The organism is Rhodococcus sp. BH5 (genome assembly GCF_027583855.1).
In the GTDB taxonomy this organism is placed as follows: domain Bacteria; phylum Actinomycetota; class Actinomycetes; order Mycobacteriales; family Mycobacteriaceae; genus Rhodococcus_F; species Rhodococcus_F qingshengii.
The window spans coordinates 1-57,671 of sequence record NZ_JAJHVW010000005.1; the positions used below are offsets into that span (position 1 = coordinate 1).

Annotated in this window: 49 protein-coding genes, 1 tRNA gene and 1 pseudogene (1 of these 51 running past the window's edge); 23 read left to right on the forward strand and 28 right to left on the reverse strand. The window is 61.2% G+C overall.

The features are described from left to right. Together RhoBH5_RS14065 and RhoBH5_RS14070 are read left to right on the forward strand one after the other, a co-directional pair. Window positions 1-1,057: fatty acid desaturase family protein (locus RhoBH5_RS14065; protein ID WP_270008440.1), on the forward strand; the 1,057-nt coding region annotated here is incomplete at its 5' end. Window positions 1,058-1,070: 13 nt separating this feature from the next. Further along, window positions 1,071-1,316 (forward strand): hypothetical protein, encoded by a 246-nt coding sequence (locus tag RhoBH5_RS14070; protein ID WP_003945295.1) that lies wholly within the window; start codon window positions 1,071-1,073, stop codon window positions 1,314-1,316. A gap of 154 nt (window positions 1,317-1,470) precedes the next feature. Here RhoBH5_RS14070 and RhoBH5_RS14075 read toward each other — a convergent pair whose 3' ends face one another. The 4 genes from RhoBH5_RS14075 to gdhA all read right to left on the reverse strand — a co-directional run bounded on the left by RhoBH5_RS14075 (window position 1,471) and on the right by gdhA (window position 5,478). Beyond that, window positions 1,471-1,638, reverse strand: coding sequence for a hypothetical protein (locus tag RhoBH5_RS14075; protein WP_003945367.1), 168 nt, complete (start codon window positions 1,636-1,638; stop codon window positions 1,471-1,473). 243 nt (window positions 1,639-1,881) lie between these two features. Then, window positions 1,882-2,025, reverse strand: coding sequence for a hypothetical protein (locus RhoBH5_RS14080; RefSeq protein WP_003945326.1), 144 nt, complete (start codon window positions 2,023-2,025; stop codon window positions 1,882-1,884). A 363-nt stretch (window positions 2,026-2,388) separates the two neighbouring features. Next, a complete protein-coding gene (locus tag RhoBH5_RS14085) occupies window positions 2,389-3,648 on the reverse strand; it encodes a PucR family transcriptional regulator (protein WP_003945374.1) in 1,260 nt (419 codons plus the stop codon). Between the two features lie 486 nt (window positions 3,649-4,134). Beyond that, a complete protein-coding gene (gdhA, locus tag RhoBH5_RS14090; RefSeq protein ID WP_003945368.1) occupies window positions 4,135-5,478 on the reverse strand; it encodes an NADP-specific glutamate dehydrogenase in 1,344 nt (447 codons plus the stop codon). 268 nt (window positions 5,479-5,746) lie between these two features. On the opposite strand from gdhA, the gene RhoBH5_RS14095 reads away from it, so the two are divergent. Then, window positions 5,747-7,081 carry a DUF4185 domain-containing protein gene (locus RhoBH5_RS14095; protein WP_007733338.1) on the forward strand — a complete coding sequence of 445 codons (1,335 nt, stop codon included), beginning with the start codon at window positions 5,747-5,749 and terminating at the stop codon, window positions 7,079-7,081. A gap of 83 nt (window positions 7,082-7,164) precedes the next feature. On the opposite strand, the gene RhoBH5_RS14100 is transcribed toward RhoBH5_RS14095, so the two are convergent. After that, on the reverse strand, window positions 7,165-9,342 hold the full coding sequence (locus tag RhoBH5_RS14100; protein ID WP_270008442.1) for a glutamine synthetase III family protein: 2,178 nt from the start codon (window positions 9,340-9,342) through the stop codon (window positions 7,165-7,167). A 224-nt stretch (window positions 9,343-9,566) separates the two neighbouring features. On the opposite strand from RhoBH5_RS14100, the gene RhoBH5_RS14105 reads away from it, so the two are divergent. Continuing rightward, complete coding sequence (locus RhoBH5_RS14105) at window positions 9,567-9,836, forward strand: putative quinol monooxygenase (protein ID WP_231917368.1); 270 nt, start codon at window positions 9,567-9,569, stop codon at window positions 9,834-9,836. Between the two features lie 211 nt (window positions 9,837-10,047). On the opposite strand, the gene RhoBH5_RS14110 is transcribed toward RhoBH5_RS14105, so the two are convergent. The 8 genes from RhoBH5_RS14110 to RhoBH5_RS14145 all read right to left on the reverse strand — a co-directional run bounded on the left by RhoBH5_RS14110 (window position 10,048) and on the right by RhoBH5_RS14145 (window position 21,465). Next, window positions 10,048-10,200 carry a hypothetical protein gene (locus RhoBH5_RS14110; RefSeq protein ID WP_003945315.1) on the reverse strand — a complete coding sequence of 51 codons (153 nt, stop codon included), beginning with the start codon at window positions 10,198-10,200 and terminating at the stop codon, window positions 10,048-10,050. Beyond that, window positions 10,201-11,016 (reverse strand): class E sortase, encoded by an 816-nt coding sequence (locus RhoBH5_RS14115; RefSeq protein WP_047270260.1) that lies wholly within the window; start codon window positions 11,014-11,016, stop codon window positions 10,201-10,203. Between the two features lie 66 nt (window positions 11,017-11,082). Then, window positions 11,083-11,226, reverse strand: a complete 144-nt coding sequence (locus RhoBH5_RS14120) for a hypothetical protein (protein WP_007733341.1) — start codon at window positions 11,224-11,226, stop codon at window positions 11,083-11,085. A gap of 127 nt (window positions 11,227-11,353) precedes the next feature. Further along, window positions 11,354-15,958 carry a DUF5979 domain-containing protein gene (locus RhoBH5_RS14125; RefSeq protein ID WP_442972462.1) on the reverse strand — a complete coding sequence of 1,535 codons (4,605 nt, stop codon included), beginning with the start codon at window positions 15,956-15,958 and terminating at the stop codon, window positions 11,354-11,356. Window positions 15,959-17,687: 1,729 nt separating this feature from the next. Next, window positions 17,688-17,846 carry a hypothetical protein gene (locus RhoBH5_RS14130; RefSeq protein ID WP_003945304.1) on the reverse strand — a complete coding sequence of 53 codons (159 nt, stop codon included), beginning with the start codon at window positions 17,844-17,846 and terminating at the stop codon, window positions 17,688-17,690. A gap of 301 nt (window positions 17,847-18,147) precedes the next feature. Then, window positions 18,148-19,518, reverse strand: coding sequence for a hypothetical protein (locus RhoBH5_RS14135; protein WP_256083115.1), 1,371 nt, complete (start codon window positions 19,516-19,518; stop codon window positions 18,148-18,150). Between the two features lie 188 nt (window positions 19,519-19,706). Then, entirely contained in the window at window positions 19,707-20,465 is a 759-nt protein-coding gene (locus RhoBH5_RS14140) for a hypothetical protein (protein WP_042923865.1), read from the reverse strand. 927 nt (window positions 20,466-21,392) lie between these two features. Further along, a tRNA-Arg gene (locus RhoBH5_RS14145) sits at window positions 21,393-21,465 on the reverse strand. A gap of 97 nt (window positions 21,466-21,562) precedes the next feature. Between RhoBH5_RS14145 and RhoBH5_RS14150 the strand changes: the two genes are divergently transcribed. Next, window positions 21,563-23,698 (forward strand): cytochrome c oxidase assembly protein, encoded by a 2,136-nt coding sequence (locus tag RhoBH5_RS14150; RefSeq protein ID WP_042446115.1) that lies wholly within the window; start codon window positions 21,563-21,565, stop codon window positions 23,696-23,698. A gap of 182 nt (window positions 23,699-23,880) precedes the next feature. Continuing rightward, window positions 23,881-24,294, forward strand: a complete 414-nt coding sequence (ssb, locus tag RhoBH5_RS14155; protein WP_007733347.1) for a single-stranded DNA-binding protein — start codon at window positions 23,881-23,883, stop codon at window positions 24,292-24,294. 4 nt (window positions 24,295-24,298) lie between these two features. Here the strand turns inward: ssb and RhoBH5_RS14160 are convergent, their stop codons facing one another. Next, window positions 24,299-24,757: a MarR family winged helix-turn-helix transcriptional regulator gene (locus tag RhoBH5_RS14160; protein ID WP_003945320.1), complete on the reverse strand. Its 459-nt coding sequence runs from the start codon at window positions 24,755-24,757 to the stop codon at window positions 24,299-24,301. A 106-nt stretch (window positions 24,758-24,863) separates the two neighbouring features. On the opposite strand from RhoBH5_RS14160, the pseudogene RhoBH5_RS14165 reads away from it, so the two are divergent. After that, window positions 24,864-26,680, forward strand: a pseudogene (locus RhoBH5_RS14165) (ABC transporter ATP-binding protein). Between the two features lie 119 nt (window positions 26,681-26,799). On the opposite strand, the gene RhoBH5_RS14170 reads toward RhoBH5_RS14165, so the two are convergent. From RhoBH5_RS14170 to RhoBH5_RS14215, 10 genes are all read right to left on the reverse strand, one after another. After that, window positions 26,800-28,488 (reverse strand): FAD-dependent oxidoreductase, encoded by a 1,689-nt coding sequence (locus tag RhoBH5_RS14170; protein ID WP_270008444.1) that lies wholly within the window; start codon window positions 28,486-28,488, stop codon window positions 26,800-26,802. A 147-nt stretch (window positions 28,489-28,635) separates the two neighbouring features. Then, a complete protein-coding gene (locus RhoBH5_RS14175; RefSeq protein ID WP_030537580.1) occupies window positions 28,636-29,835 on the reverse strand; it encodes an acyl-CoA dehydrogenase family protein in 1,200 nt (399 codons plus the stop codon). Window positions 29,836-29,860: 25 nt separating this feature from the next. Further along, a complete protein-coding gene (locus RhoBH5_RS14180) occupies window positions 29,861-30,841 on the reverse strand; it encodes an NADPH:quinone oxidoreductase family protein (protein WP_270008526.1) in 981 nt (326 codons plus the stop codon). Beyond that, window positions 30,838-31,260 carry a MaoC/PaaZ C-terminal domain-containing protein gene (locus RhoBH5_RS14185; protein WP_007733354.1) on the reverse strand — a complete coding sequence of 141 codons (423 nt, stop codon included), beginning with the start codon at window positions 31,258-31,260 and terminating at the stop codon, window positions 30,838-30,840. The genes RhoBH5_RS14180 and RhoBH5_RS14185 overlap by 4 nt, the downstream gene beginning before the upstream one ends. Next, window positions 31,257-31,706, reverse strand: a complete 450-nt coding sequence (locus tag RhoBH5_RS14190) for an FAS1-like dehydratase domain-containing protein (protein WP_003945322.1) — start codon at window positions 31,704-31,706, stop codon at window positions 31,257-31,259. Before RhoBH5_RS14190 ends, RhoBH5_RS14185 begins: the two co-directional genes overlap by 4 nt. A 27-nt stretch (window positions 31,707-31,733) precedes the next feature. Next, window positions 31,734-32,519, reverse strand: a complete 786-nt coding sequence (locus RhoBH5_RS14195) for an SDR family oxidoreductase (RefSeq protein ID WP_442972459.1) — start codon at window positions 32,517-32,519, stop codon at window positions 31,734-31,736. Continuing rightward, the gene (locus RhoBH5_RS14200) at window positions 32,512-33,387 is read right to left on the reverse strand and encodes an SDR family NAD(P)-dependent oxidoreductase (RefSeq protein ID WP_007733359.1); all 876 of its coding nucleotides are present in this window, start codon (window positions 33,385-33,387) and stop codon (window positions 32,512-32,514) included. The genes RhoBH5_RS14195 and RhoBH5_RS14200 overlap by 8 nt, the downstream gene beginning before the upstream one ends. A gap of 1 nt (window position 33,388) precedes the next feature. Continuing rightward, the gene (locus tag RhoBH5_RS14205; protein ID WP_270008446.1) at window positions 33,389-34,519 is read right to left on the reverse strand and encodes an NAD(P)H-dependent flavin oxidoreductase; all 1,131 of its coding nucleotides are present in this window, start codon (window positions 34,517-34,519) and stop codon (window positions 33,389-33,391) included. Beyond that, window positions 34,516-35,274 carry a CoA-transferase subunit beta gene (locus RhoBH5_RS14210; RefSeq protein WP_270008447.1) on the reverse strand — a complete coding sequence of 253 codons (759 nt, stop codon included), beginning with the start codon at window positions 35,272-35,274 and terminating at the stop codon, window positions 34,516-34,518. Before RhoBH5_RS14210 ends, RhoBH5_RS14205 begins: the two co-directional genes overlap by 4 nt. Continuing rightward, the gene (locus tag RhoBH5_RS14215) at window positions 35,271-36,134 is read right to left on the reverse strand and encodes a CoA transferase subunit A (protein WP_007733364.1); all 864 of its coding nucleotides are present in this window, start codon (window positions 36,132-36,134) and stop codon (window positions 35,271-35,273) included. The genes RhoBH5_RS14210 and RhoBH5_RS14215 overlap by 4 nt, the downstream gene beginning before the upstream one ends. Window positions 36,135-36,294: 160 nt before the next feature. Here RhoBH5_RS14215 and RhoBH5_RS14220 point away from each other — a divergent pair, with 160 nt between their 5' ends. The 12 genes from RhoBH5_RS14220 to RhoBH5_RS14275 all read left to right on the forward strand — a co-directional run bounded on the left by RhoBH5_RS14220 (window position 36,295) and on the right by RhoBH5_RS14275 (window position 49,547). After that, window positions 36,295-36,927: a TetR/AcrR family transcriptional regulator gene (locus RhoBH5_RS14220; RefSeq protein WP_270008448.1), complete on the forward strand. Its 633-nt coding sequence runs from the start codon at window positions 36,295-36,297 to the stop codon at window positions 36,925-36,927. Beyond that, the gene (locus tag RhoBH5_RS14225) at window positions 36,924-37,970 is read left to right on the forward strand and encodes a phosphotransferase family protein (RefSeq protein WP_007733366.1); all 1,047 of its coding nucleotides are present in this window, start codon (window positions 36,924-36,926) and stop codon (window positions 37,968-37,970) included. Before RhoBH5_RS14220 ends, RhoBH5_RS14225 begins: the two co-directional genes overlap by 4 nt. 317 nt (window positions 37,971-38,287) lie before the next feature. Beyond that, on the forward strand, window positions 38,288-39,082 hold the full coding sequence (locus RhoBH5_RS14230) for an IclR family transcriptional regulator (RefSeq protein ID WP_007733367.1): 795 nt from the start codon (window positions 38,288-38,290) through the stop codon (window positions 39,080-39,082). Between the two features lie 153 nt (window positions 39,083-39,235). After that, complete coding sequence (locus RhoBH5_RS14235; protein ID WP_228402290.1) at window positions 39,236-39,493, forward strand: TetR family transcriptional regulator; 258 nt, start codon at window positions 39,236-39,238, stop codon at window positions 39,491-39,493. Next, entirely contained in the window at window positions 39,490-39,693 is a 204-nt protein-coding gene (locus RhoBH5_RS14240; protein ID WP_007733369.1) for a hypothetical protein, read from the forward strand. The genes RhoBH5_RS14235 and RhoBH5_RS14240 overlap by 4 nt, the downstream gene beginning before the upstream one ends. Further along, entirely contained in the window at window positions 39,690-39,929 is a 240-nt protein-coding gene (locus RhoBH5_RS14245) for a hypothetical protein (RefSeq protein WP_007733370.1), read from the forward strand. Before RhoBH5_RS14240 ends, RhoBH5_RS14245 begins: the two co-directional genes overlap by 4 nt. A 127-nt stretch (window positions 39,930-40,056) precedes the next feature. Continuing rightward, entirely contained in the window at window positions 40,057-41,235 is a 1,179-nt protein-coding gene (locus tag RhoBH5_RS14250; RefSeq protein ID WP_270008449.1) for an acyl-CoA dehydrogenase family protein, read from the forward strand. Window positions 41,236-41,401: 166 nt separating this feature from the next. Beyond that, window positions 41,402-43,081, forward strand: coding sequence for an energy-dependent translational throttle protein EttA (gene ettA / locus RhoBH5_RS14255; RefSeq protein WP_007730925.1), 1,680 nt, complete (start codon window positions 41,402-41,404; stop codon window positions 43,079-43,081). A 4-nt stretch (window positions 43,082-43,085) separates the two neighbouring features. Continuing rightward, the gene (locus RhoBH5_RS14260; protein WP_003944475.1) at window positions 43,086-43,505 is read left to right on the forward strand and encodes an acyl-CoA thioesterase; all 420 of its coding nucleotides are present in this window, start codon (window positions 43,086-43,088) and stop codon (window positions 43,503-43,505) included. Window positions 43,506-43,604: 99 nt separating this feature from the next. Further along, complete coding sequence (locus RhoBH5_RS14265) at window positions 43,605-48,452, forward strand: NAD-glutamate dehydrogenase (RefSeq protein WP_075833677.1); 4,848 nt, start codon at window positions 43,605-43,607, stop codon at window positions 48,450-48,452. Continuing rightward, the gene (locus RhoBH5_RS14270) at window positions 48,449-48,868 is read left to right on the forward strand and encodes an acyl-CoA thioesterase (protein ID WP_003944573.1); all 420 of its coding nucleotides are present in this window, start codon (window positions 48,449-48,451) and stop codon (window positions 48,866-48,868) included. The genes RhoBH5_RS14265 and RhoBH5_RS14270 overlap by 4 nt, the downstream gene beginning before the upstream one ends. Next, window positions 48,861-49,547 carry a hypothetical protein gene (locus RhoBH5_RS14275; RefSeq protein WP_030536651.1) on the forward strand — a complete coding sequence of 229 codons (687 nt, stop codon included), beginning with the start codon at window positions 48,861-48,863 and terminating at the stop codon, window positions 49,545-49,547. The genes RhoBH5_RS14270 and RhoBH5_RS14275 overlap by 8 nt, the downstream gene beginning before the upstream one ends. 28 nt (window positions 49,548-49,575) lie before the next feature. Here RhoBH5_RS14275 and RhoBH5_RS14280 read toward each other — a convergent pair whose 3' ends face one another. Continuing rightward, window positions 49,576-51,174, reverse strand: coding sequence for a glycoside hydrolase family 13 protein (locus RhoBH5_RS14280; RefSeq protein ID WP_030536650.1), 1,599 nt, complete (start codon window positions 51,172-51,174; stop codon window positions 49,576-49,578). Window positions 51,175-51,344: 170 nt separating this feature from the next. Between RhoBH5_RS14280 and RhoBH5_RS14285 the strand changes: the two genes are divergently transcribed. Further along, the gene (locus RhoBH5_RS14285) at window positions 51,345-51,773 is read left to right on the forward strand and encodes a cupin domain-containing protein (RefSeq protein WP_256519448.1); all 429 of its coding nucleotides are present in this window, start codon (window positions 51,345-51,347) and stop codon (window positions 51,771-51,773) included. Between the two features lie 4 nt (window positions 51,774-51,777). On the opposite strand, the gene RhoBH5_RS14290 is transcribed toward RhoBH5_RS14285, so the two are convergent. Continuing rightward, window positions 51,778-52,185, reverse strand: coding sequence for a globin (locus tag RhoBH5_RS14290; protein ID WP_270008450.1), 408 nt, complete (start codon window positions 52,183-52,185; stop codon window positions 51,778-51,780). A gap of 182 nt (window positions 52,186-52,367) precedes the next feature. Between RhoBH5_RS14290 and RhoBH5_RS14295 the strand changes: the two genes are divergently transcribed. The 3 genes from RhoBH5_RS14295 to RhoBH5_RS14305 all read left to right on the forward strand — a co-directional run bounded on the left by RhoBH5_RS14295 (window position 52,368) and on the right by RhoBH5_RS14305 (window position 53,914). Continuing rightward, window positions 52,368-53,066 (forward strand): HNH endonuclease, encoded by a 699-nt coding sequence (locus RhoBH5_RS14295; RefSeq protein ID WP_270008451.1) that lies wholly within the window; start codon window positions 52,368-52,370, stop codon window positions 53,064-53,066. A gap of 118 nt (window positions 53,067-53,184) precedes the next feature. Beyond that, on the forward strand, window positions 53,185-53,448 hold the full coding sequence (gene ctaJ, locus RhoBH5_RS14300; protein ID WP_007730943.1) for an aa3-type cytochrome oxidase subunit CtaJ: 264 nt from the start codon (window positions 53,185-53,187) through the stop codon (window positions 53,446-53,448). Beyond that, window positions 53,435-53,914, forward strand: a complete 480-nt coding sequence (locus RhoBH5_RS14305; RefSeq protein WP_270008452.1) for a DUF5130 domain-containing protein — start codon at window positions 53,435-53,437, stop codon at window positions 53,912-53,914. Before ctaJ ends, RhoBH5_RS14305 begins: the two co-directional genes overlap by 14 nt. A gap of 71 nt (window positions 53,915-53,985) precedes the next feature. On the opposite strand, the gene pepN is transcribed toward RhoBH5_RS14305, so the two are convergent. Continuing rightward, entirely contained in the window at window positions 53,986-56,565 is a 2,580-nt protein-coding gene (gene pepN, locus RhoBH5_RS14310; protein ID WP_270008453.1) for an aminopeptidase N, read from the reverse strand. Between the two features lie 65 nt (window positions 56,566-56,630). Beyond that, window positions 56,631-57,671 carry the 3' portion of an NAD(P)/FAD-dependent oxidoreductase gene (locus RhoBH5_RS14315; protein WP_270008454.1) on the reverse strand. It continues 195 nt past the right edge of the window, so the window shows 1,041 of its 1,236 coding nt (coding positions 196-1,236); the start codon falls outside the window, past its right edge; its stop codon occupies window positions 56,631-56,633.

Below are 57,671 nucleotides of genomic sequence, written 5' to 3' on the forward strand. Positions count from 1 at the left end.
CGCATTGCGTGATCGCACCGTCGCCTCGCTCGGTGCTGAGGATCGGGAGTACATCTATCGTGTCATCAAGGCGCAGCGTGGTTTCGAGGTCGCGGGTCGCGGCTTGATGTACCTCGGCTTCCTGCCTCCGGTGTGGCTCGCGGCAGTCGGTGCATTGAGCGTGTCGAAAATTCTCGACAACATGGAGATCGGCCACAACGTCATGCACGGTCAGTACGACTGGATGCGGGAACCAGGGCTCAATTCCGAAGTCTTCGAATGGGATAATGTGTGCCCGGCCGACCAGTGGCGTCACTCGCACAACTACATGCATCACACGTACACCAATATTCTCGGCAAAGACCGTGACATCGGATACGGCATCCTGCGTATCGACGACGCGCAGAAGTGGAACCCCTATTACCTCGGTAATCCGGTCTGGGCCTTCGCCTTGATGGTGCTCTTCGAGTGGGGCGTGATGATGCACGATCTCGAGATCGAGAACGTCATCCAGGGTAAACGCAAGTGGCACGACGTCAAGCCGCTCCTGAAGGGCTGGTGGAACAAGGCGGGCAAGCAAGTCCTCAAGGACTACGTCATCTTCCCGGTTCTCACGGGGCCGCTGTTCGTGACCACTCTCGCGGGGAATGTCACCGCCAACCTGGTCCGGAACGTGTGGACGTACTCGATCATCTTCTGTGGCCATTTCCCCACCGGTGTCCAGAGTTTCACCGAGGACGAGACGGCCGACGAGACTCGCGGGCAGTGGTACGTGCGTCAGATGCTCGGCAGCGCCAACATCGAGGGAAGCCCGCTCTTCCACATCATGTCCGGCAACCTCTCGCACCAGATCGAGCACCACCTGTTCCCGGACCTGCCTGCGCATCGTTATCCGGAACTCGCTCCCCAGGTGAAAGAATTGTGTGGGAAGTACGGTTTGCCGTACAACACCGGTGGGTTCTTCAAGCAGATCGGTTCGGTATGGGGCAAGATCTTCAAGCTCGCTCTTCCGCCCGGTTTGGTCAAGTCGACGACCCCTCCCGGTGTTATCGTCGAGCGCCAGCGAACTGCAGCCTGAGAGGCACACACTGATGGTCGGGAAATTCGAACGCCGCAAGGACACGGTCCAGGAACTGACCGAAAGTGCAGCCAACCACGTGGGCTCGATCGCGATGATCATCGCCGGGGCCGTTCGAGACGTGACGCGCGAGATCGGCGACTGGGTGTCCGACGGAATCGAGATGCGTGAAGCAGCGAAAAAGGCTGCAGCTGACGATCGTTCGGAGTCCGTGACCATCGAGCACGACGACAGCGATCCACCTGAAGACTGGCGTTGATTCACCGCGGCGGACGGCCTGATCGCGCAACCGCGAGCCGTCTCGCCTGAACGACCACGTTGCCCTCCGTCACAGATGACGGAGGGCAACGTGGGTTTCGTGGACTGTTTCGGCGGCCGAAGACGCGGATCGAACACCGATCACAAGTGAGGTCCTAAGCAGCGCTGCCGAGGCTCGCCGAGTCGAAGCTGCCGAGCCCGGTGCTACCGAGACCGCTGCTACCGACTCCGCCCAGTGCGAGTGCATTGCTGCTGCCCGCGCTCAGTAGCTGGACGATGATGTTGATGACGATGGGGTCGCCGGTGAGCGGAATTGTAGGCACAGGGGGACCTGCTTTCTGTTTCGAGATGTGGTGAGAAGGTGAGCGGCGACGGGATCGTCGACGTGGTCAGGCGGGCTGTTTCAGCCACTTCCGGTGCTGCCGAGCGACACGATGGAGCCGTTGCCGAAGCCGAGTGCTCGGGAGAGTGAGCCGAAGTCGATGACCAGGCTGCCCAGGGTGTGCTGGTTTATCACGGTGGTTCCTGTCTGTGCCGCGACTGTGTGATGCGAGCGGGTAAGTCGATCAGGGAGCAGGCGTCGTGGGAGTTTCGCCGCCGCCGCCAATCGGAGAGTTGTCGGTGTAGAGGAAACTGCTGCCGGCGTTGAACATCTGTAGGACGGTGTTCAAGACGACGGCCAAAGCGCCTGTGGTTGGTGCGGCGATCATGTGCTTGCTCCTGGTTTCAGCGGTGGCGACGTGGTGGTCACCGTGGTCACCGCCATCACAGTGTCAGGCGGCTTGGAGCGGGCCCTGCGCGAGAAATTCTCTCGCACAGGGCCCGAGATTCGTCCTAGGAGACGCCGCCGCCATCCGTCGAGCCCGTGCCGGTGCTGCCCGCGTTGAAGAGCTGCAGGATGGTGTCGAAGAAGGCACCGAGGAGAGCGTTATCCTGGCCGTTGATCATGTGTTTCCCCTTAATTGTTACTGGTTTGCGCGGTGATTCGCACCACACTTTTATAGCCCGGTTCGGAGCGGAAAAGTGGGGTCCAGGCGCCACACGTGGACAGCTAATAGCGAGGATGTGAGTGTTCACATTTTCGCTGGACGATTGTCCACATCAGTGCTTGCGAAGGTCAGCGAGATCATGGCAGCGCGCAGTTTGAGCAGTTCAGAGGGCAGGGCCGGATCCAATCCGGTCAGGGTTGCGATGCGCTTGATTCGATTGTCGACGGTGTTGGTGTGCAGGCCGAGCGCCGACGCGGTGCGCTGACGATGCTGGCCGTTGGCGAGATGTATGGACAATGTCTGCAGCAGTTCCGGATTGCCGTCGAGTGGCTTGAGAAGATTGATCAAGCTGTCGCGGCCTGCGCCACCCCGAGTGAGTTGATACTCGAGCGCGAGGTCTTCCATTCGGTAGGACCGCGCCGGCAGTCTCAGGCGCCGCACGAGTTGCGCCAATTCGTGAGTGGTTGCTTGGGCGGCGGCGATATCTCGTACCGCGGCGTTCTCGGCGATTGCTGTGATCTCCACCCCGACCGTTGCGCGTGCGCGTTGGATGACCTCGCACACTGTTCCCCAGTCGGGTGTGCCCTCGATCAGCACCAGACCACGTTGCGGTGCAGGAGCTTCGAGCAGTGCCGACCCGAAGTGGGCCGCGATTTTCGATTGAGCGACGGAGAGGTCACGGTAGGCCTGTATGCGCTGGTGGTTGCCGTTGCGTGCTCCCGGGCGGATGGGCGGCAGGTTCACCAGGAGCCGCAGGACGAGATAGCGGGGTGCGAGTTCAACGCCCATCTGCAACGCAAGCTGGGTGGGATCGTCGCCGTCCAGCATGGCTTTCACGAGAGCGCCGGCGGAGTATTCCCCGAGTTGGGAACCGGCAGGAAGAGCCGAAAGATAGCTGATCGAGATGAACGAGTGAAGCCGCTGCGCAAGTGCGAACAAGAACTCGTTGAGATCCCCGAGATTGGCGGAGTCCTCGGCGTCGGCCCGGCTGAGGATGAGGGTGCGAAAAGTGCTGATGCCCTCGTTGGTCAAGTTGAGGATCGCGCTGAGTGGCACGCCTTTCAATGCTTGTTGGACGGTCATCGTGTGAATGCCGTCCAACTCTTGGTCGGTGGGAAGTTTGCGGTGATCCAATAGCTGGATCCCCACTTGGAGCCCCTGCACGATCACCGCAATCAGTTCCCGACGTACTGCCTCCGTTTGGAGGGAAGTCAACGTCGGGTTGGCACGGGACAGGTGATCTACGAGATCGCTTGCCAGTGGGATGACGTCGTTGACCGCTGTGGAGGCGGGCTTGCCTCCCAACATGAGCGGTCCCGGGTTGTTCAGCAGCGCTGGGGACATGGGTGGCCTCCTCTAGACAGGTGCGTCGCCTGGCACAGGCACCCGGAGGCTCGGCGCGTTACGAAGCGGGGTACACGCTGAGGCCTTGTTCGGGGGCATACTCGCCGCTGAAATTTGCGGATCGAATTGCGCCAGGCGTTGTGATTTCTACCACATGAACGATCGTCCAACTGTGAAATGGACAAATGTGAAGATAAGTCCATATGCCCCACGCGCTGCGGACCTAAACAATCGTCCACTTACGGTGTTTTTCGACGTCAGAGCGGAAAACGGATTCGGAGGACACTACGAGTTCCGTCTGGGATGATTGCCGGCGCCTACGGTGCTCGTCGCGGGCGATTTGCTCAGATCAAGCTCGAGGGCCCTGGGTCCTCGCGGACCCAGGGCCCTCGCGGCCTAGGTATTGATTCGACCAGTCCGATGTACGGGAACCGGTTCAGGGTGAAATCACCCCTTTTTGTACTGCTGTCTGTATTGCGGAAATCTCTAGATGACGCCCAGCGAAATCATGGCGTCGGCCACCTTCACGAAGCCGGCAATGTTCGCGCCGTGCACGTAGTCGCCCGGCTTTCCGTACTCGGCAGCGGTGTTGATGGTGCGCTTGTGAATGCCGCGCATGATTCCGGCGAGACGCTCGTCGGTGTACTCGAAGCTCCAGGAATCACGCGAAGCATTCTGCTGCATTTCGAGAGCGGAGGTTGCAACGCCACCGGCGTTGGCCGCCTTGCCGGGTGCGAAGGCTACGTTCGCGTCACGGAAGAGCTGGATGCCACCGGGGGTGGTGGGCATGTTCGCGCCTTCGGCAACGGCCTGAACGCCGTTGGCGATCAAGGTCTTTGCGGCATCTTCGTCGAGCTCGTTCTGAGTCGCGCAGGGGAGTGCGACGTCGCACGGCACGTCCCAGATGGAACCGTCGGCGATGAACTCGGCATGCGGAACTGCGTCGGCGTACTCGCTGATGCGGCCGCGGCGAACTTCCTTGATCTCCTTGAGGAGGTCGAGATCGATGCCCTTCTTGTCCACGATGTATCCCGAGGAATCCGAGCAGGCGATCGCGACGCCGCCGAGCTGGTGGATCTTCTGGATTGCGTAGATGGCGACATTGCCGGATCCGGAGATCACGACGTTCTTGCCTTCGAGGCCTTCACCCTTTGCCTTGAGCATTTCGGCGACGAAGTACGCGACGCCGTAGCCGGTGGCCTCGGTGCGAACCTGCGATCCGCCCCAGGTGATGCCCTTGCCGGTGAGGACGCCCGACTCGTACGTGTTGGTCAGCCGCTTGTACTGACCGAACAGGTAGCCGATCTCGCGACCGCCGACACCGATGTCGCCGGCCGGAACGTCGGTGTATTCACCGATGTGACGCTGCAGTTCGGTCATGAAGGACTGACAGAAGCGCATGACCTCTGCGTCGGAGCGGCCCTTGGGATCGAAGTCCGAGCCACCCTTGCCGCCGCCGATGGGCAGGCCGGTGAGTGAGTTCTTGAAGATCTGCTCGAAGCCGAGGAACTTCACGATGCCCAGGTTGACGCTGGGGTGGAAGCGCAGGCCGCCCTTGTAGGGGCCGAGTGCACTGTTGTACTGCACGCGGAAGCCACGGTTGACGTGAACGTTGCCCTGGTCGTCGGTCCACGGCACGCGGAAGATGATCTGGCGTTCCGGCTCGCAGAGCCGCTCGATGAGTCCGGCGTCGGCGTAGCGGGGGTGGCGTTCGAGCACTACGTGAAGAGACTCGAAGACCTCTGCGGCGGCCTGATGGAACTCGGGCTCTCCTGCATTGCGAACCAAAACCTGATCGTAAATCTGCGCTACGCGGTCACGTACGGACACCGCTCACCTACCTCGTTGTGAGAACTCTTTTACATTTCCGTTACATACTAGGCGCCTTTATTGCTGTATCGGACAACTGTCCTGTGAAGGTGAAATCGGACACAGCTGTCACTTGTGTCAGTTGAACGGGCGATTTATAACAATTTGCTCAGCTTTCACTCTCTTAACACATTCCAAATGGTTTGCTTCTGCGGTCGGGGATCACTGTGCCTGTGGTCCGAACGAGTCGAAATGATCAGAGGGGCTGCACGTGCGTAATAAACACTCCATGTCGGCGATGTTGTCGATAGGCGTCGTCACGATTGCCGCGACGATTGCCGCAGCACCGTCTGCGTCGGCGATCGGTGGACCGTGCGGTTCGGGAGGAAGTGGTTCCGCCGGATCGATGACGGGTTCGCTCGGCTCGCTGACCGGATCGCTCGGCAGTGGATCCGCCGGTACCGGCTCCCTCGCCAACGCGCTGCCTTGGATCACCGGCGCCCCCAACGGTGCTCTGCCGGTGCTGACCGGCCGGACCAAGGCGATCGAAATGGTCACTGGCCCAGGCAGTCCCAACAACACCATCGAGCGGTTCAACGTGTCGGGTACCGACCTCGGAATCATGTGGGACAACGGTCTTTCGGGGCCGGATCACGACGTGCTGATGGCATTCGGCGACACGGTGGGCGACTGCGACACCCCGGGTGACGACTGGCGCAGCAACGTATTGTTCCGCAGCAACGACACCGCCATTGCCGACGGGATGAAGATCGACAGTTCTCCTTTGGACGGCCCCAATCATTCCAAGGAGATCATTCCGGGATTCGGCATTCCGGGTGAGTTCACCACCATCCCGACCGCTGGAATCTCTTACGGTGGTGTGCAGTACATCAGATTCATGTCCGTTCGGTCGTGGGACGAACCCGGAGCCTGGACCACCAACTACTCGGCTCTGGCTTTCTCCACGGACAACGGTGAGAACTGGGAACTCGATCCGGCGACAGTTCGCGCCAATACCGAAGGACTTGGCATTCCGGGGATTCCGGCAGTATCGCCGATCAATTCCAACTTCCAGCAGAGCGCCTTCCTCGACGGTCGGGACGGCTACATTTACGAATACGGAACTCCCTCAGGTCGTTTCGGTAAGGCGATCCTGGCGCGAGTGGCCGGCGCCGACATCAGAAACCTCGGCGCCTACGAATACTGGGACGGCTCCGGTTGGAGTCCGCGAGATACCGATGCCGTTCAGGTCATCAAGGCACCGGTCAGTGAACTCGCAGTGCAGTGGAACGACTACCTGAACAAGTACGTTGCCATGTACACCAGTGCCGAGGGCAACCTGGTGATCCGTCAGGCCGACCAACCGCAAGGCCCGTGGAGTGGTACGCAGACCCTGTTGAGTGGAATCACGTTGCCCGCGTTGTACGGCGGATTCATGCACCCGTGGGCGAGCGGACAGTTCCTCGAATTCGTCGCCACCACGTGGGACCGTTACAACGTCATCTACATGCGGACCGATTTGAACGGACTCCAGATGGCGTCGTCGGATTCGCGCGATCGTCCTGACCCCGCGACCACCGGTGAGGCTCGCGTCCTCGAAGTCACGATGCCGGAAGACCGCTAGCCGAGCAAGATTCGACAACTATGGCCTGCAACTCGATCGAGTTGCAGGCCATAGTTCTGTGGGTAGTGATATTCGGGTGATGCTCAGAGAATGAAGAGCATTTCCTGATACGTCGGGAGTGGCCAGTGATCGTCGGCGACGATGGTTTCGAGGAAGTCGGCCGCTGCACGTACCTCTGCCATGGCGGGCAGGAATGCGTCCTGTGCGTGCTTGGCCTGATCGAATGGCGACTCGCCGGCGTCGGTGTCGATTGCTGCGCGCAGGGCCGCGAGCGCTGTGCGCAGAGCCGCAACGGGCGCCGACACTTCTTCGAGCGGTGCTGAATCCGGTTCGAGGCCGGCAGACTTCAGTGCGACGAAGTTCTGCGCAACTTCCGTCTGGTGGCGCACTGCAGCCGGAAGAATCAGCGTCGTACCGATTTCGGCGGCCAGGCGTGCCTCGACGCCGATGCTCAGTGCGTACTGTTCGAGTCCGACCTCGTAGCGGCTGTGCATCTCCCGGTGGTTGAAGACCTTGTACTTCTCGAAGAGTTCCATCGAGGATTCGGTGATCAGTTCAGGAAGGGCGTCCAGCGTCGTGCGAAGGTTCGGCAGGCCGCGAGACTCGGCCTCGATCTGCCAGTTCTCCGAGTAACCGTCGCCGTTGAAGACAACCGCACCGTGGTTGGTGATGATCTCGGTGAGCAGATTCTGGACGGCGGTGTCGAAATCGGCGCCGTCGGCGACCGCGGCTTCCAGTTCGGTGGCCATGTAGTCCAAGGCCTCGGCCATGATCGTGTTGATGGTGACCATCGGGCCGTTGACTGTTTGCAGCGATCCTGGCGCGCGGAACTCGAAACGGTTGCCGGTGAAGGCAAATGGGCTCGTACGGTTGCGATCGCCCGGGTCGGTCGGTAGGACGGGAAGGGTATCGGCGCCGATCATCATGGTGCCCTTGTCCTTCGACGATGTCGCGGCGCCCTTGGCGATCTGCTCGAAGACGTCGGCCAGTTGATCGCCGAGGAAGATCGAGATGATGGCCGGGGGAGCCTCGTTGGCACCGAGACGGTGATCGTTGGTTGCCGATGCGACCGACGCGCGCAGGAGGCCGGCGTATTTGTGGACGGCCCGGATGACTGCGGCGCAGAATACGAGGAACTGGGCGTTGTCATGCGGATTGTCGCCGGGGACAAGCAAACTGCCGAGTTCGGAGTTGCCCAGCGAGAAGTTGACGTGCTTGCCGGAGCCGTTGACACCGTCGAACGGCTTCTCGTGGAACAGACATTCCATGCCGTGCTTCTTGGCGATTGTCTTGAAAGTGGTCATCAGCAACTGCTGGTGGTCCGCGGCGATGTTGCCTCGCTCGAACATCGGGGCGATTTCGAACTGGCCGGGCGCAACCTCGTTGTGCCGCGTCTTGGCGGGGATACCGAGTTTGAAAAGTTCCCGCTCGGTGTCCATCATGAATCCGAGCACACGTTCCGGGATCGCCCCGAAGTAGTGGTCGTCGAACTCCTGGCCCTTGGGCGGCTTTGCGCCGAAGAGTGTTCGGCCGGCGTTGAGGAGGTCGGGGCGGGCGAGGAAGAAGTGTCGATCGATCAGGAAGTACTCCTGCTCGGGTCCGCAGAACGACACGATGTGCTCGGGATCGGTATGGCCGAACAACTTAAGGATTCGTTCGGCGTGGAAACCCATTGCCTGTTGTGAACGCAGCAGGGGAGTCTTGTGGTCGAGCGCTTCGCCGGTCATCGAAACGAACACGGTCGGGATACACAGTGTGTTGCCGTTGGGGTTTTCGAGAACGTAGGCCGGGCTCGTGACATCCCAGCCGGTGTATCCGCGAGCCTCGAACGTGTTGCGCAGCCCGCCGTTCGGGAAACTCGAAGCGTCGGGTTCACCTTGGATCAAGGTTTTGCCGGCGAACTCCGCCAGTGCACTGCCGTCGCCGACCGGCTCGAGGAAGCTGTCGTGCTTCTCGGCGGTCAACCCGGTCAGTGGATAGAAGACGTGAGCGTAGTGGGTTGCGCCTTTCTCCAACGCCCAGTCCTTCATCGCCGACGCGACCGCGTCGGCGACCATGGGATCAAGCGGTTTGCCTTGCTCGATCGTCGCCATCACCGACTTGTAGACGAGCTTGGGCAGTCGCTTCTGCATGACCACCTTGTTGAAGACGTTGGCACCGAACACCTCGCCGGGTGTCTCGTCGGTGGTGAAACTGACCACCGGAGGTGTGTAGGCCTCGACGTCCTTGATCGCTTGCAAGCGAACTGCATTTCCACTCATGTGCTTACCCCTCGCCCGGGCCCAGGGCTGCGCTGCTGATTGCGAGCCCGACTTCGGCAAACCCTACGAACCTCCGGTATCGGGGGTGTTTCGTAGATATTGCGCCTGTCCGCAAACTTCGAGTCACAACGGAAATGTCGATCTGTCGGAGTCTACGGCAGACTTCGAGCCGACGGGCTATTGCAGGACAGTCGAATCGGAGAGTCTTTGTGATCAGGGTGTTGGTGCCAACCACGGTGGAGCAGGGCGATCTCGCGGAAGTGCTTCGGTTGTACGACGAACTTGTCACCGAGACCCGAAAAGAGGTCGGCTGCATCAACTACGAGTTATTGCAGCGCACCGACAATCCCTGCGAGCTCGTGTTGGCGGAAGAATGGGAATCGCAGGAGCACCTCGACGCTCATACCCATACCGAGCACTTCGTCAGGTTGGTTGAGGCGCTGGCCAAGCTCGAGACGGCAGCGCCGGCGCAGATCTTCACGAAGGTTCTGTAGCGGCGGAGTCAGGTTTCAGTGCTCGCTCAGGCGTCGAACAAACATTCCGGAGAGCCCCGAGCGTCAACTAGGCGACCCGTTCCGACACACGCGGAAACTGGTTTGCATCGACACGCCATAATCATCGTAGATCCGTCGAGTCCGATGTAGGACAGCACCTTCGGGCTCCAGCCGGGCGTTGTGCAGGTGTCGGCCGACCTGCACGGGCGCTCTATACGGTGACGTCGGAGTAGGGCATATGCTCTGACACCCAAGGAAATACGAATTCCATGAGTAGCAGCACCACCGCGACCACGAGAACGATCGCCAGCAGGGCCTTCACTGGTCGGGGGCCGGGGAGCGCTCCCCAGAGGTATCCGTACATTCATTGCTCCTGGAATGCCGCGGGAATGGTGCCCGAAGTCTTCGAGATTGTTTCGACGAGAACCGCGTGGACGATCAAGCGTTCGCTGTTCGAGTAGAGCGGATGGCACGTGGTCAGTGTCAACATACTTTCCAGCGTGGCGTCGGGCTCGGCCCAAGTGCTTCCGGGCAGCGGGTTGACGACCGCGACATCCCCGGGCACGGTGATGCGCCGCCCGAGGAGATGGACGTAGTCGCCTTCGGAAACGCGATCGGCTTGCTCGGGATTCAAGCAGGCTTTCGCCGCAGCGCGACGGTCGGGCGAGGCCTGGTCGAGTGGGAGCAACCGGTACGTCATCCATTGGAACTCGGTCTCCACGACGACGGCATCGCATGCATCGAGTCGATCCAGGTGTTGGAAGACTGCGCCGGAACCATTGCGGTGCCCGGCGAGCGCGAAGTTTCCGGCTTCGCCGGGCATCTGCGAGTCCGGGTAGTGGCCGGGGCCGGCCCGCAGGTCCTCGTTGCGTGTGCCCTCGACGATTGCGTACGCGGCGCCGAGTGTGGGGAAATGCACGCGCGCGAATCCCTCGCCGAGCACAGGGATCAGCGGGGACACCGGCTGACCATCGATCGCTCCTGAGGATTCGGGGACTTCGGCCCAGGATTCCTCCAGACTGTTGTTGAGCTCGTCCTGCAGCCGCCCTGAGACGATATTGGTCCAGAACGCCTCATAGATGACGAACAGCAGGATGACGACCCCGGCCGTGAGGAGCAGTTCGCCGATTACCTGGCCTGCGCCCGGCCGCCGACGCCCTGGAACTTCGGTATCGCTCACGGACCGGGGTCTCCTCTTCACAGATCTACAGAGCTAGCTGATGTGTCGAATTGGTGCCGCATCGAACTAGCTGCCCGCGTCGATCGTGGCGCTCCCGGTACCGCCGAGGAGATCGTAAAGGAGTACGGACAGGCGACCGAGGCCGTCGATCGCGGCAGAACCAGTGGTCTCGATGCCTTCGATGACGATCGGGAACGGGAGGAATGACATGGTGTTTCTCCTTCGAGGGGTGGGCCGCGGCGGCGGCCGCGAGATAGATGCGTCGTGACGGTGAAACAGGGCGGGTGCGACCAGGCGTATGTCGCACCCGCCCTGTTTCGGTATTTCTGGTTGGGAGTTACTCCTGGCCGGGTGCGCGCTTGCGGTTACGCAGGGTGAGCCATGCGCCACCGCCGATCAGTGCCAGCGCCAGACCGGCGAGCCAGATGACGTTCGCGCCGGTTACCGGCAGGGACGAGGACTGGTCCGGTTTGGCCTGAGCAGGATTTCCCGGAGCAGGTGTGCCCGGAGCACCGTTGTGTCCACCACCGTTGTCGCCGGGAGTGTTGTTGCCGGGAGTCGACACGTCAGTGCCTGGTCCTCCGGGTACTTCAGAGCCCGGCCATGTCGGGATTTCCCACGGCGGCAGCGGGATCGGGATCGGGATGATGATCAGCCCATTGCTGCTGGTTTTGTTCTCGAGTCCCAGGACCACCGACTTGTTTGCTTCGCCGGTGAGCTCGACGGAAGTTGCGGTCGGTTCGCCGTCGATCTTCGAGACATCCGCCTTGCCTTCCTTGACGCCCCAGATCACTTCACCCCACTTGACGTTGGTGACGTCGGTGTGAGCACCGGTTTCTGTGAAAGTGATGTCGGTGTTCAGCGGGAACTGGACCCGGCCGTCGATGACGGCTGCGTCGCACTGGGCGGTCGGAGTGACCGAAGCGCCCGGCTTGACATCGAGAACACAAGACCGCGCCTCATTGTCGATGTCCGTCCACGTAGCCGTGACCTGGAAGATCGTGGATCCGTCCTTGGCTACCTGGCTGCCCTTGGGGCCGGTCACGATCTTGTCGATATCCACCTCGGTGGTCGGGATCGGGCGGTTGTGGATCTCCACCACAGCCTTCTCACCCGCCACCGCCTTGACGGTGTCGTGGTAATCGGCGTCACCGGCATCCGCGGAGACGTAGTAGTACGGCCGCGCCCAGTCGATACCGGCCAGTGGCTTGGGGTCGACCTCGGAGAAGGTGATCACGGTGTTCCGCGGCACAACCTCGTCGGACGTCCAGCTCCAGTCGTTTGCGGCATCGAGGGTGATGGTCTGGCCCACTGCCGGGAAATCAGTTCCAGCGGGGAGTGCCGGATCGATCCCGTCGATACGGACCTCGAACGTCGCGCTGTCAGGCAGGTCGGCCTCGGGTGCGCGGACGGGGTTGCCGTCAGCGTCGAGGATGAACTTCGTGAATTCGACCGATCCGAATTTCCACAGCGCCTCGTTCGACAGCGTGATCAGTCGACCGTCGGTCGGGTCGTCGGAGACTATGCCCGTCGCGGTGCCGTCGAGGTTCGAATGCAGCCACGATTCGCCTTCCGGGCTGGTGCCCCAGGAGATCGTGCCCCACTCGACTCCGTCGACATCGGGACGGCCGGTCTCAGTGAAGGTCACCTCGGTGCCGACAGGGAGGTCGACGCCGAGCGGTGTGGTCTGTCCCTGCTTGACGCTCAGCACCTGGGTGCGGTACTCCACACCGTCGCGCCAACGCGCCTCGACCGTGAACTCCACGTCGTCGCCGACGGCCTCGGCGGCCTCACCGCCGACCTGCTTTGCAATGCGCAGAGTGCCGTCGTTGACGTCGACGAAGTTCGACACCTCGATCTTGCGCAGATCCTTGCCGATGGTCACCACGGCCTCGTTGTCCGGATTGATCCTGACATTCCCGGAGTATGCGGGCACGCCATAGGCGAGACCGTCACCGTTTGCCGGAACCAGCTCTGTCAGTGTGACTTCGGTGCCGCCCGGCAGGTTCTCGCCGAACGGAACCGGGGTGCCGTCGGACGGAAGAGACAGCGTCTTGCTCTGCGGGTTGTCGTCCGTATCGAGCCAGGTGGCAATCACGTCGAAGCTCGCCGGTACGGCCTTGTCGGACGCCTTCGGGCCCGTGAGCTTTTTGCTCACTTCGAAGGTGCCTTGCGTGATCGTGGCCTCGTTGGTGACGGAGACCGTGTTCGCCGACGCGTCGGTGCCGATGGTGAGCGTCTTCGGGCTGATCACCGGCAGCGACCACGTCACGAGGTCGGTGTTCGTCGGTTGGACCTCGGTGAAGGTGACTTTCGCTCCGATGGGCAATTTGCTCAGGTCGTAGTGCTGACCGTCCTTCAGGGTGAATTGACGCAGCTCGTTGCCGGCGGCGTCGTCACCGAAGGCGATCTCTGCGTTGACGACGAAAGCCTCGAGCCCCGTGCGCGCTCCGTCACCGATGACGGACTTGGTGATCCTCGCCGATCCCAGGCTCGCTTTGTTGAGCAGTGTGACACCGACATTGTTCTTCGGCGTGATGGTCACCAGCGCCTCGGTGCGGTCCCCGTTGAGCGTCACGCCCTCTGACGGGCGGAATGTTCCTCGCTCGAAGTACACGCCGTCAACGGTGGGGAGGTTGATCTCGGACAGACGGATCTGCCAGCCGGTTCCGCGGGGGTTGATCCCACTGACCGGTGTCCCGTCAGCCTTCACCTTGATCTCGTAGGAGCTCACCGGGGCGTCGGTCGCTGGATCTTGCCCGGGGGCGAACTCCTCGACTTTCACAGTGAACTCGGTGTCTTCCGGGAATTTCTCGGAGAAGGGAGCGATCTCCTTCAGAAGCGAGAACGAGCCCCGTGACACACCTTGGCCGGTGCCGCCGCCGCCCCATTCCTGCTTGACGCTCTTCGACAGCGTCTGCTTGCCGGCATAGGTGAGGGTGTTGGAGTATTCCGTGTCGCGCTGGTCCAGTCCGCCGCTGCTGGTGCACAGGGTGTAGCTGACGAGGTACTTCGTCTGACGGCTGTAACCGTCCGCGTCCCGAGGGAGGGTGAGATCGAAACCGCCGTCGGCGCGCGCCACCGAGGTGGCGTCGGTTATATCGCGTTTCTTGTTGCCGTCGAAGAAGTCTTGCGCGACGACCTTGAGATTGAGGTTGCTCTTGAGATCGCCGCCGATTTCACACACCGTCATGTTCGGTGAGAACCTGTCGTTGATGACCGCCGGTTCCGTAAGGCCCTCGAGATCGTGTCCGGAGATTTCCACGGTCCAATTGAGGGTGGTGCCTGCCGGCTGCTCCACACCGCCGATCGTCTGCGACGTGGTGTTGATCGCGCCGTTCTTGCCGCTCGTGAACCCAGGTCCCTCAGTCTTTCCCGTGATCGACGTCTTGTTGACGACCGCCGAGTTGGTGAGATGGTCCTCGGAGTCCGGCACCTCGGTGGTGGTCAGGCAGGTCCGGTACGTGAAGTAGTAATACTGTTCTTCGTTGAATGTGTCTGGGTTATCCACAGTGATCGCCGCGGTGAAGGTACTCGCGCCGGCTACTGCGCCGATGGGAGCAATGGTGAATCCTGCGGCAGGAGTGCGGTAGTTGGGTTCGTTCTCCCGCCCTGGGAGGTAGTCAGACTTCTCGATGACTACCTGCACGCCCGAGGCACAGACCGCATGGGGGCCGCCGAAGGTGTCGGTGATGTCGATCTTGTGGTTGTTGGCGGCAATGTCGGTGCCCGGAACCACAATCGTCCAGACGGCTTCCATATTGCGCTTACCGCCGTCGAGGTAGCCGCCCTTCCAGGGCTCGGTCTGCGGCGCGTAGTCCTGTCCCACGCCATCCGAAGCCACCGTGTTGTCACCGATCGTCACGGAGTTGGTGTACTGAGTCCCCTTGAGATCCACAACGCCGCTGGTCGTGCATGAGGTGTACTCGATGCGGTAGAGCTTGCTGCCCTCGAAGGGCCCGCCGTTGTTGATGTTGATCGTGACCTGATCACCCGCGTCGGGTTGGGTGACGGTGACGCCGCCAGGGGTCTCTTTGAGATCGCCCGGGCGACCGGACCACAGCTTCGCGTTGAGCAGGCTGCCCGCACACACCTTCATGTTGTCGGAGAGCTCGTCGCTCAGGGTCACCGAACCGGTGTTGCCTGTGTCCAACTTGGCCAGATCTGCGCCGGGGATGTCGATGGTCCACCGCACTGACTGCTTGTTGTCCTGGAGTTTGCCGGACTTCGTCGACTCGCCGATTACGCGGCCGTCGGTGATGCCGCCCGTGCCGGGCAGGTCGACCTGCGTGACCTTGTTGTTGATCGTGAAATCCACAGTCTCTGACGTGGTGTACTCGACTGCCTTCGTGTAGACGAAGAAATCGCCCTTCACCTCGTCCGGCCGATCCGCCACAGCGTCGGAGAGCACGCAGGTCATGAGATTGGTGGAAGCAGCCAGATCGCATGTGCCCCAAACCGTCCCATCGTCGCCCTCCAGCGCGATCGTCGGGTTGGACTGAAGCTTCAGCTCGCCAGGGAATTCAATGGTGAACTGGTCGCCCGGCTGCGGACTCGCGCTTGACGCGTCCCAAATGCCCTTCACCGTGACGGAGTCCCCGACCGTGATCTGCTGGTCGTTCTTTCCTTCGACCTGGACGTCGGTGATTTTCACATCGATGCCGGGATTGACTCCGCGTGCGGCCAGTCGCTGCGCCGCCACAGGAGTCGTCGACGAGGACGCCGTCGTGATCGGCGGTTTCGCAGAAGTGGGTGACTCCGACGTGGAAGTAGGCGGTGCCGTCGTCTTCAGTGGCGCCTCCGTCGTAGTCGCGGGCGGCTTCGGTGTGGTCGGAACTATTGTGGTCGGAACTATGGTGGTCGAGGTCCCGACGTCATCGGCCGAGGCAACCTGGACGAAAGAGAACGACGATACGACCAGCGCCAGGACCGCAACGATCATCCCCAAAGCTGCCCACCGAGACACCACCCCCTCCCTGGCACGGCGTGGGAAGACACGGTTACGCATGACGAACACCTTTCGTTCAGAACACATGATTTAGGCCCCGTTTCCGGGGCCGTCGAATAGGGAAACGGGACCTTTGAGCCGCTCTGGAGCCTGGTTGCGAGCGTTGGTGATTCTCAGGCGACCTACTGCGGAGCCGAACAGTTGGTAATCGGACCTGGTTGGCGCCAGCGCAGACCGACGGCCGGCTCTGGGTAGGCCAGGAAATTCCAAGAAAAATCGACCGCCGGTATTACCTAACGCGACGACCTTCGAGGTACTAAAGGCTGCGGCCGAGGATCTTTCCTGCGCGATTCATTGCAGTTCGAGCATGAGCACCATCCCGGATAGCAAAAGCAACAGTGCGATGGCTCCGAGGGGGGAGTCTTCGTGCTACGTGCTTCGCTGCCGTGACGGTTTTCATGAAATTCCTTTCTTTGGCACAACGTAAAGAAATGTGCGCGGGGCCGTTCGCGAGAAGATGCAAATTCCGCGCAAACAACGCAGAAGGCGCAAACCGGGCGATGTGCAATCAGGAATCTAACACGAGCAAATCGCATAGCTGGACACGCCATGGACGTGCGTCCATGCAAGAAAAACTGCGCTTACCTGGGTATATCTATCTTCCGTTGATTTCTTTCAAGTTAACTGGCTGGTTCATCACAATTCGATCTCGACCATCAGTTGCATGCCTGCCTTGGCACTTGTCGACAATCGGTGAGCGGCCGAGCCGAGTCGGCGCTGCTGTACCGAATGAGCCTTTATGCAGTTCACTGCCCCTTATTTGCTGTCGGAACGACAAGGTGTGGAGCGAATTATCTGTGTACACACGCTCGACATAAATGCAAATCATTTTTCTGTGTATAGGAGGAGGGTGAATTAGGGGGTGAATTCAGTCGCGGGTCATCGAAACCCCTGTTCTGAAATGATCCAGAGATAGGGGTCACATTAGATTCGTTTTTCTTAGCAGATTGGATTCCGGCCTCAGTTAACTGTCGATAATGCTTCGGGGGCCGACAGGGCATTTCGAGACGAAGAATCGCCCAGCTTTTCGTAGAAGGCCTTCGGTACGGTTACGTCAGTCCAGCTGATCACGCGCCGCGGCGACTTTGGGCGACGCTCTTGTGCGCACGGATGAGGCACTGTCTGGGATGTGTGTGGATCTCGGAAAATGCCACGTCGGAGGCTTCTTCGAAGATCTCGAGACCTCGCAAGTTCAGGTCGTTCTCGCGCGCCTCGGCACGATGAACTGGCTTACTTTTCAAGCGCTTTCGATGCCCGGAGTCAAATGGTGACGGTCGTTGCGTAGTTGCTGACGGTGGATGCGACCGGTTCGATCGGCGTGCAGTCGCCACATCCGAGCAACCGCACCGAGTGGCCGCGAGGTCCCTCAGCCGGTACTTTTCGCAGCTCTCTGGACACTTCGCGAAATCGGACCTTCGAATCAAGTTCTCGCGCAACCATTCTGACGCAGATTGTGTCAATGGCGCTACACCCACGGCTGCCCGCAAGGTTTGACTGCCCCGGTTGCTGTTACGCCCTGGGATCCGGAGCCCAGAGATTCTGTGACACTCGCGGGCCGCTCCGCGCAGTGTGTTGCACGCGACTCAGCCGCCATTGGTGGACTCTTGCCCACCGACTCGTCGTCGCGGAACTTCGTCAGACGACCTTTGCCGCAACGGAAGGGCTACAACGATTGGTCGGGCCCGGTCAACGACGCGGGACCGGTCGTCGGTTGGTGTGCGCCGGTGAACCGCTCGACGACGGATACCACGACGATCGCGAGTGCCAGGATTCCAACGGTCCGGGCGAGTGACTTCAGGGTCTTTGGAAGCGCCTTCTTCATACGAGGCAGATTACTGCGGACGGTACGCAATTTGTGGGCTAGGTTTCGGTCCGGATCGGATCGGTCTGGAGAGAGATCGCTTTATCCACGCAGCGTGACTATTCGTGATGCAAATCTTGTGGTGCCCCCGGCAGGATTCGAACCTGCGGCCACACAACTAAGTGCACCACAGCACCGACAAGACACCTCTCGCGAACTGGCGGGCTGTGGTGCAGCGGGCGCCGCAATCTAGACCGATTTCGACCGTGCAGTGTGCCATGACTGGCGACATGTCGGAGAGTCGCGGTGACGCAAGATTCTCCTACGTGGGATTCTGTGCGAAATCCCCAACCAAATGGCTAGGGCCCGCGTCCGACGAAGGATATGGCTGAGGCTTACTCTTCACTCGGCGGTGCTCCGCGATGGACCAACACGCGAGCACTGCCGAGGTCGCGAAAAGGATTGGGCGGTTGTAGCCCCAGGGTGAAAATACTACATCCCAAAGGCCTTGTATCGACACGAGGATCACCAACGCGGCGTATTGCCCTCGCGCTCGGATGGCTGCAGCGGAAAATAGGAAGATTAGCAAGGCAGGGAATCCGGCGGCCAAGATTCCACCAGCGGCCCACGATTCGAAGAATACCGAATGCAGGGAGACTTGCCCCCCGTCTCGAATCCAGATCTTTCGGTACGAGTCGGGGTTTGCCATTCCGAGGTCTTTGGCGATTTGGACGCCCGACGCTTCGGTGGCGCGGTCAATCTTGTTCAGATTGCCCCACCCTATTAGCGGCTTCTCTGAGATGGCCGCGATTGAGAATGGGGGCTCGACCCGGCCTGCGAGAAAGGATGGCGCGTCGGAAACTTGTTCCTGAGCAATGGTCCGAGCCTGTACGTCAGCTCCGAAAGTGCCAGACGAAATAGCATTCGGCAGGAGCACCGCCAAAGCATAGATGCCGACTAGTGCGACCCCAATCTTAGCCCATCTGGGACGGCTTGATGGACCCTTCGCTATCAGCATGACCACAGAAATCAGGCAGACGAGTGCGTGGGACCGGAACCCTAGAGACATGCTGGTGACGCCCAGGGTTGCGAGCAGTACAACTGACACCCATGTTTTACCAGTCGACACGGCCATGTAAATCAGAATTATCGTCACGGGTGTGGCGATCCCGTACTTCCACAAGTGTTCAAATGAGTCTGATGTATTGCTAGTGCCGATCAAGATGAAAAACAAGGCATGGCCAGCAGCGGTCCAAGCGATCAATTGCCCTGCATCTCGTTCGCCGGCCGTCAACTTAACCGCCGATGATGCGAACAGTGCCGCAGCGAGAAGCGATACGACCGCTGTCACGGGAAGCGGCACTCCTTGAAGGAAAGCGCTGACGGCGATCATAGATGCAGCCCCGATGGCCGCCCCAATGAGCGCCTTACTCCATCGGGGCCATCCATTCAGGGGCTTTATCGGAATCAGAAATATTCCAGGTACTGATGCTGCGCAGAACGCGGAGCGAAACCACGGCATAGGCACGGCGGCAAGCAATCCGAAAACTCGTCGGTAATTGTCATATGTCGTCGACTTGGTTCGTGGCACCCTTCCGAATGCCCATGGCATGACGCTCGCAGTGACTGCCGAAATGGCCGTTCCGATGAAGATGGCGAGGATCGCGGTGTCTACTGTTTCAGGTTCAAGCATCGACACGGTCCTGCGCAAGGTGAGCCATCGTTTCATTGTCCGGTAAACCGGTGTGTTGGCCTATGGATTTTGGTGCGCGGATTGTGCGACGAAAGTCCTGTCTTTCCTTGCGATGTCTCGATAGGGAAGCCCCCCAACCTCGCAATGAGGGTGGGGGGCTTTCGTCATCCGCAGTAGAACTGTTGCTGCTAGCTGCCGAAGATGTCGCCGAGTGAACCGAGCGAACCGGTGCCTGTCTCGGGCTTCGGATCCTTCTTGGCGAAGTTGGTGGTGCAGCCGTTGAACTTCACCGCGTCGACGAAGACGCTCGAGGCCGCCGAGCCGGTGCCGACGCTCACACCGTAGTGCTCGACCTTCGCGCCGGGGTTGGCTGCCACGATGGCATCGAGTGAGGTGGGCTCGCCCTTTACTGCACCGCCGATGGTACGGGTGCTCCACCAGAGTCCGTCCTGGATGTTCTCGTGCTTGACCGCAACGTCCGTGACAGGTGCGTCGTTCTGGCTCGGCACCCACACCAGAGTGGTGAAACCGTTGTCTTTCGGATTCGTGGTACCGGTCAAACGCAGCTGGAACGCGGCGCTGGTGGTTACGGCGCGCTCGGAGAACCCGATTTCCTTGGCAGCCGCGTCGGCGAGCTTGATGCTTCCAGCCGCGTGGTACGACACCGAGCGGTCGTTGACGTCGGTGACTTCGAGTTTGAGTGAGCCGTCCTTGTCGAAGACATTATCGGCCGCGTAGGAGGCGATCTGGTCCTTCTCGTCGGTGAACGGGATTCCCCAGCCGTTCGCGGTGGTTTCGGTAGACGTTGTGGAGCAGGTGAAGCCCGCTTCCGGCTCTGCGGAACCGAGTGAACCAGTGGGTGCTGCGCCCGCGAAAGCCGGTGCAATCAATGCAGCGGAGCCGACAAGTGCGGCAACGATTCCGGCGCGGCGGGTGGCTTTAGACATGCGTGATGAACCTCTCGGAGGGTAAAACGGGGGTGAAGGTCTGTAAAAATTAGCACAGACTGTCCGGTTTGTGAATGTTGAGGATGGGGAACGATTGCCCAAGGTTGTCCAAGGAAAAAGGCTGGCAAGTAACGTATTTCGGTTTCCCGCGCGAATTACGATCAAGGTTTGTGTGAATCGGCACTTGTGATTTCTCAGCGAGTGAGAACGAGCTGCCTTGTGGCTGCCCCTTGTAGTGGGGTCGCCTGCCGGGGTGGCCCCCGCGTGCACTCCGGCAGGTCGGCGCACCTGAGCTGTCGGGAACACGTGCACCCAGGATGACCCACTGGGCGACCGGCCAGGTCGAGGCCGGTGGATCAATGCAGGGCGAAATGACGAATCGCGACGTGCGTTTGATCGGCCACCGCAGCGTCCGACTCAACGAAAGTAATTCGCGATCTACCGATTAGCGTGCGGATCGTACAGAGTTCCACCATTCGAACGAACGCTGCGCCCAAACTTCAGGGGAGGGTCGGGTGCCGCGCTTGACACCACGGGGGTTCCTGTTCGGCGCCCACGCGAGTACGACACTCTTGCGCCAGACGTGCTGGCGCCCGAGCTTGAATCTGAGAGGCCCATTACTGATGTGGGCCCAAATAGCCTGGTTCCCTTTGGAGTTCCGGGTGTGACAGAAGCATTGCAGGGCTTTCCAGAACTCGTCTTCCGTACCAATTCGCTCCGCCGCTGGACAGCAAGATTGTCGATGACAAGCCGGGATTCGGCGCCCAACTTATGGTGTATCCACTGGACTCACCTGAGAACCGCACAACAACACTTACTCAACACTTTGGCCGGGATTGAGTGGGATAACGCAGGAATGCCGCGTCGGTCATGGCTTCGTACGTGCAGGTGTAGAGGGTATTCGTTCCTGGGAAAACGATACAAAAGTGCCCCCGGCAGGATTCGAACCTGCGACCAAGAGATTAGAAGGCTCTTGCTCTATCCCCTGAGCTACGGAGGCGCGTGGAACATCATACTCGAGGGTTCGGGATGTGACGCGCGCCGCCCAACTCCGACGCGTTGTCGTAGTCGGTTCGCGAAGGTCCTACCCTTGAGGTATGGCTACACCCGACCTCGCGCCGACAGATTCCCCACCGGAGTCCACACAGCACAGCGGTGCACCCGCTTCTTCGACCGCGATATTCGTGGTCAGTGGACTCATCGCAGGGCTCACCGCAGCCATCGTGGTGGGATTCTCCGCGTCGCAGGCACTGACTCTTCTGGGCATCCCGGATCCAGGCCCGATCACCACGTACGGCCTGCCCGCGATGCGGGCACTGGGGGAGATCGCCGCGGTCATCGCGATCGGGTCACTGCTGCTGGCCGCGTTCTTCGTGCCGCCGCAGAAGTCGGGCGTCCTCGACGTCGACGGCTATCGGGCAGTCCGAACTGCATCGCACGCCGCGATCGTGTGGGCGATCTGTTCGTTCATGATGGTGCCTCTGACGCTCTCTGACACGTCGGGTCAGCCGTTTGCCGAAGCGATCAAACCGGCGAACCTGTGGTCGGGACTCGATCAGGTCGAGATCGCCGGCGCTTGGCGTTGGACTGCGATCATCGCGGTTGTTCTGGCGATCCTGGCCCGACTGACACTGCGCTGGTGGTGGACCCCGCTACTGCTGCTGGTCGGTCTTCTCGGACTGATGCCGCTCGCTCTCACCGGTCACTCGTCTTCGGGCGGGTCGCATGACATCGCTACCAACAGCCTGATCCTGCACCTCGTGGCGGCTTCGCTCTGGGCCGGCGGGTTGTTCGCGCTACTGGCACACGCGCGCCGCGGCGGCGATTACACCGACGTAGCAGCCCGACGCTTTTCGACGGTCGCATCCATCTGCTTCGTCGTCATGGGATTCAGCGGCGTCATCAACGCGATTGTCCGTCTGCCTCTCGACGACGTTTTCACCACGACGTATGGACGATTGATCGTCGCGAAAACGGTTGCACTGATCATCCTCGGGTTCTTCGGTTGGGCTCAGCGGAGTCGGGCGCTACCGGCGCTGGCGGAGAATCCGAAGAGTCGCTCTGCCCTGATTCGATTTGCCGGCGCTGAAGGCATCGTGATGGCGGCGACCATCGGTCTCGCGATCGGCCTCGGTCGTACCCCGCCGCCCCCGCCGCTGTCGATTCCCTCGATTCCCGAGGTCGAACTCGGTTACAACCTTCCGGACCCGCCGTCGTTCATGGCTTTCGTGACGGACTGGCGATTCGACCTCATGTTCGGCACCGCCGCGATCGCCGCGGCGATTCTGTACGGAATCGGCCTGCGCAAGCTGGCCAAGCGTGGGGATTCCTGGCCTGTCGGCCGAACCATCGCCTGGATGAGCGGTTGTGCGGTGCTCTTGATCGCCACGTCTTCGGGCGTCGGCAAGTACGCGCCGGCAGTATTCAGCGTTCACATGGGTGCGCACATGGCGCTGTCGATGTTGGGCCCAGTCCTGCTGGTTCTGGGTGCGCCGATCACTTTGGCTCTGCGGGCCCTGGATCCGGCAGGCAAGGACGGCGTGCCCGGCATTCGCGAGTGGATTCTGACCGCTCTGCACAGCCCGTTCTCGCGATTCATCACCCACCCGATCGTGGCGGCAGTTCTCTTCGTCGGCGGTTTCTACGCGCTGTATCTCGGCGGAATCTACGGTGCGACGGTCGACTCGCACAGCGCTCACCTGCTGATGAACCTGCACTTCATCCTCAGCGGCTATCTCTTCTATTGGGTGGCGATCGGAATCGACCCGTCACCACGTCAATTGCAGCCAGTGACCAAGCTGGCAATGGTCTTCGGCTCACTTCCGTTCCACGCCTTCTTCGGCGTGGCATTGATGAGCACCACCGCCGTCATGGGCGGCGCGTACTTCCGTTCGCTCGGCCTCGGCTGGAACAACGACCTGATCGGCGATCAGCAGCTGGGCGGCAGCATCGCGTGGGCGACCGGCGAGATCCCGCTCATGGTGGTCATGCTCGCGCTACTGGTTCAGTGGTCGCGCAGCGATGGTAGGACAGCGCGCCGAACCGACCGTGCGGCCGAGCGTGACCACGACGCCGACCTCGCCGCGCACAACGCGATGTTCGCCGAATTGGCCAGGCGAGACCGCGAAGGGTGGAAACCCCGTGAGGCTGCTGACGCGGAGACTGCAAGCGAGGACTCTGCGGACGAGACACCCAGCGAGAAGAAATCCGACGAATCCTCCACTAGCACTTAGCTCCGACACTGCCCGGGCCGTTTGGCTCGGGCAGTGCTGTTTCTCCACAGCTGTTCCACCGATGCACAGGTGGAAATCGAAGATCCCGAGCCACGCGTTTGTCGTTCCACAATCGAAACTGCCGACGCAATGATCGGCCCCGCGGCAGTTGGCGGGTTCTGGAGTTCGAAGGGGGATCGGACATGTACGAAACGCATGCAACGGTTGTCGGAACCGTCATCACCAATCCGGTGAAGCGGCAGACCACCAATGGCGAAGAGGTGCTGAGCTTTCGGATGGCGAGCAACACGCGTCGCAAAGACGCGGTGACCGGAGAGTGGACGGACGGAGCGACCCTCTATCTCACGGTCAGCTGCTGGCGGCGGTTGGTCACCGGCGTCGGCGCATCCATCATGAAGGGTGATCCGGTCATGGTGGCGGGGGAGTTGCGCACCAACGAGTACACGACCAAAGAGGGTGTGCCTCGTTCCGATCTCGAGCTACGGGCGACTGCGGTAGGCGCGGACCTTGCTCGTTGCATCTCGAAGATCGAGCGTCAGAGCAAGCCGACGTCGGCGGAGAATGTCGAGGACGCAGTCGACACCGTCGCTGCGTGAGGACTCAGACCGAAGGTTTCGGGCAGTCGCGGGGCCGCGAGTCGTGCCCCGCGTCCACTCGCTCGAGAAGTTCGGTGAGAGTTGCTCGCTCCGATTCGTCGAGGTCGTCGAACACATCCGAAGATTCGCGTCGTTGAGCTTTTGCGACGTCGGCAGCGAGGGTAGCGCCGGCGTCGGTGAGCTCGAGTAACACGGCTCGCCGATCGTTCGGATCGGGAGTGCGGCGCACCCATCCGGCCTCTTCGAGGGAATCCACGACGTCGGTCGCCGACCGCGGAACGATGCGCAATCGCTCGGCAAGAAACCCGAGTCGAACCGGCTCGCCCACTCGGGTCAGTACTCGCAGCGCTCGGCTTTGCGACGGCGAGAGACCGAATGGTTCCAGCGCTGCCACCTGACGTCGGCGGATGAGCCGTGCCACGGACATCACGACGTCGGTGAGTTCGCGCTCTCGGGAATGCATGGCGTCAGTCTAGCGTTGTTGGTGTCAGCCTCATAGTGAGGTAACCTCATCAATATGAAACTAGGGTGAGAAAGCCTCCAGGAGGTAGAACGTGAAACCAGATCACATGCGAAACATCGAACGATCCGCTGTCGAGATCACTCCGGCGGAATCCGTACCGGCAAAACGCGTACTCGGACTGTTCGCGCCGTATCGAACTCAGATCGCCATCGTCACCGCGGTCATCACACTCAGCGCGATCGTGCGCTGGGCAGCCCGCTGCTCCTACGCGAAATGCTCGACAAGGCGATCCCGGACAAGAACCTCGGACTCGTGAGCGTTCTGGCCATCGGCATGATCGCCATTGCCGTGATCACGAGCTGTCTCGGCGTGGCGCAGACCTGGATGTCCAACAGCATCGGCCAGAAACTGATGCACCAACTGCGCGTGCGGGTCTACTCGCATCTGCAGAATCAGTCGCTCGGATTCTTCGCTCGAACCCGAACCGGAGAAGTTCAGTCGCGTATTGCCAACGACATCGGCGGTATGCAGTCGGTGGTCACCAACACGGCAACGTCCATCGCGCAGAATGCAACGACCGTGGCAGCCACCATTGTTGCTCTGTTCCTTCTGGATTGGCGGCTTGCCATCTTCTCGCTGGCGATCTTGCCGGTGTTCATCCGTATCGCACGCAAGATCGGTGACGAGCGCCGCAAGATCTCTGGTAAGCGGCAGAAGCTACTCAGTGATCTGTCGGTCCAGGTGGAGGAATCTCTCTCCGTCAGTGGCATTCTCCTCGGCAAGACGACCGGCGCGAAGTCGGCTCTGACGGATCGATTCACCGAGCGTTCAGCGGAAGTCGCAGACGTCGAACTCCGAGCCATGATGGCCGGCAAGTGGCGCATGGCGACCATGTCGATCACCTTCGCAGCCATGCCTGCACTGGTCTACTGGTTTGCCGGTTTCACTCTCGATCACGGCAACACCATCACCGTCGGCACCCTCGTCGCATTCACCACGCTGCAAACACAATTGTTCCGCCCCACCATGATGCTGCTCAACACGGGCGTCGAGGTGCAGAGCTCGATGGCACTGTTCAGTCGCGTGTTCGAGTACCTGGATCTGCCGATCGACATCGCGGATCCGGAAGAGTCGAAGAGCTTCGACCGCACCAAGATGTCCGGCGAACTTCGGTTCGACCACGTCGACTTCTCGTATCCAGGAACCGACAGCAAGACCCTCGACAACATCGACCTCACGGTCCCGGCCGGCGGAACCTTGGCGCTTGTCGGCTCCACGGGTTCGGGCAAGACCACTCTCGGATACTTGGCCGCACGTCTGTACGACCCGACTGCGGGATCGGTGAGAATCGACGACGTCGATCTGCGGGACCTCGATCTGGCGACGGTCTCCGACCTGGTAGGTGTGGTGTCGCAGGAGACGTATCTCTTCCACACGACGATTCGTGAGAACCTTCGGTTCGCGAAACCCGACGCCACGGACGCCGAGATCGAGCAGGCAGCGCGCATCGCGCAGATCCACGAGTTCATTTCCGGTCTCGACGACGGGTACGACACCATGGTCGGCGAGCGCGGCTACCGATTCTCCGGCGGTGAGAAACAGCGTATAGCGATCGCGCGCACAGTCCTGCGGAATCCGCCGATCCTCGTCCTCGACGAGGCGACGAGCGCCTTGGACAATCGCACTGAACGTGCGTTGCAGGACGCGCTCGACGAGCTGATGGTCGGACGCACCACTCTTGTTGTGGCGCACCGACTCTCCACGGTTCGAGATGCGGATCTCATCGCGGTCCTCGACCAGGGCGTGGTTGTGGAAAAGGGCACCCACGACGAACTGGTGAAGCAAGGCGGGCGGTACGCGCAGCTGCTTGCGGCTTCGGGTAGCGACGCGGTCGAACTGCCTGCGGAATTGCAGACTGTGTGACAGTGCATCCATCGCGTTGGCGAGTCACCGAGCACCGACCAGAGGTGGCATGGATGGTTCGTCCAGGCCACCTCCGCGTGGTTGTACGTCGTGCCGACGGGAACGGGAACGACTCCGATCTATCGCGGGTCCTGTCGGCGGTCAGCTGCGTGGCGCGCCGCGATGTATCCGAAAACCATCGCCGGCCCGATGGTCGCGCCTGCCCCGGCGTAGTCGTTGCCCATGACCGCGGACGAGGTGTTGCCCGTCGCGTAGAGACCTGCAATCGGTTCACCGGAACTGTGCATGATCTGTGCATGTTTGTTGTAGACGAGCCCGCCTTTCGTTCCCAGATCGCCGGTTCGTAGTCGAATCGCGTAGTACGGACCTTCGTCGATCATGTCCATCGAGGGGACTGGCAATGTCGGGTCCCCGTAGTAGTTGTCGTACGCACTTTTTCCACGCTCGAAGTCTTCGTCTACACCGTTGTGCGCAAACCTGTTGTATCGATGCACAGTGAGAGCTAATTGTTTCTTCGGAAGTCCGAGGCGGCCGGCCAACTCGTCGAGCGTGTCGCCGGTGTAGAGGAGTTCGTTGTCGAACCAGGATTTCGGGAACTTCTGCCCCGGCATGATCGCTCCGATCTGATAGCGACTTTTGGCCTTCGCGTCGAAGATGAACCACGCTGGGTCGTGACCCCCGGCAATCTGGTTGTGGACGAATGTCACGTAGGGAGCGGATTCATTGGTGAACCGAACTCCGTTCTGGTTCACGATGATCGATCGGGGAACCGACCGTTCGGAGACCAATCCGTGCATGATCCCGTCAGGTCTCTTGAACGAGGGCATCCACCACGCGTCATCCATCAGGTCAACTGAGGCACCGATTTGTTGTCCCGCGCGGATGCCGTCTCCAGTGTTGTCGACTGAACCGAGGCTGTAGTTGGCGCTGGCGTTTTCCGGGAGATATTGCCGACGCATCTCGTCGCTCTGTTCGAAACCGCCGCAGGCGAGCAGTACGCCTTTGGAAGCTCGGATTCTGACAGTGCGGCCGCTGCGCTCGGCCACCACACCCACCACGCAATCATCGTCGTCGGTGATCAGCGATTCCATCGCAGTGTTCAGCCAAAGCGGAACGCCGGCTTGTTTGATCGCCAGGCGCAGACGGCCGACCAGGGCCTGCCCGAGTGTCTCCATGTGCCTTCTGGTCAGAACACTCTTCGCTGCACGCCACCCGGTTGCCAGCGCGGCACGTCGCCCTGCCCAGGTACGCATGACCATGTTCAGTTTCACGAACTCTTTGGATGTGATGTACAGACCGGCGGGAGTCGGAAGTGCGCCGGGGCGCAGACCGGACTCGTCGGTGCCGAGCATTTTCAGGTCGAAAGGAAGCGGTTCGATGGTACGTCCACGTGGGCGACCGCCCGGCTTCTCCGGGTGATAGTCCGAATAGCCCGTACACCATTGGAATCGCATGAGCGGGCTGGTCTTCTCGAGGAACTCGAACACGCGTGGACCTTCGTCGACGAATGCGTCGATGTTGTCCTCGGGAACTCCATCACCAACGACAGCTCGCATGTACGCCCGGACGTCGTCACGGCTGTCCGAGAGCCCTTCGCGGATGAGAGTTGGATTGTTGGGCACCCAGATGTTGCCGCCCGACAGCGCGGTGGTGCCGCCATAAACGTCTGCTTTTTCGATGACGAGGGTGTTCAGACCATTGGCGGCGGCTGCCAACGCCGCGGTCAACCCACCGGCACCGCTGCCGACAACGAGGAAGTCCACTTCGTGATCGAAGGACACTTGCCTTGATTTTGACGCGCGAGGCATTTGCCTCTCCTATTCAATTGGTTGAGGTTTTCTCTTCACGGGCCGCAGCCCGAAGCGGTTGACCGAGGTCAACCATGCGCTCGAGTGGACGAAGGCTGATGATTCAGCAATACAACGGCTTTCGCGGGCCTCGAACACCAATCGCCGTCAGCGGTGCTTGCGCAACTCGTGGCGTGCGACGCTCCTGATATGCACTTCGTCTGGTCCGTCGGCGATACCGAGGATCCGGGCACTCGCCCACATTCTCGCGATCGGGAAGTCGTCGGTGACACCGCCACCCCCGTGGCACTGGATCGATCGATTCAGGACGTTGCGCGCCACACGAGGACCGATGACTTTGACTGCCGCGATCTCGATCTGAGCGCCCTTGGCTCCGACCTGGTCGATGAGCCATGCTGTCTTCAGCACCAGAAGGCGGGCCTGCTCGATTTCCATTCGCGATTCGGCGATCCAGGTCCGGACAACTCCCTGATCCGAGATCGGCCCGCCAAAAGCGTTACGAGACTGGGCACGTCGAACCATCAAGTCCAATCCGCGCTCCGCCATGCCGATACAGCGCATGGCGTGGTGAATTCTGCCCGGACCCAGGCGCGCCTGTGCGATGGCGAACCCGTCTCCTTCGGACGCAAGCATATTTGTTGCCGGTACTCGAACGTTATCGAACCGAATTTCACAGTGGCCGTGTTGGTCGTGGTATCCGAATATCGGTAAACTGCGCACGATTTCGACTCCAGCGGTGGCGACGGGCACCAAGATCATCGATTGCTGCTTGTGGGGCTCTGCCTCGGCATTCGTCTTCCCCATGACTACCAGAATTTCGCACCGTGGGTCTGCTGCACCGGTCGTCCACCATTTTCGACCGTTCACGATGTATTCGTCGCCGTCCCGAACAATCGACGTCATGATGTTTCGGGCATCGGAGGACGCAACATCGGGTTCAGTCATGGAGAAGCCCGAACGCATTGTGCCGTCGAGCAGTGGTTGAAGCCATCGCTCCTTCTGCTCGCGGGTTCCCACCAGGTGCAGGATCTCCATGTTTCCGGTATCGGGCGCCGCGCAGTTGAGGGCTTCGGGGGCAATGTAGGGCGAGCGTCCCGTCACCTCGGCGATGTGGGCGTAGTCGAGGTGAGACAGTCCTGAGAGCGCCGGCATGAACAGATTCCACATGCCCTGGCGTCTCGCTTCCAACTTCAGCGACTCGACTACGGGTGGCAAGACGTGACTGCGAGGTCCTGCGGCCTCGAGTTGTTCGGAGTAAACCGACTCAGCTGGGTAGACGTGTTCGTCCATGAATGCTTCTAGACGCGCGATGATTTCGCGCGCAGCGGGGCTCGGAGCTAAGTCCATTGACGGCACCTTCTGTCGTGAATTGTCATTCGGGGTTGGTTGAGAGGATGACTTTGCCCAGCGCTCGTCGACTCATGACTTCCTCGAGTGCGGTAGGAGCATTGATCAGCTGGTGGATGCTGTTCACATGAGGAGACAGAGCGCCACCGTCGTACATGTCGAAGAGCGCTCGCATGTTGTCCGCGTTGCACTCCGGATTACGCTTCGCCCATGCGCCCCAGAGAACTCCATGTAGCGCCCCGCCAACGACGAGGAGGCGATTCATGCCGATCTTCGGAATCTGCCCCGAAGCGTAGCCAACCGTCAAATATCTTCCTGCGGTGGATAATGCGCGCACCGCTGTAGCGGCGTGATCTCCACCGACCGGGTCGTACACCACGTCTACACCGGACGGTGCGACCTGTGCGACTCGTTCGCGAAGGTTGCCCGTTGTGTAGTTGATCAACTCGTCTGCTCCATGTTGCTTACAGACCTCGAGTTTCGCCTCGGAGGACGCCGCCGCCACCACGCGTGCACCCAATGCTTTGCCGATCTCGATTGCGGTGAGCCCGACGCCCCCGGAGGCACCCAGGACGAGCAATGTCTCTCCTGGTCGGATCGCAGCTCGGTCGACGAGTGCGTGGTAGGACGTTCCGTAGGTAACCACGAATCCGGCAGCGTCGGAGAAACTCATGGAATCAGGGATGACAAAGACCTTGTCACTGGTGACCGCCACGAGTTCCGCGTATCCGCCCATGCCGCAGAAGGCCATGACTCGCATCCCCGGGGTGACCCCTTGGACGTCCGAGCCGACACTGTGCACTACACCCGCGACTTCCGACCCGGGAATGAAGGGGAGTGGGGGTTTAGTTTGATACGTTCCGGCGACGATCAACCCGTCGGGAAAATTGACACCCGCCGCCTTGACCGAGACGAGAACTTGGTTCGGTGTCGGCGTGGGATCGTCAATTTCTGTGAACTGCAGTTGATTCGGCAACCCCAGCTGGGTACATACGTGCGCCTTCACGGCCGCTCCGACGGTACGAGGGGCGTCCGCACGAAGGTTGCCCACGCCTTGACCGCCAATCCGCCGGTCTGCCGCGTGCAGGCGAGTTCGACGTCGATCTTGTCACCTTCGTCGTCCGCATAGGTTCGTTCGACAAGCGCTGAGCATGTCAGAGTGTCATCGGGCCAAACCTGTTCGAGGAACCGAACTCGTATCGCTCGGATGTTCTCTGCACCCAGCCAATCGGTGGCGAAGGTGGCCAGGAGCCCAGCTTGGAACATCCCGACCGAAAACGGACTCGGGTACCCCGCCGCCTCGGCGAAAACCTGGTCGTGATGAATCGGATTCATGTCTCCCGACGCACCTTGGTACCTGACGAAATCGGTGCGGGATACCGGACCGACAACCCACGGGGTCGGGACTGACACTGTGTTGATCAAGATTCCTCCACAGTCGGTCGAGCAGTTTCCACTCCGGTCATAGTTGCCCGAGCAATGAGATTTCCCTGTTCGTCTTCGAAATCCGTTGTCATCACGGCAAAAGTCATCTCGCCGCCCTTCCGTCCCTGCTTCGTGTAGATGTCGACGATCCGCGAAGTGCAGTTCAGACGAGTACCTGCGCGGGGAGGTGGTCCGAAGAACTCGTACTTCTGTTCGGCATGGAGTCCGCGTTTGCCGTCGAGCTCTACCTTCCGCCACGGATCCGAGCCCTCTGTCTGCCAGAGGAGGGTCGTGGTGAGAAACGTCGGGGGCACTACCGGGAACTCGTCTTCGACATAGTTCCGATTGCTCGAATACGTGGCAACGGCGAACTCACGAATCTTGCCGCGCTCGATGTCCATACGGAACGGGGTGCCCGTGATACCTAGTGACTCTTTGTCGACCACAGCTTCTCCTTCAGACCCCATGGGTGGCTATGCATGTTGGCTACTTACCGAAACGACTTCGCCCGTCATGTACGACGAGTAGTCGCTTGCAAGAAAGACCATGACGTTGGCGACCTCCCACGGCTGTGCCGCACGACCGAAAGCCTCACTCTTGCTGAGCTGTTCGAGCAGTTCGTCGCTGGTCACCTTGGCAAGGTGAGGATGCATCGCGATGCTCGGTGCAACCGCGTTGACCCGGATTCCGTGCGGTGCCACGTCGAGGGCAGAGCATCGTGTGAGCGCCATGACGCCGGCTTTCGCTGCGGCGTAGTGCGACTGCCCTTCCTGCGCACGCCAGCCGATGACCGACGCGTTGTTGACGATCACCCCCGACCCTCGTGGAATCATGACTCTCAACACTGATCGTGTGGTGCGGAAAGTGCTCGTCAGGGTCACATCGAGTACCGAACACCACTGCTCGTCGGTCATACTTTGAATGCTCGCCGTCCCGCCGAGGCCTGCGTTGTTGATGAGGACGTCGATGGATCCATACTCGGCAACCACCCGATCGACCATTGCGTCGATCTGCTGATTGTCCGTGACATCGCAAGGAACAGTGAGTGGGCGGGTGCCGAACTCGGACTCGATGCGGTCGGCGGCCGCGATCAATCTGCGCTCATGCCGGTCACTGATCGCCAGTCGGGCACCTTCGGCAGCAAAGCGTTGTGCCGCTGCGAATCCGATTCCAGTTCCCGCTGCTGCTGTCACCAGAACGGATTTGCCTTCAGCAAGGCCGTGTCCCGGACCAGGGATCGGCGCAGTCGGCTCAGACAATTTCACTCATCGCCTCTGTCAACTCTTCCACCGTCCATCGCGAGTCTCTGGCGATGGTCTTTCCGTACTGCCACCCGAGAAACTGGCGGACTTCGCCGCCTTTGGCGTAAAACACCTGACCAGTGGCGGGGCACTTCTCGGTGAGCAGATAGGCCACAACTGGCGAGACGTTGCCTGGATGATAGGTGTCGAATGCACTCGGATCGTCAGGTGCTGCAACAAGTTCCTTGATACCGGGAACGTTCTCGGTCATCCGTGTCCTGGCCACAGGCGTAATTGCGTTGACTCGCACACCGTATCGGGCGACCTCCTGTGCGAGGATCGTTGTCAACGCTGCGATCCCGGCCTTCGCGGCGCCGTAGTTGCTCTGACCGACGGCACCGAGCAGCCCGGAGGTGCTCGATACGTTCACGATCGACGCCGCGACGGTTTCGCCCGACTTCGAACGCTCGCGCCAGTAGTTGCCGAATACAGTGCAGGGCGCGAATGTAGCGCGTAGTTGTCCCGAGATCACGTCGTCCCAATCGGCCTCGGGCATGTTCAGAAACATTCGATCACGCAGGATGCCGGCATTGTTGACCAGGCCGTCGACCGAGCCGAATGCCTCGAGGGCCAGGTCCAGGAGTTCGCTCGCGCCGTCGATCGTCGTGACGTCCGCGACACTGGCAACTGCGATTCCTCCGGCCGCGACGATTTCGTCGACGACCGATGCCGCAATACTGATGTCGTTTCCGTGCCCGTCCGGTCCGGCGCCGGTGTCGTCGACAACCACTTTTGCGCCTTCGGCCGCAAGTAGCAGGGCGTGCTCCCGGCCCAAACCACGACCGGCACCGGTTACTATGATTACTCGATCTTTCAGCTGATTCATTTCAGTTCGTTGTTCCTTTCACGTTTTCAGTTGACAAGACTCGACTGTCCAATTCGGGTGCGGGTGTGAGTCGAGCAAGGACGGCCTCCGCGTCCTGCATGATGCGTTCGACGAGTTCTGCGCTACTGGGGATGTCGTCGATCAGTCCGACGACCTGCCCGGTCGCCATGACTCCGATATCCGTGCGGCCGTCGAGGAGTGCGGATCGGTACAGCATCGGTGCGTTGGCGGCCATCACAACTTGCCGCCAGCAGAGTTCGTGGCTCTTCCGCATTTCCAGGCCTTCACGTATCAACTTCGACCAGGGAGTTCCCGAGAGACGTTGGAAAGCAACAGCATTGCGGGCAGCACGTAACATGCGCGTCGGTCCGTGGCTTGATTCGAGTTGATCGATCGTTCCTGCGCGCAGCACACGCTGAGGAACCCCGTCGATCTCGAGTGTGACCACGGTGTCGTTGACCGACTTCGAGAGATAGACATCTTTGACTGCCTGAGACACCGGTGAATCGCTGGTGAGCATGAAGCGAGTCCCCATCGCGATTCCGTCTGCACCGTAGGCGAGTGCTGAGACGAGACCTCGGCCGTCGAAATATCCGCCTGCCGCGATAACGGGGATGTCGACGGCGTCGACTACCTGTGGCAGAAGCAAACTCGTGGGGACTGCGCCTGTGTGTCCGCCGCCCTCGCCGCCTTGAACGACAACTGCGTCAACTCCCCACGCTGCAACTTTCTCGGCATGTCTGCGAGCTCCGATCGACGGCACGACAACAAGGCCTGCATCTTTGAGTCGGCCGATCAGCGCCTGGTTCGGTGCGAGCGCAAAGGAGGCGATCTTGACCCCCGATCGAATGAGAAGTTTGATTCTGCGATCGATGTCGTCCTGGTTGGCTCGCAAGTTCACGCCGAATGGTTGGTCGGTGCGGTCTTTGACGTAATCGATGGCGCTGACGAGTTCGTCGTAGGTCAGCATCGCCCCGGCGATGATTCCCAAACCGCCGGCTTTGGTTGTGGCCGCCGTAAGTCGGGCGTCCGAGACGTACCCCATGCCGGTCTGCACAATCGGATACTTCACACCGAAGAGTTCGCAGATACGGGTGTGCAGTGGCCCGGTACCTGAGTTCAGCACGGTCATGCCGGTACTTCCTTGTCACGTAGGTTCCGTGGATCGATGACGTTGCGAATCAGGTCGAGCTCCTCGCTTGTGGGGGTTCGAGTAGTGGGTACGGCTTTGGGCAGGTGGAGTTCGAACCCGGTTGCGGCTACTACTTCGTCGACGGTTACGCCGGGGTGAGTCGACGCCAGACGCAACTGTCCGCTATCCGGCTCGAAATCCAGAACTGCGAGATTTGTGACAACTCGTCGTAACTCGTGGTATCGGCTGGCCGACGGTCCGGCCTTGCGTGCATTGTCGTTTCCGACACCGGAAACCATGTCGACCTGTGAAGTGAGGACGCGTGCACTGTGTTTCGGCACCCAGTAACTTGTCGGGTGATGCACGGTATTGCTCGGCGCTCCGCGGACTCCCAAGAGTTGCACTGTCGGCCGCGAATGATCACCTATCGCGGAGATGTTGCAGTTCCCATAGGAATCGAGCTGCGTGGGAATCATCATGATGTGCCGTTTGCCATTCCAGACGAGATTGAAGATCTGGTTGAAGGGCAACCACGATTCGACCTCGCCTGCCGGAGTTCGGTCGACGGCCCACGTGCCGCGCACGGCTGACGCTTCTCCGTCGGACAAAACGAGATCGGGTTCGAAAGTGTGACGCGCCAATCGCACACCGATTGCAGGTATCACGCCGAATGCGCTCGCGATCACTTCACCGTTGCCTCGGTACGCCTCGGCGCACGCGATCGCGCAGACCTCTGCCCGAGTGGCGTCACTCATGCCGGCACTCCTTCGAATTCCGCAGCGACGAGTCTCTGGTAGTCGGCCTCGGAGCCGGACAGATATCGGTCGACGAAGCGTTGCCAAGCTTCTGGATCTTTTGCTGCAGTGGCATATTCGAGTTGGAAAGCCTCGTCACGATCGTAGTCGGGTACGCAGGATGTGAAATGCGCACCACCTGGAGCGTGAACGACTCCCGATACAAGCAACCGGGGAATTCGAATCGTCGACGGATGTGCATCCGCGGTCAACTCCGCAGTGGGAACCACTTGTTCGCAAGAGACATAGACCGATTCGGCAGCTAGGCAGAACAGGTCGTCGAAGTACAGGTCCGGCCCGAGGTATTGGGCATTGCCATGCATGTCCGCGCGGTTCATATGTACCAGCGCGGCATCGAGGGGGAGCGCCGGCATCGCAACCAATGATTCGCCCGCATAAGGATCGACGATCGTCTGCAGTTCCGGATTCACCCGGAGGACGTCGGAACCGAGTCCCGCGCGAGTCGGCAGGTAGGGCATACGGATCCCGGCCGCGTACAGGCCCCATTGGAGCATGCCCTCGTCGTATTCGCTGACCTCGATACGACCAGCCTGTCGGGCTGCTCTGAAGTGAGGGTCCAGGGGTATCGAGTCCAGCGAGACGAAACCGAACACAACCTTTCGAACCTTTTCGGCTGCGCACAACAACCCCACATCAGCTCCGCCGTACGACACAACGGTCAGATCGGTCAGTTCTGACTTGAGGATCTCTCGGATGAGTGACATCGGCTTCCGGCGCGAACCCCACCCGCCGATTCCGATTGTCATTCCCGATCTCAGTCGACTTACGACATCTGCTTCCGACATTGTCTTGTCCGACACGCGTCCGTCCTCTCCTGGTATTTCACGAGCGCTCAAAGTCTCGTATCAAACGTTTGCTACGCGGTACGGAGCGACTGTAGCAAACGTTTGATTCGCGGTATAGAGTCAAAATTGCAACCTCGTCAGAGGTGACACGTGAAGACTCGTCAGGAGGACTTGAATGGAATGGTCGGATCGTCACGACTTGATACTCGAACAGGCTGCAGAACTGTTCGCCACCAAGGGGATCGCGGGCACCAAAGTTCGCGATATCGCTGATGCGGTGGGAATTCTGTCCGGAAGCCTTTATCACTACTTCCCATCGAAGGATGCAATCGCGAATACGATTGTCACACAATATCTTCAGGCGCTCACGAGCGCATACGGGTCGATCCTGGAATCTGCCGGTGACCCACGTACTCGCCTCGGTTCGCTGGTTCGAGCTTCGTTTCAGGTCAGTCAGGCGCACCCACACGCCTCCGAGATCTATCAGAACAACAGCACCTATCTCCGGAAACTTGACTCCTATCACGACATCCGTGAGGCCGCCCGTAGCACCAAGGACGCCTGGATCGCTGTTATCGAATCCGGAATGAACGCAGGCGAGTTTCGATCGGACCTGCCGGCGGAGATTCTCTACGGACTGATTCGCGACGCTGTGTGGTTGTCGCTCCGATGGTTCAGCCCCACAGAGGAGTTCGGTCTTTCAGAGCTCGCCGATGCCGTCGTTTCGGTGTTTCTCGACGGCATCGATGCGCCGCTGAAATCAGCATCTGTCGGAAGTGGTCCCGCGCGAGAGGGTGTGAGGTCGTGAACCCGGCACCGCAGGGCGACAACGGTTTGTGTGAGCCCCTGGTGGCGGCGTGGTTCCGTGAGTATCTGCCCGATGCCACGCAAGGATTGCTCGAATTCGAACGGATCGCCGGTGGACGCTCGAACCTGACTTACTCGGTGAGCGACGAGGCAGGTTCTCGATGGGTGCTACGTCGACCCCCGCTCGGAATCAGGCATGCATCCGCCCATGATGTAATTCGCGAAGCTGACATTCTCGAGCGACTGCAGAACGTGCCGGTTCCGTCACCGATCGTTGTAGGCAAGTGCATTGACGAATCTGTGACTGGTGCTCCGTTCTTTGTCATGGACTTCATCGACGGCGCAGTCCTGCGTGATCCGGAGGTAGTACGCGCGAAAATCCCGTACGAAACGCGAGCCGGATTGGCCGCGGAACTGGTTCGCAATCTTGCCGCCCTGCACTCGGTCGACCCTCGTGAGATCGGATGGAATGCTCTGGCCGATCGGACGGACTACATCGATCGTCAGTTGAATCGGTGGTTGCGGAACTGGAAGGGTGACCGTGTGCGAGATAGCCTCGACCTCGAACGCACACATGCCAAGTTGTCTCGAAATATTCCCCCTCAGTGCAGTAGCAGCGTCGTGCACGGTGACTTTCGCCTTGACAACTGCATTGTCGGCGCCGACGGCGTGATCGCCGGAATACTGGATTGGGAACTGGCCACGGTGGGTGACCCCTTGGCAGACCTGGGCCAACTGTTGGTCTATTGGGCCGAACCCGATGACGATGTTTGTGCATTGGAGAATGCTCCGACTCGAATCGAAGGTTTTCCGTCGCGTGATGAGCTGTTGGACGTCTATATCTCTGCGGCCCAACAAGATGCGGACTTCAATATCGACTTCTACATTGCGTTCAACTGGTGGAAGATCGCATGCATTGTCGAGGGTGTGTACAGCCGCACGCTACGTGGCGCGATGGGCGAAATCGAGCGGTCGGCGGAATCGTTCGGCGCCCAGGCGGACAGGCTTGCGGCACAAGCGTGGCGAATGGCCCAACGGATTTGACGGAAATCTTCCGTGCGACTTTCTGGTCTAGTGGAATATGCCTCCGGGGCAACGTATTTCGCCCTTCTCTGTTCATGTTGCGGCGTTAACGTCCACCGTGATCCTTCTGTGAATGCTCCTGAGGTTTTTCTCTTCACACCCGATGTCAACATGGCACAATTTGTCACACTGAGATCGTTCGAACATCCGACGGTGACGGACGGCCTGGTGTCGCGGTGCTGTTGCAGCGGGCCGTAACCAGTAAGCCCGGTAGCGCTTTTCGGCTCCACGTGCCCCACGTGCACCATAAATTGTGGGAATGACTTCAAGGAATTCGCATGCAAGCTTCCGCTCGTGCAGACGCTACGACCCCGGCGGGGTTCCTGGATCGACTGGCGTCGGTCATGGATGCTTTCGAAGTGTCCGGACAGCTCACTCTCAGTCAAGTTTCGCGAATTACCGGCTTGCCTCGTTCGTCGGTGCATCGCATGCTCGAGCAGCTCGTCGCCAAGAAGTGGCTCCGGCGGGATGGCACTGATTACTGCCTTGGAATCAGATTGATGGAGCTGGGAAGCCTTGCAATACAACAGGATCGATTGTATTCGGTCGCTTTGCCCTTCCTCCGCGAGTTGCATCGAGTGACCGGACTGGTAGTGCAGTTCGGAGTGCTGGACGCGCCGGATGTCGTTTACCTCGACAAGATCGGCGGAATGCTGTCCGGTGTAGTTCCTACTCGTGTCGGCGAACGTTCTTCGGCCGACAGGTCGGCTCTTGGACGTGCGCTCCTTGCGTTCGGAGGCTCCCCTGTGGGCGCTGAAGCGCCGATGACTCTAAGGCAGGAACTCAGTCGAATACGTGATACCGGCGTAGCGTACGGCGCGGGGCTGTTGAGTCCCGGCCTCAATTGCGTTGCTGCACCGGTTGGGCCGCAAGGAAACGCGATTGCTGCCGTTGCTGTTTCCGGTCCGTCCGCGATGCTCAAACTCGACTACCGAAGTGCGGTACCTGTCCGCCTTGTAGCGTCATCGATTTGGGGGGCGGTTGGCCAAACTGCGACACATTTCGATGTTCAACGCACCATGCGTGAACTGCGAGCGTTGCCGTCGGCGGGACCCAGGCGTATGCGTTCGTGAACGTCGATGATCCGTAGACTTGGTCCTGCGCTGCCGCCTCGAATCGCGTCAAATGGCGATGGGGGTGAGACGAGGCTGGCCTGGCGTCTCGATGTCCAGTCGGTGGCGGAACTGATCGAAGGCGAAGTGGACGGTTCATGGCTTCCGCAGCCGATGCCAGGGTTCTTCCTGTTCAACTCCGAAGCACGGTGGCGCACCGTGCGATACTGGCATGAGCATGGTTCAGTGTCTAACTCCCCGTCGCTCACCCAACGGCGGAAGGAGCAGGCAAAGTTGGAGATATCACGTTGTGCTGCAGAGCTTTTTGTCCTTCGCGGCGAGAATCCGGTGACTGCCGAGGGCATTGCACGCGCAGCTGGAATCGGACTTCGCACGTTCTATCGATACTTCGGACGAAGGAAGATGCGGTGAGGCCGATACTCGCCAACGGGATCGACGAATGGCTCGGGTATATCGCGTCCAGTTCGCCGGGTACGCCTGTTGTTCAGGTGCTGGCATCCGCCGCCCGCGTCGCACTGAATTCACCTGCCGCAACACCCGATGCGATTGCGTTGATTCGCCGACTTCAAAGGATTGTTCCTGGCGATCCGGCGCTTCGGAACGCGTGGTGAGCTTGGTCAACGACACCGAGACTGCATTGGTGCTCGTACTGCGTGATTTGATGGGACCCGGCGCAGACCCACTGGAAGTGCGTTTGCTTGCAATTGCAGCGAACACGGCCCAGCGGATGGCCGTTGTCGCGTGGGTTGACGGGGACTCCCCGGCGTATGGCGACGGCTCGCCTGCGGAAGTTGCGATGAGGTGTATTCGCATTCTGACCGCGGGACTGGGGCACGTGTCGACCTGAACGCCACTGGCCTTGTCGCATTCGTATTGATCGGCGCTGAACGAACTGGCCGTTCTACTTCCGCATTTTTCTAGAACGTGTTCTACTTTATTGAAGGTTGGCGGGCTATCAATGGAGGCGGAAGATCATGGGTCAGGTTCTGGACAACATCTCACAGTTCGCCGACGAGATCCGCGCCGACGGAGTCGAGGGCGACAAGCTGATGCGCTTGACGGACGGCAGCGCGAAGCGCTTGCGCGACGCCGGCGTCATCCGGATGTTGCAGCCGAAGGAGTTCGGTGGCCTCGAGGCGCATCCGCGTGAATTCGCCGAGACGGCAATGGCTATCGGCGCGATGGATGGTGCCACGGGCTGGGTCAGCGGCATCGTCGGTGTGCATCCGTGGGAGCTTGCGTTCTTCGACCGCAAGGCTCAGGAAGAGGTGTGGGGAACCGATCCTGATACGTGGATGGCGTCACCGTATGCGCCGATGGGTGTGGCGAGGCCGGTCGAGGGTGGGTACATCCTCAACGGTCGTTGGTCGTTCTCGTCCGGTACCGATCATTGTGACTGGATCATGATCGGTGCGATGGTCGGTGACGAGTCCGGTAAGCCGTTGATGCCGCCGAAGATTCTGCACGTGTTGTTGCCGCGTTCGGATTACGACATCGACCAGGACAGCTGGAATGTCGTGGGCCTGCGCGGAACCGGGTCGAAGGATCTGATCGTCAAGGATGCGTTCTTGCCGACGTACCGCACGATCGACGCCGGAAAGGTTTTCGACGGGACGGCGTGGAAGGAAGCGGGTCGTACGGAGACGTTGTACAAGTTCCCGTTCTCGTGCATTTTCCCGTTGGGGATCACTTCGTCGTTGATCGGTATCGCCGAAGGTGCGTTGGCGTGCAACATGGCGGCGCAGCGTGAGCGTGTGACGGTCAGTGGTGTTCCGATCAAGGAAGATCCGTACGTGCTGTTCGCGATCGGTGAGGCGGCGGCCGAGATCGCTGCTTCTCGGGCTGCGATCTTGGAGACGGTGGATCGTTTTTGGGACATGACGGAGAAGGGGCAGGAAGTTTCGTTCGAGCTTCGTGCGATCGGTCGGCGTACGCAGACTGCTGCGGCGTGGCGGGCGGTGCGGGCGGTGGACGAGATCTTTGCTCGTTCCGGTGGTGGGGCTTTGCAGTTGAACACGCCGATGCAGCGGTTCTGGCGTGATGCGCATGCCGGTCTCGCGCACGCGATCCATGTACCCGGTTCCATTTTCCATGCGTCGACGCTCTCGCAGCTCGGTGGCGAGCCGAAGGGCATCCACAGGGCAATGATCTGAGCCGTCCTGGGGACACCCGGAGGTGTCCCCATCGCGGTTTTCGTGGGGGTCGATGAGCATGTCGGTGAATCTGGTCGATGACCTCGGACTGTCCGCAGAACCCGCATCGGAGTGACGGCCAACGCGCAATGTGGGTTATAGGGCAAACACCGATAGGCTGGCGGTCATGGCTGAGTTCATTTACACGATGAAGAAGGTGCGCAAGGCGCACGGTGACAAGGTCATCCTCGATGACGTCACGATGAGCTTTTACCCCGGCGCGAAGATCGGTGTCGTCGGACCGAACGGCGCTGGTAAATCCAGCATCCTCAAGATCATGGCCGGACTGGACCAGCCGGGCAACGGCGAGGCATTCCTGGCTCCGGGCGCGACCGTCGGCATCCTCATGCAGGAGCCGGAGCTCGACGAGACCAAGACTGTTCGCGAGAACGTCGAGGACGGTCTCGGAGAGACGATGGTCCAGCTCAAGCGGTACAACGAGATCGCCGAGCTGATGGCTACGGATTACTCCGACGAGCTCATGGAAGAGATGGGCGAGCTGCAGGAGAAGCTCGATCACGCAGATGCGTGGGAGATCGACTCGCAGCTCGAGCAGGCTATGGACGCCCTGCGCTGCCCCCCGCCGGAAGAGATGGTCACCCACCTCTCCGGTGGTGAGAAGCGACGCGTTGCGCTCTGCAAGCTGCTGCTGAGCAAGCCCGACCTCCTGCTCCTCGATGAGCCCACCAACCACCTCGACGCCGAATCTGTCCTGTGGCTCGAGCAGCATCTCGCTGCTTACCCCGGCGCAATCCTCGCCGTGACTCACGATCGCTACTTCCTCGATCACGTCGCGCAGTGGATCTGTGAAGTCGACCGCGGACGCCTGTACCCGTACGAGGGCAACTACTCCACCTACCTGGAGCAGAAGGCTGCACGCCTCGAAGTTGCCGGCAAGAAGGATCAGAAGCTGCAGAAGCGCCTCAAGGACGAGCTCGCATGGGTTCGTTCCGGCGCCAAGGCCCGCCAGGCCAAGAACAAGGCTCGTCTCGATCGCTACGAGGAAATGGCGAACGAAGCCGAGAAGACGCGCAAGCTCGACTTCGACGAGATCCAGATCCCGGCACCGCCGCGCCTGGGTGACGTGGTCGTGGAGGTCTCGAACCTCGACAAGGGCTTCGACGGTCGCGTTCTGATCAAGGATCTCTCGTTCACGTTGCCGCGCAACGGAATTGTCGGCGTCATCGGCCCCAACGGCGTCGGTAAGACGACGCTGTTCAAGACCATCGTCGGTCTCGAGGAGCCTGACGCCGGTGAGGTCAAGATCGGTCAGACGGTCAAGCTGAGCTACGTCGACCAGAACCGTTCCGGAATCGACCCCAAGAAGACGGTCTGGGAGACCGTGTCGGACGGGCTCGATTTCATCGTCGTCGGCCAGACCGAGTTTCCCTCGCGTGCGTACATCAGCTCGTTCGGTTTCAAGGGTCACGATCAGCAGAAGCCGGCCGGCGTCCTCTCCGGTGGTGAGCGCAACCGCCTGAACCTGGCGATGACGCTCAAGCAGGGCGGCAACCTGATCCTGCTCGATGAGCCCACCAACGACCTCGACGTCGAAACCCTCGGCTCGCTGGAGAACGCTCTCGAAGAGTTCCCCGGCTGCGCCGTCGTGATCTCGCACGATCGCTGGTTCCTGGACCGGACCTGTACCCACATCCTTGCGTGGGAAGGTGGCTTCGGCGACAACGAGGCAGCCTGGTACTGGTACGAGGGCAACTTCGAGGGCTACGAGGCGAACAAGGTCGAGCGACTCGGCCCCGACGCCGCACGCCCGCACCGCGTGACTCACCGCAAGCTCACCAGGGACTGATCCGGTGTCCGACGTATACACGGCGCAGATCCAGGTCCGGTGGGGCGATTCCGACCGGTTGGGTCACGTCAACAACACGCGTTACGTCGAGTACATGCAGGAAGCGCGCATCCAGTTCCTGGAAGCGAAACTGGCGCCGCTCGGCGGCCGGCCGGGATACCTCGTGGTTCGAAAGATGACCGTCGAGTTCCTCAAGCCGGTCACCGATCGGTCCGGTCCCTTGAATGTGGAGATCTTCACGACTCACGTCGGGACTTCCTCGTTCACGGTTCGGCACGTCATCCGTGACAACGCGGGTGTCGAATGCGCTTTCGGCGACGCGTTGATGGTCGGATTCGACACGGTGTCCGAAAAGTCCAGACCGCTGGCGGACAGCGAACGCGCGGTGCTCGAAGCATCGCTTGTTCAGATGACGACATCGTAGATTTCGTTTCTCAGTTCACCCTAGGTACTGGTTGCCGCGGCTAGTCTCGAGTCAGAGATTGGTCGCGGCGATCAGAACCCACAAGGATGTGAGCCAGGAATGACAGACCGTGTACGGCAGCAGGGCACAGGCCTCGACGAAGCGACGTTGTTGACGCGTCTTCGCGAGGCCTTTTTCACGCATATCGACGAGGGTGACAGCGACGACGTCATCAACGGTCGATCGGATCGAGTCCTGCTCGCGCATCTTGCGCTCGGGAGGCAGCGGACCCCGGGCACGGCCGTATGGCGTGTGTACCGCCCGTCAGGATCCGAGGGTCTCGGCGCTGCCGTCCAGATCGTCACCGACGACATGTCGTTGCTCGTCGAGTCCGTTACCGCGATGCTCAACCGACAAGGTGTGGGAATCAGTCAATTCGCCCATCCGATCCTGACGGTTGAACGCGATGACTCGGGCAATCTGATGTCCTTGGGCGACAGCGGTATCCAAGAATCCTGGATGCACGTCCAGTTGGACTCCGAAGTCGAGGATTCCGCTCTCGACGCGATCGAAGCACACCTCGGCAAGGTGCTCGCGGACGTCCGCCAGGTGGTTGGTGACACCCCGGACATGAAGGCATTGCAACTGCGCGTTGCCGACGAGTTGGAGAGTGCTGCAGAAACTGCCTCCGGGAGGATCACCCCCGAAGAATTCTCCGATACCGCTCGGCTGCTGCGGTGGATGGCGGACGGAAACTATGCCGTGCTCGGATACCGGCGATTCGAGGGTACGAAGGACGGTTCACGCACGGTCGCCGGCAGCGGGCTCGGCGTGCTGCGCTCCGACGCGGTCACCGAAGGCCCGATGAGTTTGCCTCCCGTCGCAGATCTCCCGGATCGACCGCTTCTGGTCCTGACGCAGGGATCGTTCCCCGCCACGGTGCACCGCGCTGTCTACCCGTACTTCGTGGGTGTCTCGATCCTCGACGACGAGGGAAACATCGTGGGGGAGCACAGATTCCTGGGTGTGTTCACCGTGGTCGCACTCCACGAGAACGTCCTCGCGATTCCTCTGATCGAGCGCCGCGTTCGCGAAGTCATCGCGCGTGCCGGTGTCGACCTGCATTCGTACTCCGGTCAGGCGATGCTCGAGGTCATCCAGTCGTTCCCACGCACCGAGTTGTTCTCGAGCGACGCCGAGACCTTGTTCGAGACCGTCCACGCCGTGCACAGCATCGGGCTGCGTCGACAGGTGCGACTCTTTGTCCGCGAGGACACGTTCGGACGCTTCGTGTCCTGCTTGGTGTACCTACCCCGCGACCGGTACACGACGCGGGTGCGACTGGCGATGCAAAACCTGCTGTGGCGCGAATTCGGACCAGGCACAGTCGATTACACCGCCCGGGTTACCGAGAACGATCTTGCGCTGTTGCACGTGACGATCCGGCGCGATCCGGACAGTGAGCCGGTTCATCTGGATGTCTCCGAGGCCAACCGCGAGCGAGTTCAGGCTCTGTTGACCGAAGTCAGTCGTAGCTGGGACGACCGCATCAACGACCTTGTTCGTGAAAGTCCGGGTGTGGATCCGGAACTGGTGCAGCGGTATTCGCGGGTGCTTCCCGATGGATACAAGGAGGACTTCGAACCGTCACGCGCGTTGGCCGACATCGCCCGACTCGAGGCGTTGGCGCCAGGCGCGATCGACGTACTGCTCTATCGTGCTGTGGACTCCGCGCCCGGTGCCTGGCGCTTCACGCTCTTCGTCGGCGGCGACGGTATCTCGTTGAGCCAGGTGCTACCGGTGCTGCAGTCACTCGGCGTCGAAGTTCTCGACGAGCGGCCGCACGTCGTGCAGCGACTCGACGGCGTTCAGTGCTGGATCTACGATTTCGGATTGTCGGTACCGGCGGATCTTCGGGCGTCGGTCGAGATCGACCTCGATGCGCAGGTGCCGCTCGAGACCAGTACCGCCCCGCTGACCGAGGTCCAGAAGCGATTCACGGCTGCATTCGGTGCAGTCTGGTTCGGCCGGGCCGAAGCTGACCGATTCAACGAGTTGGTGCTGCGGGCCGGAATGTCCTGGCGGCAAGCCGTGGTGCTGCGTGCTTACGCAAAGTATCTGCGCCAGGCCACATTTCCATACAGTCAGTTCCACATCGAAGGAATCGCGCTTACACACCCGCAGACCGCGTTTGCATTGGTGCAGTTGTTCGAGGCGATGTTCGACCCCGAGAAGCAGGACGACATTCGCGTCGCCGAATTGGACGAGCAGTTGCGTGCGTCCATCGACGAGGTACTCAGCTTGGATGCCGATCGCATTCTGCGTGGAATGTTCTCCTTGGTGAAGGCGACCTTGCGTACCAATTTCTACGTCGTCGACGCCGATGGCCGCTCTCGCGACTACCTGTCGGTCAAGCTCGATCCCTCACGGATCAGCGAGTTGCCCAAGCCGCGGCCGGCTTTCGAGATCTACGTGTACTCACCCGAGGTCGAAGGCGTCCACCTGCGATTCGGCGCAGTCGCGCGCGGCGGGCTCCGCTGGTCCGACCGGCGCGAGGATTTCCGCACCGAGGTGCTCGGCTTGGTGAAGGCTCAGGCCGTCAAGAACGCGGTGATCGTGCCGGTCGGCGCCAAGGGCGGCTTCGTCGTGAAGAATCCGCCTCTGCCGACGGGTGATCCGGCCGTTGATCGAATGGCGACGCTGGAAACCGGCAAGGCCTGCTACACCACGTTCATCTCCGGATTGCTCGACATCACCGACAACGTGCACGCGGCTACCGGCGAAGTTGTGACGCCGGATCGAGTGGTGCGCAAGGACGATCAGGATCGCTACCTGGTGGTCGCCGCGGACAAGGGCACGGCGACGTTCTCGGATCTCGCCAATTCGGTTGCCGCCAAGTACGACTTCTGGCTCGGCGACGCGTTTGCCTCCGGTGGCTCCGTGGGATACGACCACAAGGGCATGGGTATCACCGCTCGCGGCGCCTGGGAAAGCGTCAAGCGGCACTTCCGCGAACTCGGGGTCGACACGCAGACGCAGGATTTCACGACGGTAGGCGTCGGCGACATGAGCGGAGACGTGTTCGGCAACGGAATGCTCCTCAGTCGGCACATCCGTCTGGTGGGCGCGTTCGACCATCGACACATCTTCCTCGATCCGAACCCGGATGCAGCGAGCTCGTTCGTCGAACGTCAACGACTTTTCGAGTTGCCACGGTCGTCATGGGCCGACTACGACAAGAGCCTGATCAGTGAAGGTGGCGGCGTCTGGGACCGCACGGTCAAGTCGGTTCCGATCGCCGAAAGCGTCCGGATCGCACTGGGTCTGGCCGAGGGGGTCACGAAGCTCTCGCCGCCGGAATTGATGCAGGCGATTCTGTCGGCACCGGTGGATCTGCTGTGGAACGGCGGAATCGGTACATACGTCAAAGCGTCGACCGAGACCAATGCGCAGGTCGGCGACAAGAGCAACGACGCCGTGCGTGTCGACGGTCAAGATCTGCGGGTCAAGGTGATCGGGGAGGGCGGCAACCTCGGCGTCACTGCTCTGGGAAGAATCGAGTTCAGCGCCAGCGGCGGTCACATCAACACCGACGCCATCGACAACTCGGCCGGCGTCGACTGCTCCGATCACGAAGTGAACATCAAGATTCTTCTCGATTCGCTCGTGCGTTCGCAGTTACTGCCCACGCAGGAACGGAATCCGTTGCTGGCGTCGATGACCGACGACGTGGCGGCGCTGGTGTTGGCGGACAACATTGCTCAGAACGCGCTGCTCGGAATCTCCCGCGTGACCGCTTCTCAGATGCTCGGTGTTCACCGCCGTCAGTTGACGGATCTGACCAAGGCACGTGGCCTTGACCGCAAGCTCGAGGCGTTGCCGACCGACAAGGAGATCGAGCGTCGACTCGAGGCCGGAGTGGGTCTGACGTCGCCGGAATTGGCGACGCTGACGGCGCACGTCAAGCTTTCACTCAAGGACGATCTGCTCGCAACCGAGTTGCCGGACAACGATTTCTTCGCCCAACAGATCCCGCAGTACTTCCCGACCGCTGTTCGCGATCGGTTCGAAACGGAGATCAAGGCACACCCGTTGCGGCGGCAGATCGTCGCGACGATGCTCGTGAACGAAGTGATCGACAACGGCGGAATCACGTACGCCTACCGCTTGGCCGAGGAGACCGGAGCGAGCAGTACCGACTCGATCCGTGCCTACGCCGCTGTGCGAGAGGTGTTTGCGCTCGACGAGGTGTGGTCGCGAATCCGTTCGGCGGGCGTCAGTGCAGAGATCGAAAACGAGTTGATCGTGGAATCATGCCGACTGCTCGACCGGGCGTCGCGATGGTTCCTGGCCAATCGGCCCCAGCCGATCGCCGTCGGCGCCGAGGTTGCGCGTTACTCGGCGGCGTATCGGGCGACGGCACCTCTGGTTCCGGGGATGCTTGCGGGCCATCAGCTCGACGATCTGCTGGTGCGGGCTCAATCGGTGATCGACCGTGGGGCTCCGGAAGCGTTGGCGCTGGACGTGTTCCGGCTGCTCGACGTCTACTGCCTGCTCGACATCGCGGATATCGCCGACATCGCAGATCACGACATCACCGAAGTCGCGGAGCTGTACTACGCCTTGGACGCGCATCTGGGAATCGACTGGTTGCTGAGCGCGGTCTCGGGACTCGAGCGCGGCGATCGTTGGCACTCGCTCGCGCGGCTTGCGTTGCGAGACGACCTCTACAGTTCGCTGCGGCAGTTGACGATGGAGGTTCTGGCCGGCGGCGAGCCGGGGGAGTCGCCGCAGGAGAAGATCGACGAATGGGAATCGACCAACGCCTCGCGGCTGAGTCGGGCGAGGGCAGCTCTCGTCGAGATCTTCGAGTCTGGGACGCTTGACCTCGCGACGCTCTCGGTGGCGGCGCGTCAGGTTCGTAGCATGGTGCGCAGCATGGGCACCCGATCGGAGGTAGGACGTTGAGCGAAGGATTCCACGCCGAAGTTGTGGTTCGGTGGTCCGACATGGATGCCTTCCAGCACATCAACCACGCACGGATGGTGACGTTGCTCGAAGAGGCGCGGATTCCTTGGTTGTTCGAAGACTCGCGCCCGACGGTCACCCTGCGTGACGGGGCTGTGATTGCCGATCTCCATGTGCGGTACCGCGGCCAACTGCGGCACGACGATTCGCCGCTCGACGTCTTCATGTGGGTGGAAAAGGTGCGCGCGGTGGACTTCACCATCGCGTACGAGGTTCGCCCCCGCGGTGCGGATCTCAGTGTCCCGCCGTCCATCGTGGCGTCGACTCAGATCGCGGCCTTCGATATCGACACTCAACGTTTGCGTCGCCTCAGCGGGCCCGAGCGCGAGTACTTGGAGAGCTGGCAACGTGCATGAACGTGTACTGACCGTGCCCGAGGAGGCCGAGCGAAAGAACTTGGCCGGCTTCATCGGTCATGCCTTGCGTTTGGACGAGTCCACGGTCATCCGGATGCGTCGACGCGGAGATGCTCACCTGAGCGTCTGGGCGTCAACGGGTTTCGACGCACTCGCTACGCGAACCGTGGCGGGCACCATCAACCCTGACGACACCTCGGCTGCCGGCGATCAGTTGCTCTCGGCGGTGGAGCAGGCGACAAGTGAGCTGATCGATCCGGGGTTCGCCATGGATTCGGCGTGGCGTGGGGCGTTGCCGCCGATGGACGGCTTCGAGCACCTGGACGACGTACCCGCCCGGGTGCTGATCGAACTGGCGCAGCGGGGCAACGCCTTGGCACTGGAGCATGGAAGTAGTCACGGTCCGCCGGCGTCGTTGCTCGATCAGGACGTGCTCGAGGTCAGTGGTCCGTCCGGCACGGTCGGGATCTCGATGCGGGTTGTTTTTGCCTTGACCGCAATGGGATTCGTTCCGCACGCCGGGTCCGAGGCGATGACCGCCGACATCGACCTCGAGCAGATCGACGCCTCGGAACTGGTTCGGGTGCGGGCGAGCAAATCCTGGGTGCGGCTCGATGCACGGTTCGGTTCGATCTACCGTCACCGCGGTGGTTCGATACCGCTGATGGTCGCACGATAGGAGTTCAGGTGGCGGGTGCGGTGTTCTCTCAGATCAGCCACGCCGCAGCGTTGACGGGTAGTTGACCGTCGACGAGTGGTGCGCTGCTCAACAGTAGCTGCCCGCTCGGCAGTGCGATCGGCACCTCCGTGGTGTTGAGAGCACAGATCAGACCACCGCGTCGACGGAAAGCGAGGCAGCCGGGGGGACTGCCGTACCAATCGATGTCGGCGCCGGAGAACTCCGGCCTGGCGCTACGAAGTTCGAGGGCGGCGCGATACAGCGAGAGCATCGAGTCGACGTCCTCGATCTGCGCCTCCACCGTGAGTGTCGACCACTCGCGTGGCATCGGCAACCAGGTGCTCGCACCGGTGGTGAATCCGAATGGGGGTTCGCTTCCTTCCCACGGAAGGGGCACTCGGCAGCCGTCGCGTCCTCGCTCGGCATGTCCGGATCGTTCCCAGACCGGGTCCTGTAGTGCCTCGTCGGGCAGGTCGACGTTCGGCAGGCCGAGTTCGGCTCCGTTGTAGATGAAGCTCGCGCCCGGAAGCGCCAGTTCGACGAGGATCATCGCCCGTGCGCGTTGGGTTCCGATCTCACCCCCGCCGTAGCGCGTGACTTCACGTTCGACGTCGTGATTCGACAGCGTCCACGTGGGCACACCCCCGACCTCGGCGACGGCCGCAAGAGAGTTCTCCACGGCCTCCCGGACGGACTCGGCGGAGAATTCGGTTTCTGCAAGTCGGAAGTTGAATCCGAGATGCAGTTCGTCTGGCCGGATGTATTCGCCGAACTTCTGGTTGTCCTTCACCCAGATCTCGCCGACGGTCATCGCCTCCGGGAACTCGTCCATGACCTTGCGGATGCCGCGGTGGATTTCGTGAACTGCCGGGTTGTTGAACCGCGGGTCGTCGTCGGAATTGCGCATGAGCTCGTTGAGCTCCCAGTCGTGGTCCGGCAAACCGTCGGGCTTGGCCATTCCGTGGGCCACGTCGATGCGGAATCCGTCGATTCCGCGCTCGAGCCAGAAGCGCAGAGTCTTGGCGAGGTCGTCGAAGACCTCGGGGTTGTCCCAGTTCAGGTCGGGCTGTTCCTTGGCGAAGATGTGCAGGTACCACTGGCCGGGTGTTCCGTCGGCTTCGGTGACGCGGGTCCACGCCGGGCCGCCGAAGATGCTCGGCCAGTTGTTCGGCGGTTCGTTGCCGTTCTCACCTTTGCCGTCTCGGAAGATGTAACGGGATCGCTCCGCAGAACCGGGCGCCGACGCCAGGGCTGCCTTGAACCACTCGTGCTGATCACTCGTGTGGTTCGGGACCAGGTCCATCGTGACCTTGATTCCGCGTTCGTGGGCTGACGTGATCAGTGAATCCATCGTCGCCAGATCGCCGAAGAGGGGATCGATGTCGCGAGGATCCGAGACGTCGTAGCCGTGGTCTGCCATCGGTGACTTCATCACCGGGCTCAACCAGATTGCATCGATGCCGAGCAGTTCGAGGTAGCCGAGTTTCTCCTCGACTCCGCCGAGGTCGCCGATACCGTCGCTGCCCGAATCGGCAAAAGAACGCGGATAGATCTGATAGAAGACCGCCTCGTTCCACCACGGGGCTTCGGGCCGGCTTACAGAGGACGAATCCGCGGGGGTGCTCACAGCAGTTCATAGTGCCAAACGTCTGGCACTCTCACGACTTGGACACGGCAAAAGCGTGACTCTTTACCTAGCCTTGGTGTACTTTGCATTCACGCGGTGACACCATGTGGCAACTTTGGTGTTACTGCCGGGGGAGAAGTATTCGGGAATTCAACCAAGGGGGCTTGGCCTTGACTTTGTCGGCAATCGAAGCGGTCAGTTTGGATCATGTACTGCTCGAAGATGATCCGATCAACCGCGACTGGATAATCTTCGGCACACCGGTTGCACGGTCGGCGCAATGGTCGGCGAGTAAAGACGGGACCACGACTACACACGTCTGGGATTGCACGAAGGGGCGCTTCCGCTGGTACTTCCACGCGGACGAAATCGTGCACATCATCGAAGGGTCGGTCACCGTTCAGGCCGACGGAATCGCCGAGCGAACCCTGAGTGTCGGCGATGCCGCACTCTTCCGTGCGGGCAGTTGGTCGGAGTGGGAGGTCGAAGAGTACGTGCGCAAGCATGCAATCTTGAGTTCGCCCCTACATCCCACGGTGTCGTTCGGGGTACGCGCAGCCCGCCGGGTCGCGCGCGTGTTCAGGCCGAAGGCTAGGTAGACGGTCAGCTAGCGGAGTTCACCATGGACGCGGCAGCCATCTCCATGTAGTCGATCAACTGCTTGCGGTGCACCGGGCTCAGAGTCTTCTCGTCGATGGACGCGATGGCGACGTGCATGCACCGCAGCCACGCATCACGCTCGATCGGGCCGATCACGAATGGATTGTGGCGCATCCGCAGACGCGGGTGTCCACGCTCCTCCGAGTACGTGTGCGGTCCGCCCCAGTACTGCTCGAGGAACATCCGCATCCGCCGCTCGGCCGGGCCGAGATCGGCCTCGGGGTAGAGCGGGCGCACAACCTTGTCCTTCGCTACTTCTTCGTAAAATCGCGCGGTGAGCTTGTGAAACGTCTCGGCTCCGCCGACGGCGTCGTAGAAGGTCTGCTGCACGTCGTGCTGTACGTCATTCATGGCAAGTTCCATTGTGCCTGACGGCCGTAGTGGTCGGTTTCCGGGTCGACGACGGTTGTATCGAGTCGGAGTGCGTACCCATTCACCGGAAATTCACCGGCCGTCCTGGCAATTTTGTTCGAAATGGGAGTGCGTAACGCGATCATCCGTGGTCAACTTGGGGGCAGTCTCCCGGAGGTCGTATGAAGAACCGACATGCTGCACGCAATCACCGACAACTCCAGCCCACTAGCGCGCGGAACGACCACGCGTTAGGGGCTGTTCTGGAAGTTGTTCCTGACGGGTTCGCGCACACTACCGACCCACTCTTTTCCGACGAGCATTCTCACCTCGAGATGTTCCCTCCCGATCGCGTCGTCCCCGAGTGGGTGAAACGTCGGGTGCTACTGCTCAACGTCACGTACGAACCGCTGACCGCCCTTCCTGCCAGGCGCGCGGTCGTACTGATGGCCTGCGGCAAGGCCGATACCGTCCGCGAGGACGAACAGGGCCCGGTAGTCCATTCCGCGGACTGGTCGGTGCAGGTTCCCTCGGTCATTCGATTGCGCACCTACGTGCGCGTTCCATATCGCGCCCGCATCCCCATGACTCGTGCCGCGCTGATGCATCGTGACCACTTCCGATGTGCGTACTGCGGAGCCAAAGCCGAAACCATCGACCACGTCGTTCCTCGCAGCAGAGGTGGCGGGCATTCGTGGGAGAACTGCGTCGCGTGCTGTGCCCCCTGCAATCACCGCAAGGCAGACAAGATGCTCAGCGAACTCGGATGGACCCTCCGTGCGGAATTGGTCCCGCCGTCCGGACCTCACTGGCGTCTGCTCGCGGCGACCAAGGAATTGCATCCGGCGTGGATGCCGTATCTCGGCGTGGGCGCAGCCTGAGCAATGTGTCGGCGTGGGCGCAGCCTGAATTGAGTTCTAGCGTCACCGAAACGAAATTGCCCGAGAATTTGTGGCCCTGACGCTTTCCTTCCTGGCGTTCTGGGCTACGTTATCTGGTGTGAGCATTCTCGAGGTAGTACTGATATACGTTGGGATTCCGGCCTTGATCACCGCGTTCTTCGCGGCTGCGTCCTTCCTCGGGAAGAAGACGCCGGGACCGGTTCCGCCGGCGTTCCATCTCGGTGAGTCGTGGGATCACGCTCCCGTGCTGTGGAGTGCTGTCGACGAGGTCACCGTTCGCGGTGGCCATCACGGCAGTGCACACGCAATCGAAGCCGGTTCGGCTGATCTGATCGGAGGGTCCGCAAGTGGCAAGTGGTGATCATTCGACCGCGCTCGCAGTAGCGCCCGAGGACCTGCCCGTCGGCAGCGTCGTCACGTCCAGTGGACGCGTATCCGGTGTGCATCGCATCGGCGAGCCGTTCACCGACGATCTTCCGTTCGAGACCATGGATCTGGTCGCGCTCGACGTCGCGATGACCGAAGCGACGCGGGCCACCAAGGTGCGGTTCAACGCGTACGTCGGTGATCTCGGTTCTGATCCGGCAGTGGGTGCCGACGCATTGTTCCCGACCACGCCCGAAGCCGAGCGTTCCGTGCTGATCGCCGTTTCGCCCAACCAGCGCACCGTCGAGGTTCGCAGCGGTCGGGCAATCGCCGATCGGGTCACCGATCGTGTTACCCAGCTCGGAGCAACGGCAGCTGTTGCATCCTTCAGTGAAGGCAACCTGATCGACGGACTGATCAGCGCTATCCGCGTTATGGCAGCCGCGATTTCAGCGCCGTAACTGTTTGTCAGACACAGGCCGGTGCCCGCGTCGATTCGTGAGAATCGACGCGGGCACCGGCCTTTCGCATGTCAGCTCGCGTCGAACTTTCGTGCTGCGAGTGAACGAACCACGCCGGCCTGGCCTTCGACGACCAGGCGACGCAACGCGGGAGGGATGTCGCCTTCGAGGAACCGGTCTGCTGCCGCTACGGATTCGTCCGAGATCGACCACGACGGGTAGAGCCCGATGACGACGGTCTGTGCCACTTCGCTCGAGCGTCGTTCCCACACCGCCGCGATATCGGCGAAGTAGCGGGAGACGAAGGGCTCGAGCAATTCGTCCTGGCCTTCGCGAGCGAACCCGCCGATGATCGATCGCGCGGTGATGTTGGGCACGGAGTCGTCGCCGACGACCTTTGCCCAGACCTCTTCCTTGACAGCGACCTGCGGACGTCCGGCCGCGGCCGCCGCGGCTTGACGAGCGCCCGCAGCGGTCGGGTCACGCTGAGCTTCGGCGTCGATGAATGGAGTTGCGGTTCCTTCGGCGTCGATCTCACCGGCGGCCGCGAGTGCCCCGACGATGCGCCAGCGCAGGTCCGTGTCGACGATCAGGCCGTCGAGCCCAACGGTGGAGGGATCGGCGTCGAGCAATTCGCGCAGTACCTCGGTGTGCCACGGGGAGAGTGCTGCGCCGGTGAGTGCGTTGACGAATGCCAGCTGGTGGTCGGACCCGGCCTCTGCCTCACGTGCGAGTTCGAGCAACCGATTGGCGAAGCTCGCCGCGCCTTCGGCCTCGGCCCAGGCCGGATCTGCGTAGGAGCCGATGGCGGTTTGGGCTTGGAGCAAGAGACGTTGCACCACACCGACTTCGGTCTCCGAACTGATGCCGCGCTCGACCAGCGCGACGAAGTCGCGTGCCTTCAGTTCGGCTTGACGGGTCATTTCCCACGCTGCCGACCAGACCAGGGTGCGGGGGAGTGAATCGGTGATGTCGCCGACCCGCTCGATCGCCGTCGCCAACGATTCGGGATCGAGTCGCACGGAGCCGTAGGTGAGATCGTCGTCGTTGACCAACACGAGTGCACCGCGGGCGACGCCGACAAGTTCGGGGACATCCGTGCTTTCCACAGCATCGAGGTCGAGTTCGACGCGATGGCTTCGCACCAACTTGCCGTCGACGTCGTCGTAGATTCCGATGGCGATCCGGTGGATTCGACGCTCCCCGGCGCCTGGTGCAGCACCGTCCTGCAGGACGGCGAAGCGTGTGAACTTTCCGTCTGCGTCGACATCGAAGTCGGGGCGCAGGATGTTCAAACCGGTGGTCTTGAGCCACTGCCGACCCCAGTCGGAAAGGTCACGGCCCGAGGACTTTTCGAGTGAGCCCAGCAGATCGTCGAAGGTTGCGTTTCCGAATGCGTGCTCACGGAAGTACTCACGCAGTCCGGCGAGGAACGGCTCGAGTCCGACGTATGCCACCAACTGCTTGAGGACGCTGGCGCCCTTCGCGTACGTGATGCCGTCGAAGTTCACCTCGACGGCGGCCAGGTCCGGAATGTCCGCGGCAATCGGGTGCGTCGGCGGCAACTGGTCCTGGCGGTACGCCCACGACTTCTCGACGTTGGCGAACGTCGTCCAGGCGTTCGTGTACTCCGTGGCCTCGGTCTGGCACAGGACCGAAGCGAAGGTCGCGAACGACTCGTTGAGCCACAGGTCGTCCCACCACGCCATCGTGACGAGGTCGCCGAACCACATGTGCGCCATTTCGTGCAGGACCGTTTCGGCACGACGTTCGTACGAGTAGCGGGTCACCTTGGAACGGAAGACGTAGTCCTCGAGGAATGTCACGGCGCCGGCATTCTCCATCGCGCCCGCATTGAATTCGGGGACGAAGAGCTGGTCGTACTTGCCGAAAGCATAGGGAACACCGAAGTTGCGGTGGTAGAAGTCGAATCCCTGCTTGGTCTCGGTGAACAGTCGCTCCTCGTCCATGAACTCGGCCAGCGAAGCGCGGCAGAAGATTCCGAGCGGGATGTCGCCGTGCTCGTCGGAGTAGTTGTCGGTCCACTGCGCGTAGGGACCGGCGATGAGCGCCACCAGGTACGTGCTCATCTTCGGGGTGGTCCTGAAGACGTGCTTGCCTGGATCGGCGGCAAGGGTCTCGACGACCGCGGAGTTGGAGATGACCTTCCACGACGTGGGAGCGGTGACGCGGACGTCGAACGTGGCCTTGAGATCAGGCTGATCGAAGCACGCGAACATGCGCTTGGCGTCGGCCGTCTCGAACTGTGAATAGAGGTAGACGGAGTCATCGGTCGGGTCGACGAATCGGTGCAGTCCCTCGCCGGTGTGGGAGTAGATGCAATCGGCCTCGATGACCAACTCGTTGTCGGCAGCGAGATCAGGCAGGCTGATGCCCGTCGACTCGTCGTAGCCGGAGACGTCGAGCGCGGTGCCGTTGAGGACCGCGGAATGGACTCTGGCCGCGACGATGTCGATGAAGCTGCTTGCTCCGGCCGTGGCGGTGAACGTGACGGTGGTCCTCGAGGAGAACGTCTCCTCGCCGGGTGCGTCTTTGCCGTCGGTGAGATCGAGTTCGATCAGGTAGTTCTCGACGGTCAGGATTGCTGACCGTTGCGCTGCGGTTTCGCGTGTCAGGTTCGGTGCGACCACAAAGATCTCCTCGTAGATGGTGCGGATCTATTACGTCCATCCCATCACGAAGAGAACGACTTCACTCAAGCGGACACTTCTGCCAGCGGAATCTCCGGATCGGCCAACCGCTCCGGATCGACGGGACGCGAAGACGCGACCAATTCCTTGATGGCGTCACCGGCATCCCAGATGTTCACGTTCATGCCGGCGAGCACCTTGTTCGCGGAATCGAGCCAGAATGCCAGGAACTCGCGCTTGTCGACGTCGCCGCGAGTGACTACACGGGAGTAGCCGCCGTGCGGTGCGTGACCTACGTATTCCATTCCGAGGTCGTACTGATCGGTGAAGAAATACGGCATGCGGACGTACTCGGCGGGCCGTCCCAACATGGTCTCTGCGGCCGTCGCGGGTTGGTTGAGTGCGTTTGCCCAGTGCTCCACCCGAATTCGTGCATTCAGAATCGGATGCTGTGCGGCCGCGATGTCACCCACTGCGACCACGTCGGGGTCGCTGCTCTGCAGACCGGCGTCGACGAGAACCCCGTTGTCGACGTCGATACCCGCCTCCGATGCCAACTCGGTGTTCGGCAATGCACCGACAGCGATCAACACGGCGTCGGCCGGAATCACGGTTCCATCGCTCAAAGTGACACCCGAGGCGTGAGCCCCGTCGACAGAGATTGCGGTGACGTCCATGCCGGTGCGTAAGTCGACGCCGTTCTGGCGGTGCAGCGCGGCGAAGACCTCACCCATTTCCGGGCCGAGGGTCGATTCGAGCGGAAGGCCGGCATGTTCGAGCACGGTGACCTCGACGTCGAAACCGCGAGCCGACGCGGCAATTTCGAGGCCGATCCAGCCGGCACCGACCACGACGAGCTTCTTGTCGGCGGCCAGGGTGCGCAGCAGCGCGGCGGCCTGATCGACTGTTCGCACGTAGTGAACGCCCTCGGCGTCGGATCCCGGGATGTCGAGGCGCCGCGACCGCGAACCGGTGGCCAAGGCGAGCTTGTCGTAGCTGATCGTGGAACCGTCCGGAAGTGACACGGTGTGCGCAGCGGGGTCGATGGCCGTTGCCGTCGTTCCCGGGCGAAGATCGACATGATGGTCGCGGAACCACTCGCCGTC

Coding starts and splice junctions, on each gene's coding strand:
- RhoBH5_RS14125 (WP_442972462.1), bottom strand. CDS start 15,958: ATGATCGTTGCGGTCCTGGCGCTGGTCGTATCGTCGTTCTCTTTCGTC.
- RhoBH5_RS14135 (WP_256083115.1), bottom strand. CDS start 19,518: ATGCTTGAACCTGAAACAGTAGACACCGCGATCCTCGCCATCTTCATC.
- RhoBH5_RS14170 (WP_270008444.1), bottom strand. CDS start 28,488: ATGCCTCGCGCGTCAAAATCAAGGCAAGTGTCCTTCGATCACGAAGTG.
- RhoBH5_RS14120 (WP_007733341.1), bottom strand. CDS start 11,226: ATGTCATTCCTCCCGTTCCCGATCGTCATCGAAGGCATCGAGACCACT.
- RhoBH5_RS14205 (WP_270008446.1), bottom strand. CDS start 34,519: ATGACCGTGCTGAACTCAGGTACCGGGCCACTGCACACCCGTATCTGC.
- RhoBH5_RS14220 (WP_270008448.1), top strand. CDS start 36,295: ATGGAATGGTCGGATCGTCACGACTTGATACTCGAACAGGCTGCAGAA.
- RhoBH5_RS14175 (WP_030537580.1), bottom strand. CDS start 29,835: ATGGACTTAGCTCCGAGCCCCGCTGCGCGCGAAATCATCGCGCGTCTA.
- RhoBH5_RS14095 (WP_007733338.1), top strand. CDS start 5,747: ATGTCGGCGATGTTGTCGATAGGCGTCGTCACGATTGCCGCGACGATT.
- RhoBH5_RS14100 (WP_270008442.1), bottom strand. CDS start 9,342: ATGAGTGGAAATGCAGTTCGCTTGCAAGCGATCAAGGACGTCGAGGCC.
- RhoBH5_RS14150 (WP_042446115.1), top strand. CDS start 21,563: ATGGCTACACCCGACCTCGCGCCGACAGATTCCCCACCGGAGTCCACA.
- RhoBH5_RS14080 (WP_003945326.1), bottom strand. CDS start 2,025: ATGATCGCCGCACCAACCACAGGCGCTTTGGCCGTCGTCTTGAACACC.
- RhoBH5_RS14290 (WP_270008450.1), bottom strand. CDS start 52,185: ATGAATGACGTACAGCACGACGTGCAGCAGACCTTCTACGACGCCGTC.
- RhoBH5_RS14085 (WP_003945374.1), bottom strand. CDS start 3,648: ATGTCCCCAGCGCTGCTGAACAACCCGGGACCGCTCATGTTGGGAGGC.
- RhoBH5_RS14160 (WP_003945320.1), bottom strand. CDS start 24,757: ATGCATTCCCGAGAGCGCGAACTCACCGACGTCGTGATGTCCGTGGCA.
- RhoBH5_RS14110 (WP_003945315.1), bottom strand. CDS start 10,200: ATGTACGGATACCTCTGGGGAGCGCTCCCCGGCCCCCGACCAGTGAAG.
- RhoBH5_RS14140 (WP_042923865.1), bottom strand. CDS start 20,465: ATGTCTAAAGCCACCCGCCGCGCCGGAATCGTTGCCGCACTTGTCGGC.
- RhoBH5_RS14070 (WP_003945295.1), top strand. CDS start 1,071: ATGGTCGGGAAATTCGAACGCCGCAAGGACACGGTCCAGGAACTGACC.
- RhoBH5_RS14250 (WP_270008449.1), top strand. CDS start 40,057: ATGGGTCAGGTTCTGGACAACATCTCACAGTTCGCCGACGAGATCCGC.
- RhoBH5_RS14210 (WP_270008447.1), bottom strand. CDS start 35,274: ATGAGTGACGCCACTCGGGCAGAGGTCTGCGCGATCGCGTGCGCCGAG.
- ssb (WP_007733347.1), top strand. CDS start 23,881: ATGTACGAAACGCATGCAACGGTTGTCGGAACCGTCATCACCAATCCG.
- RhoBH5_RS14265 (WP_075833677.1), top strand. CDS start 43,605: ATGACAGACCGTGTACGGCAGCAGGGCACAGGCCTCGACGAAGCGACG.
- RhoBH5_RS14235 (WP_228402290.1), top strand. CDS start 39,236: ATGCCAGGGTTCTTCCTGTTCAACTCCGAAGCACGGTGGCGCACCGTG.
- RhoBH5_RS14130 (WP_003945304.1), bottom strand. CDS start 17,846: ATGAAGAAGGCGCTTCCAAAGACCCTGAAGTCACTCGCCCGGACCGTT.
- ettA (WP_007730925.1), top strand. CDS start 41,402: ATGGCTGAGTTCATTTACACGATGAAGAAGGTGCGCAAGGCGCACGGT.
- RhoBH5_RS14200 (WP_007733359.1), bottom strand. CDS start 33,387: ATGAATCAGCTGAAAGATCGAGTAATCATAGTAACCGGTGCCGGTCGT.
- RhoBH5_RS14230 (WP_007733367.1), top strand. CDS start 38,288: ATGCAAGCTTCCGCTCGTGCAGACGCTACGACCCCGGCGGGGTTCCTG.
- RhoBH5_RS14295 (WP_270008451.1), top strand. CDS start 52,368: ATGAAGAACCGACATGCTGCACGCAATCACCGACAACTCCAGCCCACT.